Origin of the sequence: Amycolatopsis circi (assembly GCF_003385235.1) — a bacterium.
Lineage (GTDB): Bacteria > Actinomycetota > Actinomycetes > Mycobacteriales > Pseudonocardiaceae > Amycolatopsis > Amycolatopsis circi.
Genome location: NZ_PQIA01000040.1, coordinates 1 through 54,627, shown reverse-complemented (window position 1 = coordinate 54,627; position 54,627 = coordinate 1). Strand labels below are relative to the sequence as shown.

Annotated in this window: 58 protein-coding genes and 1 tRNA gene (1 of these 59 only partly in view); 37 read left to right on the top strand and 22 right to left on the bottom strand. The window is 67.3% G+C overall.

The window, feature by feature from the left end:
* Positions 1-150, top strand: the final stretch of a protein-coding gene (locus tag D0D37_RS19250; protein ID WP_116201940.1) for a xanthine dehydrogenase family protein molybdopterin-binding subunit. The gene continues 2,022 nt to the left of window position 1, outside the view; only the last 150 of its 2,172 coding nucleotides appear in the window; its start codon lies beyond the left edge, outside the window; it ends in the stop codon at positions 148-150.
* Positions 151-486: 336 nt separating this feature from the next.
* Here the strand turns inward: D0D37_RS19250 and D0D37_RS19245 are convergent, their stop codons facing one another.
* Positions 487-1,338 (bottom strand): oxidoreductase, encoded by an 852-nt coding sequence (locus D0D37_RS19245; RefSeq protein WP_116201939.1) that lies wholly within the window; start codon positions 1,336-1,338, stop codon positions 487-489.
* 72 nt (positions 1,339-1,410) lie between these two features.
* Between D0D37_RS19245 and D0D37_RS19240 the strand changes: the two genes are divergently transcribed.
* On the top strand, positions 1,411-2,013 hold the full coding sequence (locus D0D37_RS19240) for a TetR/AcrR family transcriptional regulator (RefSeq protein WP_244223577.1): 603 nt from the start codon (positions 1,411-1,413) through the stop codon (positions 2,011-2,013).
* Here the strand turns inward: D0D37_RS19240 and D0D37_RS47445 are convergent.
* Together D0D37_RS47445 and D0D37_RS47440 are read right to left on the bottom strand one after the other, a co-directional pair.
* Positions 2,010-2,165 (bottom strand): zinc-binding dehydrogenase, encoded by a 156-nt coding sequence (locus D0D37_RS47445; protein WP_208720036.1) that lies wholly within the window; start codon positions 2,163-2,165, stop codon positions 2,010-2,012. The two genes, D0D37_RS19240 and D0D37_RS47445, sit on opposite strands and share 4 nt — an antisense overlap.
* A gap of 123 nt (positions 2,166-2,288) precedes the next feature.
* On the bottom strand, positions 2,289-2,642 hold the full coding sequence (locus D0D37_RS47440; RefSeq protein WP_208720035.1) for an alcohol dehydrogenase catalytic domain-containing protein: 354 nt from the start codon (positions 2,640-2,642) through the stop codon (positions 2,289-2,291).
* Between the two features lie 287 nt (positions 2,643-2,929).
* On the opposite strand from D0D37_RS47440, the gene D0D37_RS19225 reads away from it, so the two are divergent.
* On the top strand, positions 2,930-3,826 hold the full coding sequence (locus D0D37_RS19225; RefSeq protein WP_116201937.1) for a hypothetical protein: 897 nt from the start codon (positions 2,930-2,932) through the stop codon (positions 3,824-3,826).
* Positions 3,827-3,882: 56 nt separating this feature from the next.
* On the opposite strand, the gene D0D37_RS19220 is transcribed toward D0D37_RS19225, so the two are convergent.
* From D0D37_RS19220 to D0D37_RS19195, 6 genes are all read right to left on the bottom strand, one after another.
* Positions 3,883-4,728, bottom strand: coding sequence for a carboxymuconolactone decarboxylase family protein (locus D0D37_RS19220; protein ID WP_116201936.1), 846 nt, complete (start codon positions 4,726-4,728; stop codon positions 3,883-3,885).
* A complete protein-coding gene (locus tag D0D37_RS19215) occupies positions 4,728-5,930 on the bottom strand; it encodes an RNA polymerase sigma factor (protein WP_116201935.1) in 1,203 nt (400 codons plus the stop codon). The genes D0D37_RS19220 and D0D37_RS19215 overlap by 1 nt, the downstream gene beginning before the upstream one ends.
* Positions 5,927-6,289, bottom strand: coding sequence for a YciI family protein (locus D0D37_RS19210; RefSeq protein WP_116201934.1), 363 nt, complete (start codon positions 6,287-6,289; stop codon positions 5,927-5,929). Before D0D37_RS19210 ends, D0D37_RS19215 begins: the two co-directional genes overlap by 4 nt.
* Before the next feature lie 139 nt (positions 6,290-6,428).
* Complete coding sequence (locus tag D0D37_RS19205; RefSeq protein WP_116201933.1) at positions 6,429-7,250, bottom strand: dioxygenase family protein; 822 nt, start codon at positions 7,248-7,250, stop codon at positions 6,429-6,431.
* A 50-nt stretch (positions 7,251-7,300) separates the two neighbouring features.
* Positions 7,301-8,236 (bottom strand): helix-turn-helix transcriptional regulator, encoded by a 936-nt coding sequence (locus D0D37_RS19200; protein ID WP_162834319.1) that lies wholly within the window; start codon positions 8,234-8,236, stop codon positions 7,301-7,303.
* A 74-nt stretch (positions 8,237-8,310) separates the two neighbouring features.
* A complete protein-coding gene (locus D0D37_RS19195; RefSeq protein ID WP_116201951.1) occupies positions 8,311-8,847 on the bottom strand; it encodes a helix-turn-helix domain-containing protein in 537 nt (178 codons plus the stop codon).
* A 177-nt stretch (positions 8,848-9,024) separates the two neighbouring features.
* Here D0D37_RS19195 and D0D37_RS47435 point away from each other — a divergent pair, with 177 nt between their 5' ends.
* Both D0D37_RS47435 and D0D37_RS19185 read left to right on the top strand, forming a co-directional pair.
* A complete protein-coding gene (locus D0D37_RS47435) occupies positions 9,025-9,201 on the top strand; it encodes a hypothetical protein (RefSeq protein WP_208720041.1) in 177 nt (58 codons plus the stop codon).
* A gap of 70 nt (positions 9,202-9,271) precedes the next feature.
* On the top strand, positions 9,272-10,414 hold the full coding sequence (locus tag D0D37_RS19185) for a TetR/AcrR family transcriptional regulator (RefSeq protein ID WP_116201932.1): 1,143 nt from the start codon (positions 9,272-9,274) through the stop codon (positions 10,412-10,414).
* On the opposite strand, the gene D0D37_RS19180 is transcribed toward D0D37_RS19185, so the two are convergent.
* The 3 genes from D0D37_RS19180 to D0D37_RS19170 form a co-directional block, all read right to left on the bottom strand.
* The gene (locus D0D37_RS19180; RefSeq protein ID WP_116201931.1) at positions 10,411-11,622 is read right to left on the bottom strand and encodes an oxygenase MpaB family protein; all 1,212 of its coding nucleotides are present in this window, start codon (positions 11,620-11,622) and stop codon (positions 10,411-10,413) included. The two genes, D0D37_RS19185 and D0D37_RS19180, sit on opposite strands and share 4 nt — an antisense overlap.
* A gap of 290 nt (positions 11,623-11,912) precedes the next feature.
* A complete protein-coding gene (locus D0D37_RS19175; RefSeq protein ID WP_116201930.1) occupies positions 11,913-13,928 on the bottom strand; it encodes a hypothetical protein in 2,016 nt (671 codons plus the stop codon).
* A 121-nt stretch (positions 13,929-14,049) separates the two neighbouring features.
* Positions 14,050-14,463 (bottom strand): ArsI/CadI family heavy metal resistance metalloenzyme, encoded by a 414-nt coding sequence (locus D0D37_RS19170; RefSeq protein WP_116201929.1) that lies wholly within the window; start codon positions 14,461-14,463, stop codon positions 14,050-14,052.
* 81 nt (positions 14,464-14,544) lie between these two features.
* Here D0D37_RS19170 and D0D37_RS19165 point away from each other — a divergent pair, with 81 nt between their 5' ends.
* From D0D37_RS19165 to D0D37_RS19145, 5 genes are read left to right on the top strand one after another with little or no spacing between them, the layout of a single operon-like run.
* Entirely contained in the window at positions 14,545-14,907 is a 363-nt protein-coding gene (locus D0D37_RS19165) for an ArsR/SmtB family transcription factor (RefSeq protein ID WP_116201928.1), read from the top strand.
* A complete protein-coding gene (gene arsB / locus D0D37_RS19160; RefSeq protein ID WP_116201927.1) occupies positions 14,904-15,974 on the top strand; it encodes an ACR3 family arsenite efflux transporter in 1,071 nt (356 codons plus the stop codon). The genes D0D37_RS19165 and arsB overlap by 4 nt, the downstream gene beginning before the upstream one ends.
* Positions 15,971-16,369, top strand: a complete 399-nt coding sequence (locus D0D37_RS19155) for an arsenate reductase ArsC (protein ID WP_116201926.1) — start codon at positions 15,971-15,973, stop codon at positions 16,367-16,369. Before arsB ends, D0D37_RS19155 begins: the two co-directional genes overlap by 4 nt.
* A gap of 28 nt (positions 16,370-16,397) precedes the next feature.
* Positions 16,398-16,745, top strand: coding sequence for an ArsR/SmtB family transcription factor (locus tag D0D37_RS19150; protein ID WP_244223576.1), 348 nt, complete (start codon positions 16,398-16,400; stop codon positions 16,743-16,745).
* Entirely contained in the window at positions 16,742-17,455 is a 714-nt protein-coding gene (locus D0D37_RS19145; protein WP_116201924.1) for a methyltransferase domain-containing protein, read from the top strand. Before D0D37_RS19150 ends, D0D37_RS19145 begins: the two co-directional genes overlap by 4 nt.
* Positions 17,456-17,460: 5 nt before the next feature.
* On the opposite strand, the gene D0D37_RS19140 is transcribed toward D0D37_RS19145, so the two are convergent.
* A complete protein-coding gene (locus D0D37_RS19140; protein WP_116201923.1) occupies positions 17,461-18,351 on the bottom strand; it encodes a LysR family transcriptional regulator in 891 nt (296 codons plus the stop codon).
* Positions 18,352-18,475: 124 nt separating this feature from the next.
* Here D0D37_RS19140 and D0D37_RS19135 point away from each other — a divergent pair, with 124 nt between their 5' ends.
* The 7 genes from D0D37_RS19135 (at position 18,476) to D0D37_RS19120 (ending at position 24,713) form a co-directional block, all read left to right on the top strand.
* Positions 18,476-19,309, top strand: a complete 834-nt coding sequence (locus D0D37_RS19135) for a polysaccharide deacetylase family protein (protein WP_244223575.1) — start codon at positions 18,476-18,478, stop codon at positions 19,307-19,309.
* Positions 19,306-20,268, top strand: coding sequence for an NmrA/HSCARG family protein (locus D0D37_RS19130; protein WP_116201921.1), 963 nt, complete (start codon positions 19,306-19,308; stop codon positions 20,266-20,268). Before D0D37_RS19135 ends, D0D37_RS19130 begins: the two co-directional genes overlap by 4 nt.
* Positions 20,265-21,443 (top strand): glycine C-acetyltransferase, encoded by a 1,179-nt coding sequence (locus D0D37_RS19125; protein ID WP_116201920.1) that lies wholly within the window; start codon positions 20,265-20,267, stop codon positions 21,441-21,443. The genes D0D37_RS19130 and D0D37_RS19125 overlap by 4 nt, the downstream gene beginning before the upstream one ends.
* Positions 21,444-22,404: 961 nt before the next feature.
* Entirely contained in the window at positions 22,405-23,055 is a 651-nt protein-coding gene (locus tag D0D37_RS48845; RefSeq protein ID WP_425266953.1) for a DUF6932 family protein, read from the top strand.
* Positions 23,043-23,702, top strand: a complete 660-nt coding sequence (locus D0D37_RS46690; protein WP_162834317.1) for a helix-turn-helix domain-containing protein — start codon at positions 23,043-23,045, stop codon at positions 23,700-23,702. The genes D0D37_RS48845 and D0D37_RS46690 overlap by 13 nt, the downstream gene beginning before the upstream one ends.
* Positions 23,699-24,121, top strand: coding sequence for a hypothetical protein (locus tag D0D37_RS46685; protein ID WP_162834316.1), 423 nt, complete (start codon positions 23,699-23,701; stop codon positions 24,119-24,121). Before D0D37_RS46690 ends, D0D37_RS46685 begins: the two co-directional genes overlap by 4 nt.
* A 283-nt stretch (positions 24,122-24,404) precedes the next feature.
* On the top strand, positions 24,405-24,713 hold the full coding sequence (locus D0D37_RS19120) for a hypothetical protein (RefSeq protein ID WP_116201919.1): 309 nt from the start codon (positions 24,405-24,407) through the stop codon (positions 24,711-24,713).
* Positions 24,714-24,876: 163 nt separating this feature from the next.
* On the opposite strand, the gene D0D37_RS19115 is transcribed toward D0D37_RS19120, so the two are convergent.
* Together D0D37_RS19115 and D0D37_RS19110 are read right to left on the bottom strand one after the other, a co-directional pair.
* Entirely contained in the window at positions 24,877-25,668 is a 792-nt protein-coding gene (locus tag D0D37_RS19115; RefSeq protein ID WP_244223574.1) for an inositol monophosphatase family protein, read from the bottom strand.
* On the bottom strand, positions 25,665-26,570 hold the full coding sequence (locus tag D0D37_RS19110; RefSeq protein ID WP_116201918.1) for a DUF5919 domain-containing protein: 906 nt from the start codon (positions 26,568-26,570) through the stop codon (positions 25,665-25,667). The genes D0D37_RS19115 and D0D37_RS19110 overlap by 4 nt, the downstream gene beginning before the upstream one ends.
* 160 nt (positions 26,571-26,730) lie before the next feature.
* Here D0D37_RS19110 and D0D37_RS19105 point away from each other — a divergent pair, with 160 nt between their 5' ends.
* From D0D37_RS19105 to D0D37_RS19070, 8 genes are all read left to right on the top strand, one after another.
* Positions 26,731-27,189, top strand: coding sequence for a hypothetical protein (locus D0D37_RS19105; protein ID WP_116201917.1), 459 nt, complete (start codon positions 26,731-26,733; stop codon positions 27,187-27,189).
* A gap of 297 nt (positions 27,190-27,486) precedes the next feature.
* Positions 27,487-27,732 carry a hypothetical protein gene (locus tag D0D37_RS19100; protein ID WP_116201916.1) on the top strand — a complete coding sequence of 82 codons (246 nt, stop codon included), beginning with the start codon at positions 27,487-27,489 and terminating at the stop codon, positions 27,730-27,732.
* Complete coding sequence (locus D0D37_RS19095; protein WP_116201915.1) at positions 27,716-27,964, top strand: AMED_5909 family protein; 249 nt, start codon at positions 27,716-27,718, stop codon at positions 27,962-27,964. The genes D0D37_RS19100 and D0D37_RS19095 overlap by 17 nt, the downstream gene beginning before the upstream one ends.
* A 340-nt stretch (positions 27,965-28,304) precedes the next feature.
* Complete coding sequence (locus tag D0D37_RS19090) at positions 28,305-29,858, top strand: FtsK/SpoIIIE domain-containing protein (protein ID WP_116201949.1); 1,554 nt, start codon at positions 28,305-28,307, stop codon at positions 29,856-29,858.
* The gene (locus D0D37_RS19085; RefSeq protein WP_116201914.1) at positions 29,855-30,241 is read left to right on the top strand and encodes a hypothetical protein; all 387 of its coding nucleotides are present in this window, start codon (positions 29,855-29,857) and stop codon (positions 30,239-30,241) included. The genes D0D37_RS19090 and D0D37_RS19085 overlap by 4 nt, the downstream gene beginning before the upstream one ends.
* A complete protein-coding gene (locus D0D37_RS19080) occupies positions 30,241-31,839 on the top strand; it encodes a replication initiator (RefSeq protein ID WP_116201913.1) in 1,599 nt (532 codons plus the stop codon). Before D0D37_RS19085 ends, D0D37_RS19080 begins: the two co-directional genes overlap by 1 nt.
* Positions 31,840-31,850: 11 nt before the next feature.
* Positions 31,851-32,036 (top strand): helix-turn-helix transcriptional regulator, encoded by a 186-nt coding sequence (locus D0D37_RS19075; protein ID WP_116201912.1) that lies wholly within the window; start codon positions 31,851-31,853, stop codon positions 32,034-32,036.
* A 35-nt stretch (positions 32,037-32,071) separates the two neighbouring features.
* A complete protein-coding gene (locus tag D0D37_RS19070) occupies positions 32,072-33,304 on the top strand; it encodes a tyrosine-type recombinase/integrase (RefSeq protein WP_116201911.1) in 1,233 nt (410 codons plus the stop codon).
* A 155-nt stretch (positions 33,305-33,459) separates the two neighbouring features.
* Here D0D37_RS19070 and glnA read toward each other — a convergent pair whose 3' ends face one another.
* Complete coding sequence (gene glnA, locus D0D37_RS19065) at positions 33,460-34,884, bottom strand: type I glutamate--ammonia ligase (protein ID WP_116201910.1); 1,425 nt, start codon at positions 34,882-34,884, stop codon at positions 33,460-33,462.
* A 172-nt stretch (positions 34,885-35,056) separates the two neighbouring features.
* Here glnA and D0D37_RS19060 point away from each other — a divergent pair, with 172 nt between their 5' ends.
* A complete protein-coding gene (locus tag D0D37_RS19060) occupies positions 35,057-35,545 on the top strand; it encodes an RDD family protein (protein ID WP_116201909.1) in 489 nt (162 codons plus the stop codon).
* A 58-nt stretch (positions 35,546-35,603) separates the two neighbouring features.
* Here the strand turns inward: D0D37_RS19060 and D0D37_RS19055 are convergent, their stop codons facing one another.
* Positions 35,604-36,332 (bottom strand): DUF4191 domain-containing protein, encoded by a 729-nt coding sequence (locus tag D0D37_RS19055; RefSeq protein ID WP_116201908.1) that lies wholly within the window; start codon positions 36,330-36,332, stop codon positions 35,604-35,606.
* 64 nt (positions 36,333-36,396) lie between these two features.
* Between D0D37_RS19055 and D0D37_RS19050 the strand changes: the two genes are divergently transcribed.
* From D0D37_RS19050 to D0D37_RS19020, 7 genes are all read left to right on the top strand, one after another.
* Positions 36,397-38,496: an ATP-dependent DNA helicase UvrD2 gene (locus tag D0D37_RS19050; RefSeq protein ID WP_116201907.1), complete on the top strand. Its 2,100-nt coding sequence runs from the start codon at positions 36,397-36,399 to the stop codon at positions 38,494-38,496.
* A 213-nt stretch (positions 38,497-38,709) separates the two neighbouring features.
* On the top strand, positions 38,710-38,988 hold the full coding sequence (locus tag D0D37_RS19045) for a hypothetical protein (RefSeq protein ID WP_116201906.1): 279 nt from the start codon (positions 38,710-38,712) through the stop codon (positions 38,986-38,988).
* A 152-nt stretch (positions 38,989-39,140) separates the two neighbouring features.
* A complete protein-coding gene (locus D0D37_RS19040) occupies positions 39,141-39,488 on the top strand; it encodes a WhiB family transcriptional regulator (protein ID WP_116201905.1) in 348 nt (115 codons plus the stop codon).
* Positions 39,485-39,748: a hypothetical protein gene (locus tag D0D37_RS19035; RefSeq protein WP_116201904.1), complete on the top strand. Its 264-nt coding sequence runs from the start codon at positions 39,485-39,487 to the stop codon at positions 39,746-39,748. Before D0D37_RS19040 ends, D0D37_RS19035 begins: the two co-directional genes overlap by 4 nt.
* A gap of 523 nt (positions 39,749-40,271) precedes the next feature.
* Complete coding sequence (locus D0D37_RS19030; protein WP_162834315.1) at positions 40,272-41,426, top strand: methyltransferase domain-containing protein; 1,155 nt, start codon at positions 40,272-40,274, stop codon at positions 41,424-41,426.
* A complete protein-coding gene (locus tag D0D37_RS19025; RefSeq protein WP_116201902.1) occupies positions 41,423-41,605 on the top strand; it encodes a hypothetical protein in 183 nt (60 codons plus the stop codon). Before D0D37_RS19030 ends, D0D37_RS19025 begins: the two co-directional genes overlap by 4 nt.
* Before the next feature lie 155 nt (positions 41,606-41,760).
* Positions 41,761-42,564, top strand: coding sequence for a maleylpyruvate isomerase family mycothiol-dependent enzyme (locus D0D37_RS19020; protein WP_116201901.1), 804 nt, complete (start codon positions 41,761-41,763; stop codon positions 42,562-42,564).
* 254 nt (positions 42,565-42,818) lie between these two features.
* On the opposite strand, the gene D0D37_RS19015 is transcribed toward D0D37_RS19020, so the two are convergent.
* The 3 genes from D0D37_RS19015 to D0D37_RS19005 form a co-directional block, all read right to left on the bottom strand.
* Positions 42,819-43,613: a hypothetical protein gene (locus tag D0D37_RS19015; protein WP_425266952.1), complete on the bottom strand. Its 795-nt coding sequence runs from the start codon at positions 43,611-43,613 to the stop codon at positions 42,819-42,821.
* A gap of 234 nt (positions 43,614-43,847) precedes the next feature.
* Positions 43,848-45,149 carry an ABC1 kinase family protein gene (locus D0D37_RS19010; protein ID WP_425266954.1) on the bottom strand — a complete coding sequence of 434 codons (1,302 nt, stop codon included), beginning with the start codon at positions 45,147-45,149 and terminating at the stop codon, positions 43,848-43,850.
* A 103-nt stretch (positions 45,150-45,252) separates the two neighbouring features.
* Positions 45,253-46,338, bottom strand: a complete 1,086-nt coding sequence (locus D0D37_RS19005) for a ThiF family adenylyltransferase (protein ID WP_162834314.1) — start codon at positions 46,336-46,338, stop codon at positions 45,253-45,255.
* A 216-nt stretch (positions 46,339-46,554) separates the two neighbouring features.
* On the opposite strand from D0D37_RS19005, the gene D0D37_RS19000 reads away from it, so the two are divergent.
* A complete protein-coding gene (locus D0D37_RS19000) occupies positions 46,555-47,064 on the top strand; it encodes a M48 metallopeptidase family protein (RefSeq protein WP_116201897.1) in 510 nt (169 codons plus the stop codon).
* Positions 47,065-47,868: 804 nt separating this feature from the next.
* Here the strand turns inward: D0D37_RS19000 and D0D37_RS18990 are convergent.
* Complete coding sequence (locus D0D37_RS18990) at positions 47,869-49,290, bottom strand: zinc-dependent metalloprotease (RefSeq protein ID WP_162834313.1); 1,422 nt, start codon at positions 49,288-49,290, stop codon at positions 47,869-47,871.
* Positions 49,291-49,481: 191 nt separating this feature from the next.
* Between D0D37_RS18990 and D0D37_RS18985 the strand changes: the two genes are divergently transcribed.
* Positions 49,482-50,501 carry a YlbL family protein gene (locus tag D0D37_RS18985; RefSeq protein WP_116201948.1) on the top strand — a complete coding sequence of 340 codons (1,020 nt, stop codon included), beginning with the start codon at positions 49,482-49,484 and terminating at the stop codon, positions 50,499-50,501.
* 98 nt (positions 50,502-50,599) lie between these two features.
* Here the strand turns inward: D0D37_RS18985 and D0D37_RS18980 are convergent, their stop codons facing one another.
* Positions 50,600-51,154 (bottom strand): PPA1309 family protein, encoded by a 555-nt coding sequence (locus D0D37_RS18980; protein WP_116201894.1) that lies wholly within the window; start codon positions 51,152-51,154, stop codon positions 50,600-50,602.
* Positions 51,155-51,320: 166 nt separating this feature from the next.
* Here D0D37_RS18980 and D0D37_RS18975 point away from each other — a divergent pair, with 166 nt between their 5' ends.
* Together D0D37_RS18975 and D0D37_RS18970 are read left to right on the top strand one after the other, a co-directional pair.
* On the top strand, positions 51,321-54,290 hold the full coding sequence (locus D0D37_RS18975) for a UPF0182 family protein (RefSeq protein ID WP_208720037.1): 2,970 nt from the start codon (positions 51,321-51,323) through the stop codon (positions 54,288-54,290).
* A gap of 67 nt (positions 54,291-54,357) precedes the next feature.
* Positions 54,358-54,431: transfer RNA gene (locus tag D0D37_RS18970), tRNA-Met, on the top strand.
* Positions 54,432-54,627 lie beyond the last annotated feature (196 nt).

Below are 54,627 nucleotides of genomic sequence, written 5' to 3'. Positions count from 1 at the left end.
GACACGCTGCACAACGCGGTCGGAGCCCGCGGAGTAGGCGAGATCGGCGCGGTGGGCATGGCGGCCGCGGTGGCGAACGCGGTGTGCAACGCGACCGGGATCCGGGTGCGGAGCATTCCGATCATGATTGAGGATCTGCTGGTGGAGTGACCCGGTGGGGGCGTCCGGGTCTTCGGGCTGGGACGCCCCTGTGCCGGAGTGGCGCAGCGGGGGTAGGGGTTCTTGCGCGCGGAGTGTGCGTTAGGCGGGCAGCGTGCTGGGCGTGGCGGCGGCCGATGGCGCGCCGGAACGCCAGGCGAGGCGGACCAGCGGCGGCGTGCCAGAGTTCTGTGTGGTGGGCTTCGGCTCTGAACGGGTAGCGCGTTGAGCCTTTTGCGCGGCGTCTCCGGAGACGCCGCGCGGTGTGCCGATGTGCTGTGCAGCCGAACCAGTGCGGCATGCGCCGGAGGCTAAGCATTCTTTCACCGCGTACGTCGGCTGAACCGCTCAACCGGGAAGCTGGGCTCCGTCCGGGAAATCGGTGGACCTGCTCAGCTCGGCCCATTCCTCGATCTCCTTGTCGACCGCAGCCCGGCCGTTCGCGACGAGGCGTAGCGCGTCGGAGCCGAGGACCAGGTGCGCGGGCGGGTTCGGGACGTCGAGGATGCGCAGCACGGCTTCCGCGGCCTTTCGCGGGTTGCCGAGCTGTTTGCCGCTGGCGGCGAGGCGGTGTTCGCGGATCGGGTCCATCACCTGGTCGTAGTCCGGCACGGAACGGTCGGTGCGGACCATCGAGCGGCCCGCCCAGTCCGTGCGGAACGAACCCGGCGCGATCGCGGTGACGTGCACGCCGAACGGGGCGACCTCCTTGCCGACGGTCTCGAGAATGCCTTCCACGGCGTACTTGCTGCCTTGATAAAAGGACGTGCCCGGCACGGTGATCAGCCCGGCCATCGACGTGACGCCGAGGATGTGCCCGCGCCGCCGCTGCCGCAGGTACGGCAGCACTGCCTTCACTGTCGCGACGACGCCGAACACGTTGACCTCGAACTGCGCGCGCAGTTCGGCCATCGTCGACTCTTCGAAGACGCCCTCGTGGCCGTACCCGGCGTTGGCGATGACGACGTCGATCGGGCCTACCTCGGCCTCGATCTCGTCGACGGTCCGGAACACCGCGTCGTCGTCGGTGACATCAAGGATGCGCGCGAGCGATTTCCCCGGCTGGAGCTGCTCGAACGCCTCGGCGTCGGCCTGCTTGCGGACGGTGCCGACGACGGTGTGCCCGGCTTGGAGCGCCGCCTCGGCGAACGCGCGGCCGAGGCCGGAGCTGGCACCGGTGATCAGGAAGAGCTTGGTCATGAAGTGAACTCTACACCGTGCCGAGAAAAATCTGCACTGCGTCAAAAATAGTCGGCGTGATAGAACTTGCAGGTGGAAGAGCAAGGCACCCGGACCCGTCGCCGGACGGCTCCGACCAAGGGGGACCTGCGCGAACGCGCGATTCTCGACGCGGCGGAGCAGCAGCTGAACTCGACCGGCGGAGCGTCCATGACCGTCGCGACGATCGCGCAGGAAGCCGGGATCACCCGGGGCGCGCTGTACTTCTACTTCGGGTCCAAGAACGAGGTGCTCGCCGCGCTGGTCGAGCGGACCGTGACCAAGCTGCGCACGGAGGTCGACGCGGTGGACGCGGGTGCTGCCGATCCCGGCGACGCGGTCCGGCAGGGGGTCGAGCAGACCGCGCGGATGTGGCGCGAGCACGGCACGGTGATGCGCACGGCGGTTGAACTGTCGCCGTCGGTTCCGGCGATCGACCAGGCGTGGCGCTCCGCGGTGGTCGCGCTCGCCGACACCATGCGCGGTGTCGCCGAGCGCGCCGGAATGCCGTCTGGAACCGCGGCTGAGGTTGCTGCGGCGCTGGTCTGGATGACCGAACGCGTCTTCTATCAGGCGTTTGTCGCTGACAGCTCGCTGGACGACGCGGCCGCGACCCTGACTCGGGTGTGGCTGGCGGCGCTCGGTATCACGGCCTAGCCCACCGCGATGGCGACCTTGCCGCGCGGACGTCCGCCAGCGGAGCCGCCCTCCACCAAGGCGTGCGCCTTTGCGACGTCGGACAGCGGGAGCACAGCGCCGATCACCGGCCGGAGCTTGCCCTGGTCGACCAGTCGGCCCCGCTCCACCATGCACCAGCACCCGTGCCCCGGCCCGCATCCCGGCGCGTTCGACCAGCGACTCCCACGCCGTCACGCCCACGAGCGCGAGACCGGCCGCTTCGACATGCGACAACCCTCCAGGCTTGCGTGCGACTAGCGCCTGGTCGACCACGTGATACTCGGCGTAGGTGCCCTGCGCGGCGAACACCGGTGCCAGGTACCAGACCTCGTCGCCCGCTCGAAGTCGTCTGCCCCGGAGCCAGTCTTGACCATCACGCTGGACACGTCGTTGCCGATCACCGCGGGCAGCGCGACCTCGTCGCGGTAGTCGCCGCGCCGGGTCTGCAGGTCAAGCGGGTTCACGGATGCGGCTTCCACGCGCACCAGCACCTGACCCGGCCCGGGGACGGGGCTTGGTAGCTGGCGGGCGGCGAACGCGGCGTCCGCGGCACCGAAGCGGACGAGTTCCACCACGCGCATCGAGGTCGGCGTCTGCGTGACCGACATCCAGCAGCGCGTCGGCCATGGCTAGTCGACCACCTTGCAGTACCTCGCGATGTTGCGGCAGGCGGGCCTGGTCGTTCGCGACGAGGCGAACATCGCCCGCCTCCTGGAGACCCTGCGCGACGTGTTCTAGGCCGGGGGTTGCGACGCCGGCCGAGGTCGTGCCCGCACGGACCACGCCGGGGTGGCATTGGGGCAACTATGGCCGTCGGCGGAACTTCCGGGCAACGTCATTCGGTGCTTCGCGTCTTTGGGGGCAGAGATTCGCCAAAGGACACGGGGAGCACAAAATGGGATTCACCGCGATGAAGTCGATGAAGCTGGTCATGGTCGGCGGGGCCGTCGCCGCGACCGCGTTGCTTTCCGCGTGCAGCGGAAACAATGTCGACGGAAATGGTTCCGCGGCGAAGAGCATTTCCGACGCGGCGGCGGTCAAGCAGGGCCCGCAGGGCGGCTCGGCCGGTGCGGCGGGCACTACCGCCCTCCCGGACGGCGACGTGAACTGCAGCAAGCTCGGCGGACAGGTCGGCCCGGCCAACGGCCCGAAAATGGACCTGATTGCCGTGGAAAGCGCGAACGGATCCGTTCCGGGCTGCGTCGAAGCGTTCAATGTGATGACGAAGTACTACGAATTGGCGCCGTCGCAGGGCGAAGGCCCCGGCCACCGCGTTCTCGGAATCGAGGGGCACTGGGACTGCGCATTGGGCGCGGAAGAAGAATTCGCCCAGGGCGTCGTGAACTGCGGCAAGGACGGCGGCTCCGAGTTCATGATCAAGACCGCGCCGACCGCGGGCAAGGGCTCCGGTCAGCAGCCCGCCGCGCCGACGCGCCGCTTCCCGAACACGACGCAGACCGTGCAGTTCACCGGGTTCGACCGTTCGGTCAACATGGCCCAGTTCCAGCTGATCACCTGGAAGAAGGGCGGCGCGGACAACGGGCACTTCGTGCCGGTTCCCGGCGACGGCAAGACCTACCGGCTGCCGGTGAGCAAGACCGCGCAGGTGTTCGGCGCGGCCGAACTGTGCCCCGGCGGCGAAGTGGCCATCGACCAGCAGGGCCGCGGCACGAACCCGTGCACCGAACAGGCGCTGATGGAGGCTCTGACCGGCCCGACCCCGCCGCTGGCCGAGATCCACGTCGACAAGAACGACAACATCGACGTCGCCAAGGAGCTTTACCGCCCCTGAGCGGATGACTGACGCGAACCGGCGGCCGGGTGTGGAATCCTGGCCGCCGGTTCGCGTTATGCGGCGAGTTTCTGTTGTCCCGCGTCGAAACTGCGCAAGGCAGCGCCCACCGCTGCGGCGACGGTGATTTCGTAGACCTCGTCTTCCTGGTATTTCGTGGCCAGCTCGGCGAAATCGGCGTCAGTGAGCCGGTAGGACGCGTCGCGGACTTTCGCCGCGAACGGCTGCAACGGCGCGGGTAAACCGTTCCCGGTTGCCGCCGCGCCGCGAAGCGCCTGGTCGGTCACTGCGGGGGCGGTGAAGACCGAATACCGCATGTTCTCCACCGGATCCTCGTGCGTTCCCTTCGGGCCACCGGCGAGCAGGAAGCCAGGGAACCGGTACCCGAACCGGTGCAGGGCCCGGGTCCCGCTCTCCAGCTGGCCTTCCCGGAGCACGAAACCGAACGCGTTCGCGAGCCGGTTCACGACGTTCCACACCAGATTCACCCGCAGCGCCTCATGAAGCGCCGCGGAAGGAAGATCCGGCAGCACGATCTGGTCCGGATTCAGCGTGACGGTCTCCAGAAACGCCCGAACAGTGCGCACTTCAGGCCGCGCCTCGTCAGGTTGCGAGGGATCGATCTCGCCGTGTCCAGCAATCCGGGTCAGCTCTGCGTGCGAGTCGATGCAGAACGGGCACTCGTGCAGCAAAGCCGTTGACATGGCGAGGAATTCGCGTTCCCCGGCAGTCCAGAACGACGGGCCGCGCATCGCCGGAGCGGTGACATCCAGCAACGGCCGGGTGAAAAAACCCGGACGGTACAGCAGCATCTTCACGATGTCCGGCGGCTGCTTCGACGTGATCGACAGGAACATCTTGGCTCGCAGGCGATGCCCGTTGTCGAGAATGGACAGTCTCATCAGGACTCCAAGGTGGCTAAGCGGCCCGCGAGAAATCGCCGGTCGGCTGGGTTGACGGCGAGTTCGTGCGCGCGCCGATACGCGGCTATCGCCTCCGCGGTACGGCCGAGGCGACGCAGCAAATCAGCGCGCGCGGCGTGCATCAGGTGATACCGGTCAAGTCCGTCGATGCCGTCGATGAGTGCCAGGCCCTCCGCCGGGCTCGTGGCCATGGCGACCGCGACGGCGTGGTTCAGCGCGATCACCGGCGAGGGATTCGCTTCATGCAACCGGAGATACAGCCCAGCGATCGCCGCCCAATCGGTGTCCGCCGCGGAACGAGCCTGCGCGTGCTGGACGGCAATGGCAGCCTGCAGCTGATACGGCCCCCCCATCTCGAAGCGCAGCGCACGGTCCAGCAAGCCGATCGCCTCGGCGATTTCGCCGCGGTCCCAACGACTTCGGTCCTGGTCTTCGAGCAACACAACGTCACCATCCGGCGTATACCGGGCGGCGGTGCGCGAATCGTGCACGAGCAACAGCGAAACCAGGCCGAGCGCTTCCGGCTCGTCCGGCATCAGCGTCGCGACCAACTTCGCCAGCCGAATCGCTTCCTGTCGCAGCTCCCGATGGTCCGGTGAGGTGTAGCCTTGAGTGAAGATCAAGTACAGCACCGCCAAAACCCCGGACAGCCGCTCGGACAGCAGATGATCGGCCGGGACCGCGAGGCTGATCCCGGCATCGCGGATCTTGCGTTTGGCCCGCACCAGCCGCTGCGCCAGCGTCGCCTCGCTGACCAGGAACGTCCGCGCGATCTGCCCCGCGGTCAGCCCGGCCACCGCCTGCAGCGTCAGCGCGACGCGCGCGTCCTCGGCGAGCGCGGGGTGACAGCAGGTGAAGACGAGACTGAGCCGTTCGTCGCCGATCTCGAGCAAGCGTTCCTCGGCTGGCTCCATTCTCGTGGCCTGCTCCTCGAGTTGAGCGAGCTTCTCCTGGCCGCGGCGAGCACGCCGGAGCCGGTCGATCGCGCTGTTGCGGGCGGCGGTCAGCAGCCACGCCACGGGGTCGTCCGGCGGTTTGGCGTCCCAGTTGCGGAGGGCGAGCGCGCACGCGTCCTGCAGTGCGTCCTCGGCGAGTTCGAAGTCGCCGAGGACGCGGACCAGCGCCGCGAGCATCCGGGCCCGGTGTTCGCGGTAGGTCTCCCGCAGCAGCGCCGAGGTCATGCCTGGTGGGACAGCCCGGGCACGCCGGCGACCGGGCGCACCTCGACGGTGCCGACCTCGGCCATCGGGCACAGCGCGGCGAGTTCGAGGGCTTCGTCGAGATCGCGGCAGTCGAGGACGTACACGCCACCAAGGTGCTCGTGGGTCTCCAGGAACGGCCCGTCGGTGATCAGCGTCTTCCCCTCGCGGACGCTGACCGTGGTCGCGGTGTGCTCGCCCTGCAGCGGATGGCCGGACACGAACACCCCGCGCCGCCTGCATTCGTCGGCGAACGCGTTCACCCTGGCCAGCGCGTCCGGGAAGGCCGGATCACCGGGTTCGGGACGGTCGCAGTTGTAGATCACCAGCAGGTAGTGCATGTGTCCTCCGAGGGCCGGTCCGGCGTCGTCGTAATGGAAGACGAATGCGTCGACCGTAACTCGACAGCGCGAGCCGGGCTTCCCGGAAAAACCGAGAACGGCGGGCCCGGGGGAGCCCGCCGTTCTCCTCAGGAGGGGGTCAGCCCTTCTGCCACAACGCGGGCGCGTTGGGCGGTTCCCAGCCCTGCTGGGCGGTGTGGCCTTGCAGGCACACGTAGGCGACCCCGTTGTAGGTGACGCGCGTACCGGCGGTGTACGCCTTGCCGGTGGCCCAGGACGTCCCTCCCGGCTGCCCGGTCGGCGGTCCCGTGGTCGGCCCGCCCGTCGGCGTCTGCTGGACGGCGAGGACGAAGTCGAACGCGGCCTCCTTGGCGTTGTTCGGGGCGTCGCGGACCGTCATGAGCAGCCGCGAGTCGAAGATCGTGTCGGTGTTGTTCCGCGGCTCGCCGGGGAAGTACAGCTGGGTCGTCAGGATCGACTGGCCGGGAGCCTGCACCTTGACGTGGATGTGCCGCGTCCGGCCGGGGTAGAGGCCCGGCACGATCGTGGTCAGCTTGAACTCGCCGAGGTCGTTCGTGTACTGGTGGCCGCGGAAGTTGAAGCCGTCGTTGTCGTAGGCGCCGTTCACGTCCGCCTGCCAGAAGTCCAGCAGCGCGCGGCCGATCGGCTGGCAGGCGAGCCCGAACACGTATCCGCTCACGGTGAGCCGCTGGCCCGGAGTGCTGTCGTCGACGAGCACGCTGCGCTCGGGCGAGTCCGGCTTGAAGTACGGGCCCTCGGTCTGGTCGATCGTCGGCTCGTCGCCGTCGTGGCAGTACGGGGTCGGCTCGACCTTCTGCCCGCCGGCGAAATTCGTGCGGGCCAGCGCGGGGCCGCCGACGAGCGCGACCGGCGCGGCGACTCCGGCGGCCAGCGCGGCCTTCAACACTGTTTTGCGGCTGAACTTCCTGTCTTCGTTCATGCCTGCTCCTCGGTGGGGGCTCGGGATTCCCCTCGACGGTAGGGAGAAGATCAGCCCGCAGCGATGGACGAAGTCATGCAGTCGTGGTGAATCTTCGGGGCGGTGTCGCCGGTGCGGCGGAATCCTCCGGGGCTCAACCCGGTTTCTCGCCGAAAGAACCGACAAAAGTAGGCTGGATCGGCGAATCCGACGCGGCTCGCCACCTGCCGCACGGACAGATTCGTCCGCAGCAGGAACCGTTTCGCCTCCTGCGTTCGCGCCTCGCGCACCAATTCCGCCGCCGTACGCCCGGTCGCCGCTTTGACGGCCTCGGTGAGGTAGCCGGGAGTGACGCCGAGCCGTTCGGCGTGCGCGCGCACCGACCACAGTCCCAGCTCGGATTTTTCCGCCTGCTGCGCGAATTCCGCCGCTACCGCGCGTGCGCGGACGGGCGCCGGCGCGGGCGGAATGCCGGGAAGTCTTCCCGCGCGCACGATCAGCACGTGCAGCAGCGCGCGCAGCACGGATTCGCCGTCCTCGCCGCCGCGGCGGAATTCCTCCTCGAGTTCGGCGATCAGCCGCGCGGTCCGGTCGTGCTCGGTCCCGTCCAGCCGCAGCCACGGCCGTTCTCGCAGCCTGCGCAGGGTTTCGCGGTCGGCCGGATGGTCGAAGAGGAAGTCGTCGGTGAACAGCACGACCGATCCGGTGAGTTCGCTCGCCTCCCAATGGTGCACCTGACCCGGCGTGACGACGCCGAGGTGCGGCGGGCTCAGTTCCCACCGCGTCAGGTCGACGACGTGCGCGCCGGTCCCTCCGGTGACGAGCACGATTTCGTAGAAAGTGTGCCGATGCGGGAATTCCGCCCGCGACAACGGTCCCACCGCGTCGAAGGAGCCGACCGCGAACGGCACCGCGTCGGGCGCGGACACCTCAAGCCGGTGCAACGGAAGTTCACCGGTTTTGACCGGTCGGCAGCACATTCCCGGGGGCACCGTGGTCCCACGCATCAGTCCGTCCTTTTCGCCGGGTTCGGAACGAAAAGTCTAGACCAATTTCGATGCGGATACCTCCGACGGAAGTATCAGTAACTCGGCGGAGTGACGCTCACGAGGAACCGGGCGGTGGTCCGGCCGTCGTTGCGGAAGCGGTGCGGGATCGTCGAATCGAAGTGGCAGCTGTCGCCGGTCTTGAGCACGTGCGTCTGCTCGCCGACCTGGACGGTCAGCCGCCCGGCGATCACCACGACGCATTCCTCAGATGGATGCGAGCGCAGTTCGTCGGACGACACGCCGCCGGGTTCCAGCTCGCCTTCGAGCACTTCGAGCTTCGCACCGCCCGGCGACGCGCGGGTGTAGGTGATCGCGTGGTGCGGCGAGGAGATCCGGTACCGGTCGTCGTGCCGGATCACCGCGACGGTTTCCTCGTCCGGCTCCTGGAACAGGCTGAACAGCGGGATGTCGAGCACCTCGGCGATCCGCCGCATGGTTTCCAGGCTGGGGTCGGTGACGCCCCGCTCGACCTGGCTGATCAACCCGGTCGACACCCCCGCCTGGTCGGCAAGCTGGCGCACGGTCAGCCCACGCAGGGTGCGGAACTCGCGGATCCTCGTCACGGTCACCCGATCATTATCGTCGAACGGCGCTTCGGCGCAGGTCACCGGCCTCGACGGGTCCCGCTGGGCGGTCCCCGCTCCCGGCGCGGCGCAGAGGCCAGCTGTCCGACGGCGCTTTACCCGTCCGTCAGGATGATCAACAGTTTTTCGTTGCTGTGTGCGGCAAGAAGTGCGGAAAGCGCATTGCCAGCGCTGCCTCAGCGGCCACAGGCGGTCGTCTTCGACTGCGACGGCCTGCTGATGGACGCCGAACCCTGCTGGTCTGTCGCCGAATTCCCCGCCGACGTCGTGGTCCCGCCCTTGCCGCACGCCGAACTAGCGGTGGCGATGACCCCGCGCCCCTGCGTCACGCCCGCGTGAAGACCCGCTCGTCTCGTGATTGACTGGCTGGCATGGCTTTGTTTCCGCATCCGGGTGCTCGGGGTCCGCAGTGACCTCCGAACCGGCCGCGGCGACCCGTCCGCGCAACCGCAAGCAGCTCATCGTCGAAGCGGCGGGCCGGGCTTTCAGCGAACGCGGCTACCACGCGGCGTCCATGGAGGAGATCGCCGCCGCCGTCGGAATCACCGCGGCCGCGCTGTACCGGCACTTCCCGAACAAGTACGCCCTGTTCACCGAATGCGCCAACGTGATGGCAGACCGACTGGTCACCGCCCTCGACGAGGTCGACGCGGACGCGTCCGCCGCCGACGTCCTCCGCCCGCTGGCCCGCGTCACAGTCGCCCACCGCGAGTCCGGCGGCCTGTACCGCTGGGAGGCCCGCTACCTGGATCGAGCGGACCGTCGCGTCCTGAGCGCGAAATTCGCCCACGTTGTCGCGCGGGTGACCGAGGCAGTGCAGCCGTCGCCGGACGCGGACCTCCGAGCCGTAGCCGCGCTCGGCGCGATCGGCTCGATCACCATGCACCGCACGTCGATCGCCCACCACCGCGCCGAGAACCTGCTGACCGAGTCCGCCCTGCGCCTAGCCACCGCAACGACCAGCGCGCCCGTGCCCGCCGTCTCACTGCCCACGCAGCCAGTCGCCCGAACCCGCCGCGCGCAAATCCTCGCCGCCGCCGTCCCGCTGTTCGAGCAAGACGGATTCGCCACCGTCACCAACGCCCGAATCGCCGAGGCAGTGGGTTTAGTGCCTTCTGCCCTCTACCGCCATTTCCCCAACAAAGCCGAAATCCTGGCGGCCGCCTGTCTGCAAGCCGCGGGACTCCTGTCGCAAGCCGTAGAACAAAATCTCCACGGCACCACCGGCGCGGAAGCCTTGCCCGTACTAGCCGCGACCTACGTGGCCTACAGCTTCGAACACACCGCGCTGACCAACGTCGCCGCCGCCGAACTGGGCGGCCTGCCCGCCGCGTTGCAACGCCCGCTGAATCTCGCCCAACGCGAGCACATCGCCGTGTGGGAACAACAACTCCGACTGGCCCGCCCGGATCTGGACGCGCACCAAGCCCGCGTGCTGGTGCACGCGGGCTTCGGCGCAGTAGTCGAAACCGGCCGGCGGCTGCGGTGGGAGGACACCCCCGACCACCGCGCCGCCGCCACCGCTTTCCTGCTGAGCGCGTTGGGTCTCTAAGCGCCGGGCCGATTCGCCGTGGGCAGCGTGATCGGCGTCTGCGTCGGCGACGTCCCGTTGTTGAGGTACAGCATCGAAATGCCGCGCACGAACTGGTCGAAGAGATAGAAGCTGCCCGGCATTATCTTGGACGCCCCCTCCCGGAACGCTACATACGCGGGCCACTCAAGGCGTATTAGCGCCGCCTGCGCGTAATCGCGGGGGAGCCCGAGCCAGTCGCCCATCTGGTCATTGAGCAGATATCGCACCAACTCGTTGACGAACCCGGAATCGAGCCCGAGCGTCGGCTTCTCGATATACCCGAGCAACGTCTTCGCCAGGCTGACCCCTTCGTCAGTCGGCCCGAGCACCGGCCACAACATCTGCTGTGCCTGCGCTTCCGCGTCCGCCCACGTCTGCGGAATGAACTGCTCCTGCACGCCAAGCAGATGCAACGCGACCTGCCAGGCGTGCAGATCGGCGTCCTGCTCCGCGGTCGACAACGCGATGTTCCACTTGAGCATGTTGCTGCGCGCGAACGTCGCGACCGAATGGAACGTCCGCAGAATGTCGCCATTGCTGATCGGCTTAGGCTGATCCGCACCGGCCTGGTACTTCGCCGACGTCGGCAGCAAATTCCGCACCACAGCGTGCACAAGCCGCGTCTTGTTGGCCGTAACGACGAAGTGCCCGTCCGGTGCCCAGGCCTTGGAATTATGCAGGTCGTACCCGAAGGTGAACGTCTTGGCCGCCCGCTGCTTCATGTCCGCGCCGCCAGCCGACCAGTAAACCGCCCGCGCCTCCCGCGGAATGACGGTGCTCATGATCCCGCTGCCCAGCGTCTCGGAAACGAAAAGATAACTGCTCAACCGGGTATAAAGCTTCTCCGACGCAGCAAGCTTGGCCGGATCCGCCCACGACGGCAGCTGGTTGACCTGCTGCAGATACGAAACCAGGTAATCCGGCATGCCCGCGGGCAGCGGCGCGTTGTTGTCAATCCAGCCGTGCCAAGCCGTATTGACCGCCGGGACCTTGCCCTCCTTGAGCAACGCCGCGGCGACCGCGTCCGCCGTGTCGTCCCAAACCTGGAACGGATCCGCCCCGGTGCCGCTCCCGGCGATCGACCCCTTGCCCGACCACGCCCACGCGGTGCCGGTGGTGCCCGCCATCCCCGCGATGCCCAACGCCGCGCCGAGGGTCAGCACCTTCCTTCTGCTGAGATTCTCCATGTACTTGTCTGCCTCTCTGGTAGGCGTCGTTGCCATCCCATCACCGGCCAGGGGCTGCTCGCCGCCCCGTGTCGACAGTCTCGGAAGAAGTGATTTCTCATTAACATAACGGCCTCGGACGGCTGGTGGCAAGAGGTGTCGCCGCTCCGGATCGCCAAGTCGGCGAGGACGTGCTGCCATGGCGTCGGCCGCCGGGGAAGCCCGCGGCGAAGATCGACCGGGGCCTGGAGGCAGGACTCCGGAGGCCGGTCGGGCGAGTCAGTTCAGCGGGACAGCTTGCGAGCGCGGGCTCAACGCCGCCGCTTCTTGGGGGCTTTCTTCGAGGACCGGGAGATTCCGGCCAGCGGATGCACGGTCGCGTGCCCAGGCCGCCGCCGGGCGAAGACCTCCCGCAGCTCCGCCATCCCAGTCTCGTCGGGATGGCCGCAGGCGAGCAGGTTCGCGGTCAACCCGCGCGCCTCGTCGGGCGGGATCGTGGCGAGAGCGGCCGAAACCTCGTCGGGCCCGCCGACCTCGAGCAGATGAATGAACTGCTCGGTCATGCCGCGCAGGGTTTCCTCTTCGCTGAGTTCCTCCATCGCGGCCTCGCCGTTGTCGACGAGCAGTTGCACGGCGAGCGGCCCGAGTTCCTGGTCGTGGCGCAGTTGCCGAAGCATCGCGGCACCGTCGGGAACAGACTGGACGAGCACGTCGAGCATCGCTCGCGCACGCGTGCGGAACGGGCAATGGCGGACCGTGTCCAGCAGCAAGGGCAGCCCGCGGTCGCGCCCTCCGTGGGCAGTCAGCCACCTGGCCAGTTCCGTTTCCGCGGTCTCCGGGGTGTAGTGCTCGGCGAGCAAACCGAGCAATCCGGCGGGTTCGGCACCGGTGAGCTCCCCGGTCAGCGGAGCGTGCCGGCCCGCGGCGATCAGCCGGGCGCGGACCGCCCGGGTCGCCAACGGGGTCAGGGCCACCAGTTCAGTGGCTCCGGAGGAAAGCGCGGCCCGCAGCCGGGCGTCGGTGTCCGGCGGGAACCCGGCGGGCCCGTCCGGGCCGAGATCGGAGCGGAACATCGGGTCGGGCACCCCGGTCGTGAGCGTGAGCGCGCCGAAGTCCGCGAGCGTGGCGAACACCCGGCGCAGATCCGCGCCGACTCCCTGCCGCCACTCCGCCTCGGTCTTCTCGTCCAGATCCGCGAACCAGACGGCCTCGACGAAGGACAGCCAGACGGTTTCCGCGAGCCGGACCACCGGCATCGGTTCGGGAAAGCCGTAAAGGGTGTTGAGAACGTCGGGCAGCACTACGTCGATGATGTCGCCGAACAGCACGGTGTACTCGGGTGCCCAGGTGCGTCCTTCCGTGACGAGTTCGGGGGAGGGAAGTGCGTCGAACGCCGCGCTCCAAAGGGCGAGACTGTCTCGAAGCAGCCGCGCGTTCCTCGCTACGCGCACCAGCTTTCCCTTGACCACCCGGACGACGCGGATCTCCCTCGCCAGCTCTACCAGGTCGGCCAGCACGGGCAGATCGGCGCTGCTCTGGGTCCGGTAGGTCCGGTCGCCGATCATCGGATCGAGCTGGTCTCCGGTGTCGAGCAGATCCACCAGTTCGCGCGCGTCGGCCAGTTTCAGCTGGCCGGTCGAGGTCAGCGCGCGACCGTCGCCGACCCATTCGACCAATCCGCGCAACCGGGCGACGACCTGCGTCCGCTCCGCGGCCGCCGCGAGTTCCGCATCCGGAGGAAGCGACACCGGAAGCTGCGGCACCGCGCGCTCAGGCGTGCCGCCGCCGACGAGGTGCCGCGCGGCGATTTCCTCGAGCGCCGCCTCGTCGTAATCGATCTCGCCCGCGCGGATCTCGTCGAGAAAACTCTCCATGGCCGCGTTGTCGGTGGGGTCGATTCCGTGCCGGAACGCGTTCATCACCCAGAACTTGGCCACGCCGAAGTTCCGTTCGTCGGCCATCGCGGCGGCGAACCCGGAACTGGCCTTGCTCACCGCGATTTCGAGGTCGGCCAGCGGATCGCCCGTGGGGTCGGCCAGTCCGTTCGCGTGCAGCCACCGCAGGAAGAGCCGCAGGTCTTCCGGGACGTGGCCCGCCTCGTCGGGCGTGGCCGACAGGGCGCGGGGCGTGTAGGACAACAGGAATTCCTCGGCCAAGCCGGCGGTCCAGAACCCGAGCCGCCCGTCGACGCTGTGGTGCCGGAAATTCAGCGCGGATTCCACCACCAGCGGATCGAGGTGCTCGGCGCGGGCCGTGCAGCGCCGGATCAGCAGTGCCTTGGCCGCCTCGAACGCGTCGGCGTCCTCGGGTTCGAAATACATGCGCATGGTGTCAGAGTCCTTGCCGGTTCAACGCGGGCACGCGACCAGCGTAGGGGCTTGGACGTGGTCGTCGCGCTAGGCCCGCGAAGGACCGGCAAGGACGTTTTGTCCGGCGGCCGATCTTCGTTCAGGGGCAGCAGCTTTCGGGATTCGGTGCGGCACTGTCGAAGGTCGGCGAGTCGGCCTTGACGGTGTAAACCTCCCAAGGCTCCTGCCCCGGACCGTGCACCCACACCTTGTCCTGCACGGCGTAGCAGCAGGTCGTGTTGTCCTCGGTCAGGGTTTCCAAGCCCTCCCCGGTGAGGCGCTTGCTGGCCGCGTTGACGTCCTCCGTCGATTCGACCTCGACGCCGAGGTGGTCCAGCACGGTGTCCTGACCGGGCTCGCCTTCCAGGAGCACGAGCTTGAGCGTGGGTTCGGCGACGGCGAAGTTGGCGTAGCCGGGCCGGAGTTTGGCCGGCTCGGTGCCGAACAGCTTCGAGTAGAAGTCGATCGACCCCGCCAGGTCGCCGACGCGCAGTGCGAGCTGAACTCGGGACATCCGTCCTCCTTGAATAGATGACTGTCGAAACAGAATGGAACCTAGATTGCTGTCTATCTAGAGGTCTGTCAAGATAGACGTATGTCGAAGCAACTGCCGCTGGTCGCGCTGGACGCGTGCTGTACCCCGCTGGCGCGCGAACCGCTGACGGCCGACCAGGCCGCGGAGCTGTCGAAGCTGTTCAAGGCGATGTCCGACCCGGTGCGGCTGCGACTGCTGTCGCTGATCGCGTCCCATGCCGGCGGGGAAGCGTGCGTGTGCGACTTGACCGACGCGTTCGACCTGACCGGCCCGACGATTTCCCATCACCTGAAGGTGCTGCGCGAATCCGGTCTGATCACCGGGGAGCGGCGCGGCACCTGGGTCTACTACCGCGTCCACCCCGAAGTCCTGGCCCGGCTCTCGGCCGTGCTGGTCCCGGGCGGCGCGGAGGCGCCGGCATGACGGCGGAAGCCGGCGTGGTCGGCAAACTGTCCACTTTGGATCGTTTCCTGCCGGTGTGGATCGCCGTCGCGATGGTGCTCGGATTGCTCGCCGGCCGTTGGATTCCCGGCCTCGGCGGGGCACTGGACGCGGTGCGGGTCGATGGCATCTCGTTGCCGATCGCGCTCGGACTGCTCGTGATGATGTACCCGGTGCTGGCGAAAGTCCGCTACGACCGGCTGGGCGGCGTGACGGCCGACCGGCGGCTGCTGTGGCCGTCGCTGGTGCTGAACTGGCTGATCGGCCCGGCGCTGATGTTCGCGCTGGCCTGGCTCCTGCTGCCCGACCTGCCGGAGTACCGCACCGGGCTGATCATCGTCGGCCTCGCCCGGTGCATCGCGATGGTGGTCATCTGGAACGACCTGGCCTGCGGCGACCGGGAGGCCGCGGCCGTGCTGGTCGCGCTGAACTCGGTGTTCCAGGTCGTCATGTTCGGCGTCCTGGGCTGGTTCTACCTCGCCGTGCTGCCCGGCTGGCTCGGTCTCCCGCAAGCCGGTCTGAGCGTTTCCGCGTGGCAGATCGCCAAGAGCGTGCTGGTGTTCCTGGGCCTCCCGCTGCTAGCCGGGTACCTGTCCCGCCGGCTGGGGGAGCGCGCGAAGGGGCGTGCCTGGTACGAATCCCGGTTCCTGCCGAAGATCGGGCCGGTCGCGTTGTACGGGCTGCTGTTCACCATCGTGGTCCTGTTCGCGCTGCAGGGCGGCCAGATCACCAGCCGCCCGCTCGACGTCGCCCGGATCGCCCTGCCGTTGCTGGTCTACTTCGGACTCATGTGGGCGGGCTCTTACGCGGTCGGCAAAGCGGTCGGCCTGTCGTACGAACGAACCACGACGCTGGCATTCACCGCGGCGGGCAACAACTTCGAACTCGCCATCGCCGTCGCGATCGCCACTTTCGGGGCTGCGAGCGGACAAGCCCTCGCCGGAGTCGTCGGGCCGCTCATCGAAGTCCCGGTTCTTGTCGCGCTGGTCTATGTGTCTCTCGCGCTTCGACGCCGGTTCGCCGCCGTACCCGCGGAGATTTCGCCATGACCATCCCAGAAGTGCTCTTCGTCTGCGTCCACAACGCCGGACGCTCACAGATGGCGGCAGGACTGTTGCGTCATCACGCGCGCGGCAGGGTCGTCGTCCGCTCTGCCGGATCCGCGCCAGCCGACACGCTCAACCCGGCGGTCGTCGCGGTCATGGCCGAACTCGGCATCGACCTGACCCGCGAGTTCCCCAAATCCTTGACCACCGAAGCGGTCCGCGCCGCCGACGTCGTGATCACCATGGGCTGCGGCGACGCCTGCCCCGTGTTCCCCGGCAAGCGCTACCTCGACTGGAAGCTCGATGACCCGGCGGGCCTTCCGGTCGACCAGGTCCGCCCTGTCCGCGACGAGATCGACCGGAGGGTCCGGGCTCTGCTCGCCGAGCTGGTCAGCTGACCCCTTCATCGTCTATCGTCGATGGACGATGAAGGAGGTTGATGTGCTGGACCGTGCTGTCGCGGAGACCTATGCCGGATGGTTCCGCGCGCTCGCGGATCCGACGCGTGTCCAGATCCTGCACCTGATCGCCTCCTCGGGTCGTCCGCTGCCGGTCGGCGAGATCGTCGAGCACGTGAGCGTGAGCCAATCGACTGTCTCGGCGCATTTGAAGATCCTGACCGAGGCCAGGTTCGTCCTGGTGCAACCGCACGGCACGGCCCGGTTGTACCAGGTCAACAAGCACTGTTTGTCTTGCTTCCCCAGCGCGGCCGACGTCGTCATGGGCAGGGCGGCCGTCCCCTTCGCCGACATTGCCTGCGAGGTCCCGAGATGACATCAGACCAGGACGCGGTCCGTGACCGCTACGCCAATGCCGCACGACGAGCGTTGGCAGGCGAAGCCACCGGCCTGCTGTCCGGATCCGAACGACTCGGCGCGGTGCACTACACAGAAGAAAGCGTCCCCGAAACGGTCGCAGCCACCAGCCTGGGCTGCGGAAACCCACTCGCGGTCGCCGGCCTGCGGCCCGGCGAAACTGTCCTCGACCTCGGTTCCGGCGGCGGCCTGGACGTGCTGCTTTCCGCCCGTCGCGTCGGGCCGGAAGGCCGCGCCATCGGTCTCGACATGACCGACGAAATGCTCGCCCTCGCCCGCCGGCACGCCGCACAGGCGGGGCTCGGGAATGTCGAGTTCGTCAAGGGGACGATCGAAGTCATTCCCTTGCCGGACAACGCTGTGGATGTCGTGATCTCCAACTGCGTCATCGCCCTGTCGCCGGACAAACCGGCTGTTTTCGCGGGGATCGCGCGCGTTCTGCGTCCCGGAGGCCGTCTCGGGGTGACTGACCTCCTCGCCGGGGAAACCTTGACCGACGCGGAGCGAGCTGCAGCTGACGAGGAATGTCTCGGCGGGGCACTCACGGCCGACGACTACCGGGCCTTGCTTCACTCCGCGGGCCTCGTGAACGTCGACATCCGGCGTACTCACGAGGTCGGGAACAAGCTGTACTCGGCAATCATTCGGGCGGACAAGCCGTCAGGCTGACCCGCTCACTGCCGAAGCAGCGGTCCCACTCCCGGAACCCGGATGATCTCCTCCGCCAGAAAGTCCCGCAAAAGCCGAACCCGCGTCAGCTCGGCCCGTTCAGGCACGACGAGCAGATTCAACGGCAACGGCGCACAGCCGTACCCAGGCAGCACCGCCCGCAGCACCCCGTCCCGGAGAAGGTCGTCGACAAGCCACCGCGGCACCGGCGAGATCCCGCGCCCAGCGACAAGCGCCTCCCGCGCAGCCAACCCATGATCGACCCGAAGCCGAGGCGTGAAAGTCGCGACGTGCGCCATGCCCTGCTCGTCGATCAGCGTCAGCTCGTGGCTCTTCGCGACACTCGTCCGCCGAATCACGTCGTGCGAAGACAGATCTTCCGGCGATTCAGGCGTCCCGCGCCGCGCGAGGTAGTCAGGTGACGCGACCAAGATCTGATGCGCCACCCCGAGCGGACGCAGCCGCAGTTCGCTGTCCGGCTGTGGCCCGATCTGGATGGCGACATCCACGCCGTCGCGGATCAGGTCGGAGCGTTCATCGGTGAGGACGAAGTCGACGCGAATGTCCGGATAGCGATCCTGGAAGTCGAAGATCAGCCTGCTCAGATGCATGACCCCGAAGAACGCCGAGCACGAGATCCGCACTTTTCCGGACGCACCCGACTCGACCTCTTGGCGCGCCTGCTCGACCAGCCGCAGGATCTCCGTGGCACGGTCGTAAAAACGGCGACCCTCGTCCGTCAGGGAAATGCTTCTGGTGGTGCGGCTGAACACCGAGACCCCGAGCGCCTCTTCCAGGTCGCCCACGTGCCGGGTGACGGTGGACTGCCCGACGCCCAGATCCCGTGCGACAGCGGAAAAGCTGCCGCTTTCGGCGACCCGGACGAACGTGCGCATTCGATCGAGCGTGACTTCTGGCTTATGCATCGTGTGGATAAATCCTTTCCGCCGACGAGGCTAAATGAATCGCCCTCCCGCGGCTACCGTGACGATATTCCGAGGGAAGAAGCGGAGAATGCCCATGGGAGCTGTTCAGGCCTGGCCGGACGGCAAGAAGGTCGCGGTGAAGATCTGCGTCGCGCTCGAGTCGTGGACCGACGGCCACTGGCCGGTCTACGCGCCGATGGCCGCCGCCTGGCCGCTGCCCGGCGTCGAGTGCCGGCACAGCATGTCTTGGGCCGAATACGGGGCTACGACCGGGGTCTGGCGGCTGCTCGAGGTCCTGGACCGGCACGACATGCCGGCCACCTTCGGCGTCAGCGGCCTGCTCGCGGAACGGCATCCCGAACCCGTGCTGGCCGCGCACGCCGCCGGACACGAGATCGCGGCGCATTCCTACGCTCAGGACATCATCCCCGGACAGCTCAGCGCCGAAGCCGAAGCGGAAAACATCAGGCGTTGTACCGACATTCTGCGCCAGCTCACCGGTTCCAGGCCGACCGGCTGGCTCAGCCCGCGAGCCACCGAATCCCAGAACACGCCCGCTCTGCTCGCCGCGTCCGGGTACCGCTGGTCCGGGGACCGCAGCGACCGCGACCTGCCCTACGTCGCGGCCACCTCCGCCGGCCCCTTGGCGTACCTCATGCACAGCGACTTCACCGACGTACGCGGCGTCATGGCAGGCCCGCGCGCGTACCGAGACATCCAGGCAGACTTCCTCGACTACCTCCTCCGCCAGCCGACGCCAGGCATCCTCAACCTGACCGTCCACGCTCACGTCGGCGGACGACCGCTGTTCGCCGACCAATTCGAACAGCTGCTCCAGCAGATCGCCCTCGTCCGAGACGACGTCTGGATCGCCACTCACCACGAGCTAGCCGAGCACGTGCTCAACACCGAAAAGGCCGCCTCATGACCCGCACCCTCGTCATCGGCGGCACCGGAGCCATGGGCAGCCGAGTCGTCACCCGGCTCCTCGCCGACACCGACGACGAAATCACGGTCCTCACCCGCGGCCCGGATTCACCACGTGCGGCAGCCCGAGCGCACGACCGCGTACGGCTGATCCGCGGCGACGCAAGCGACCCGCGAAGCATCGATTCCACGCTGAACGGCGTATCCCGGGTCTTCTGCAACACCGACTTCTTCTCCGCCAAAAGCCCGCTCGCCGAGTTCACTCAGGGCACGAACATCCTCGAAACAGCCAGACAACACGGCGTCGACCGGTTCGTATGGTCATCGCTGGACAGCCCCGCGACGCTGACCGCTGGACGCGTTCTCGTGCCGCACTACGAAGCCAAAGCCGCAGTCGCCGCACACATCCAGCTTCACCGGTCAGAAGAAATGATGCGTCAACAGCGGGACGGCTGGTACACAGAGCACGTCTCGATCCTGGTGACCTCGCCGTACTTCGAAAACCTGCAATCCCGCCTGTCTCCCGAGGGTGACCAGGCCGCGGTATTCACCCTCCCGCTGGGCTCCGGCCGATACCCCATGATCGCCCTGGCCGACATCGCCTGGTTCGCGGTGCACATGCTGGAACACTGGCAATCCTGGGGCGCACGCGATCTAGCCGTCTCTGCGGACAGCCTCACCGGCACCGAAATCGCCGCGACTTTCGAGCGCGTGACTGGAACCCCCGCCCGCTACGAAGACCTGCCACTCGACGCCCTCCGCGCGAGCATCCCCGACGTCGGCCACGACTACGCCGGAATGTTCGGCTTCTTCCAGCAACACGACGTCGCCACTCACGACCGCGACCTCTCACTGCTGCGGCGACTCCATCCCGGCCTGATGACCTTCGAAGACTGGCTGCGCCACACCGGATGGGACGGCAGCCGACGCGAAGTCCAGCAATTCAGGCCCCGAACATGACTTATGCGTCCGTCCAAACCGAACTGCGCACCGCACTAGACGAACTCCGCGCCGCAGACCTGTACAAGATCGAACACCGCCTCACCTCGCCACAATCGGCGCGGCTTGTCGTCGATGGACGAGAGGTCTTGAACTTCTGCTCCAACAACTACCTAGGCCTGGCCGACCACCCCGCGGTCATCGACGCCGCCAAACACGCCCTCGAAACCCGGGGCTTCGGAATGGCAAGCGTCCGCTTCATCTGCGGCACTCAAACCGAACACGCCGACCTGGAATCGCGCCTGTCCACGTTGCTGGGAACCGACGCGACGATCCTCTACTCCTCGTGCTTCGACGCGAACGGCGGCGTATTCGCCACCCTGCTAGACGAGCGAGACGCGGTGCTCTCCCACACCCTCAACCACGCCTCAATCATCGACGGCATCCGCCTTTCGAAAGCACGCCGCCACCGCTACCGCACCCTGACCGAGCTAGAAACCCAACTGTCGACCCCCGCTCGCCGCCGCCTGATCGTGACCGACGGCGTCTTCTCCATGGACGGCTCCATCGCGCCACTGCGAGACATCTGCGACCTAGCCGACCGCTACGACGCGATGGTCATGGTCGACGACTCGCACGCCGTCGGAATCCTCGGCCCGACCGGTGCCGGAACCCCCGAACTGCTGGGCGTACAGGACCGAGTCGACATCGTCACCGGCACCCTCGGCAAAGCACTCGGGGGCGCGTCCGGTGGCTACGTCAGCGGTCACGCCGAGATCGTGGAACTGCTGCGGCAACACTCCCGGCCCTACCTGTTCTCCAACGCCTTGCCGCCCGCCATCGTCGCGGGTGCCTTGGCTGCCCTAGACCTGGCCGCGGACCCCTCTCGTCGCGTCGCACTCCACCGCAACACCGCCACCTTCCGCACCCGCATGGAACGGTCAGGCTTCCACCTCCTGCCCGGAGAACGCCCCATCGTGCCGATCATGTTCGGCGACGCGGGTGATGCCGCCCGCGTCGCCGAACTAATGCGGCGATCCGGCGTGTACGTGACCGCGTTCAGTTATCCGGTGGTGCCGATGGGAGAAGCGCGCATCCGGGTGCAAATCTCGTCGGAACACTCCCGCGACGACCTTGACCGCTGCGTCGCCGCCTTCGTCGCTGCTCGCGACGCGGAACTCGTCCGGAGAACGTGAACTCGTGAGATGCGATAAGGGCGGCCGTGATCGTCCACAAGGCAGGGAAGAGCCCTGAGCCACCCTCGCCAGAGGTGGACGTCGGTGAAGTCGCCGCCAGCATCCGGTTTCCAGGCCTTCTTGCGAACAGGCTTCAAGATCGATGTCTCCGACGATGAGCGGCTGGCCTGACCGCGAAGGGCTCAAAGCGGCACGGCTTCTTGCCGTCTGAAGGTGCGCAAAAAAACAGGACGGCGGCCGAGGGAATCCCTCGACCGCCGTCCTGCGCCAGGAGGAGGCTCCGACCAGGAAAAAACCCTGGTCAAACCCCCTCCCAGATCACACGTCGTAGGTCTGTCACGCCCCGGCGCTGACCTGCGGTCCGCCCAGTTGTACCCCTTCTGACCTGCTGGTTAGCGGTTGTCGCCGGTCGTTCATGGTCAACACTCGCCGACGTCTGACGGCCTGGAGACGGCCTGGCGGGTCCTTCCTGCACCTGTTCCGGCGGCCGACCGCGGAACTGACCTCGTGGGGTTCCTGTTCGCCCCCTTCTCCCTCGTCCCTGCTGCCTCTAGCGCCGGGTCGGTCGTGTCAAGGCACGCTTTCCCGCCTTGATGCGGCCGACCCGGTGTTAGACGCTGAGTAACGAGGGACCCTTGGTGACCACTGTGCGTCGGCCGCGCAAGTCGGGGGACTGAGCCGGGTGGCTCGATGAATCTCCGTCGTCGTTGGCGGCGCGCTTGCGTTGCCATGTCTGCGGCGGGCTCGCCCGGCGGCGCGGGCCGGAGCGGAGCGGCAGGCTCGCGTCCGCCATTGGGCGGAGCCCGCCGTACGCGAGGTGACACGCGCGCCGCCAACGGCGGCGCGCCTTGATCCCATAGAGCCAAGTTCGGCAGCAGGACGATTTTGACTTTAACGGGTCGATCTTTGGACGGCGGTGGGCAACGTTGCTTGTCCGCAGTCGCACAACTCTGCTGTTGGGATGTTCGCAGACGCAATTAGTCAAACCAAGGTGTTAGCAGTGGTCGAATGGCATCTAAACCGGGGGGTAAACCGTGGCTTGATCTTGCTGCCCAGGTCTGGCGGCCGGAGGTCGCGACCTTCTGTAACCGTCTGCCGTTCAACGACGACTGCACAGGGCATCGAAGAACTAGACGCGGCGAGGTTGACACAACCAGGAGGTTGGGTGAGTATGGGCTTGCCAGCCTTTGACGAGCACGGAAACCTCGTGCCCGGCGTACATGGCGTGACCTGGGCGGAAGTCAAGGAGGCATACGGCTACAACCCGAAACGGCGACTCATCCTGGACGGCTTGAGAGAAGTCCTAGATCGACTTGAGGAGCGGAGCGCGGTCCGTGTGTGGGTTGACGGTTCATTCGTGACCACAAAGCTGCGTCCACGCGACGTCGACGTTGTATACGAGCCCCCGCCTGGTGCTATCACTTCCGAGTGGGGGATTCTGTCATGGCCTAGGAGGGATCAACTAAAGAAGTTGTACCATGTTGACCTTTTGCCATTCCCGGGGAATGAACGTTCTCGGCTAGGTAGACCTATCACGATTACAGAATTTTTTCAAGTCGATCGAGACGGAAACAAAAAGGGCATAATTGAGCTGACTAGGTGGAGGTCGTGATGATCAAAAATAATCGCCAGCTCGCAGTAGCGCGAGAAAAGCTACTCGCTCTTGAAGCTTCCGCCGACGAGGCTTCCGATGATATGTCGAAGCTAACCTATATGCAACTCGCGTCCGATATTCGTCGCGAGATTATGGATTATGAGTCGGTAAAGTCTGGTCAAATTCGAGTGTTTGCGGTCTCTGGGCTAGATGACCTGGGTGAATCGGTAGTGCGAGCAAGGCTGGCAAGTGGACTGACACAGAAAGAACTGGCTGGACAGCTCGACGTTTCAGAGCAAATGGTACAGAAGGACGAATCTCGTTCCTATGAATCAGCCGGAGTTGCACGGGTGGCTGACGTTATCGATGCTCTTGGATACGAATTAATTGGAACGTTGCGCCCGAAGCCGGGCGTTTTACATCTTCACGAGCGATCGACTCAGAATAATATCCTCGCCAGCTCGGAACATGAGCATGGTTCGAGTCCAACTGCAATAAGCACTCATCCCGCATCAGCACTGGGGGTGTTCGGCATGGTCACCCCTTGGTCGTCGCTGGCTTCTCGGAACCACGTTGTGGCTTCAATAAAGTCCGGCTATCACGCTGAGTCCGGGAACGAGATGACAGCAATTCGAGTGGTAGGGCAGAGTGGGGATTTTGGATGAGAATTAAATGGATTCTACTCTGCGAAGGGTTTGGACTTGATTCGAAAGGTGCGCTTACTGCGATCGGCTTGAATCAGAACGTGGTCGCATCGGAGACATTGCCAGTTCAAACCAAGCGGGCGATCATAATTAGGCTAATTGATGAGAATGAGCCCGCTTATCAAGGCGTGATGACGATTTCATTCTCTGTTATATCGCCTACCGGCAAGGTTGTCTCAGCGAACACGGCTAATGTTTCTATTGGGCCTAAGAAATTTTCAGACTTGCCGGGAACCGGTGAAATACCGGCCGAGTTGATTCTGAATTTGAGCGAGTATGGCACTTATAGGGTGTCGGCAGAAATTCGACTCGAAGATGACCGTGTCGAAACCGTGGCCGAATACCTCTACGTAGTCTCCTCACCGGGCCTCGCAAGCTAGGCAGACACCTACAAGTGGGTGGCTTTTTCGTCATCTCGTCGACCTGGCGCAGTCCGACCACATCGGGTCAAGGGGGCACCTCCGCCGGTGCGCAGCATGTAGGCGAACTGCCCTCTTGGCGCGGCGTGATAGCCCTCGGGAGGTCGGCGTGATGGCAGCAGGTCACTCATGGACGCAACGTGTGCGCGGGCCCGGTCATCTCGGAGACCTGTCCGCCCGGCCAAGATATCTCTTGGTCGCCCGCTAGCTGGACGTGCACAGATGGTCACGATACGTTCGCCAAATGGAGATGAAGCAGGACTCAGCACAGTTCGGCGAGAGCGGCTTTCCTTTCGAGATCGCTGTTCAGACGACCGGCCTGCAAGGTGGCGACGCCAGCCATGGTGGCTACGTCGAAGTCACCGTTACAGATCACGATGGCTTCGCAGTAGCGGCCAAACCGAGTCAGCAGACTGGTGAGGTCGTCCGGCTTCGCGCATCGGGCGACCTGGAAATGCTGGCATTGGCGGACGGCCTGGAGTGGGCTGGGCGACGCCTGCGTGAGCTGATCGGCTCGGAGCACGCTACCAGCGGGCAGGAGCCGCCTTGGTGATTGTGTATCGCTTGTAGATCTGCGGCCCCTTCGGCGGTGGTCGCTGGGTCTCCGTTGCGGCGGATTGGACGCTGCCCCAGCGACCCCGGAGGGCCGCCTTGACCAATCGGTGAAGTTATCAACACGTCGTCTGCGACGTTGCTCTGATGGTTGCCGCTAACGGTCAGCTGAGAACTGTCGTCAACGCGCGGTGAATCGCTGACGACGCCCCAACGGTCTCGGCAGAGCCGGTGGTGTGATGCTCGCCTGTGGCGTCGGTGACGAGTGCGCCAGCTTCGCGTGCAACAAGAACTCCGGCTGCGGTGTCCCATGGCTTGTTGGACAGGATGACGCATGCGTCTGTGCGGCCCTCGGCGACGAATGTGAGGTCGAGCGCCGCCGACCCGAACATGCGGACGCGCTCTACGTTCTCGGCTAGGGCTTGGGTTACAGAGAACCGGCGGCGGTTCTTCTCCGTCGCACCGGTGCCGGTGGCGTAGTCGCCGAGGGAGACGATGGCGCGGGCGAGACTGTCGTTGGTGCTGGCTTGGATCGCGTGGCCGTTGCAGTACGCGCCTGCCCCTTCAACTGCGGAATAGCTGAGGTCCAGGAACGGGGCGACGACGACACCAACCACGGGTTCGCCGCGATGGACAAGTGCTAGCTGGGTCGCGCATAGCGGTATGCCGTGTGCGAAGTTGGATGTGCCGTCGATGGGGTCCAGTGCCCAGACTTGGGGTGTGCTCGGGTCAATGGTGCCGCCGCCTTCTTCTTCTCCGAGGAAGCCGATCTCCGGAGTGGCGCGTTCCAGGAACGCCCGGACCTCTCGTTGGATCCGAAGATCTAGATCAGTAACGAGGTCGCGGTCTCCCTTGGCATGGACCTCGCCCGGGCCTTGGGTAGTCATGAGTTTCCGGCCGATCTCGACGGCCTCCTGAGCGACGGCGAGCATCGCGTCCAGGTCGTCGTTCTTCACGCGGTGACCTCCGTCGAGCGCGCCCACATGGACTCGAAGACCTGCGAGAACGTGTCGAAAAGGCCGGCGGGCTTGCCTGCCTGCCGTTCCATGACCAGCGTCGGTGACTCGACGCCTCGCGCGTCCGGTAGGTAGGGCTGGACCACGCAGGTGTCGTTGTCGATGACGGTGATGTTGAAGCGCACGGGCTCGTCGTAGGTGCGGATCTGCAAGTTCTCTCGCGCGGACGGGCTGAGCTTGGACTGGAGACGCTGCAAGGTCTGCATGTTCAGCGTCGTCAATGTGGTGAGCACGTCCTGCGGAAGCCCTTCTTCGCGTTCGCGCGCCTTGATGTACTCCCCGGCCGGGTCGAGGAACAAGGCGCGAACCGTGGTTCCGTTCTCCAGCAGGTCCGTGAGCGAGCGGTCGGAGTACTGCTGGCACAGTGCGTTGAGCGACAGACCAACAATGCTGATCGAGTCCGCGTCGTCGAACAGGCGGTGCGGCGGCATCTCGTGACTGAACTCCGGCCGCGTGGTGAACACGGCGGTCACATCGGCCATGCCCTCGGCACGGGCAACCGGCGGCGCGGCTGGTGCGGCGGGCTTGGTCGACGGTGGCTCGGGGACGAAGCCGATTCCCCCGGTGTGCTCCTGGAACAGCTGCTCGGCAGTCCACCCGGGGAACATGCTCTCCAGGATCCGGCAGTGGTCGGCGTAGGGGAGGCCGCGGACGTCCCCGGACAGCCATCGGTAGAACTGCGCCTTGCTGGGATAGCCGCCCTTCAACGTGTCGTCGATCTTGGCGGCGTGCTTGTCGTACTCGCGGCAGAATGCCCGATGGCCCTGTAGGTGCCGCTGCTTCAGCAGCACCTTGAGCACGTTGGCTTTCTCGGTCACCGGTCCCGCGTCGTGGTCCGCCATGCGACCACCGTAGCAGGCGGATGAGACAAAGACGAGACTCGATGATGGTCAGAAGTTCGAGACGAGACCTCCGCGCCATCTCGATGAAACTCCTGGTCAGCCGATTGTGTACGTAGCCGCCAGTGAGGCGGGACACAACGGTGAAGCAGGTGAATCCAACATGGCGATCAGCAAGGGCTTTCGGTTCCCGGTCGAGTTCGACGAGGCGTTCCCGCAGGGGTTGGTGATGGTTGGCGAGGTGTCGCCGGACAACGAGTACCAATCGCGAGAGGACCGGGCGGCCGGTCGGCCTGCTCGGCAGCGGGTGGACGAGTCCACGGGCAAGCGGCAGTGGAAGGTGACGGTCACCGACCCGAGCGAGCCGAACGCGAAGCGGGCGTCGTATGAGGTGACGTTCCTGGCGGACGTTCAGCCGGTGCCGACGACCAGTGAGGTTCTGCCGGGGATGCGGCCGATCGAGCTGGAGGGGCTGACGGCGGAACCGCGCGTCGCGGGCAATGGCGAGTTCAAGTACCAGTCCTACGTCTACCGCGCGACGGGCTTCAAGGCTGTTGCCAGCGGTGGCGGGTCGAAGTCGGCGCGATCGGCGCAGCAGGAGCAGACGGCTAAGGCCGCGTGACGGCGCTGACGGCGACCTGACTGGGAGTCGCAATGGTGACCAAGAAATCGGTGAAGGCGTGGGAGGACGCGTACCGCAAGTACGGGGCCGCATCGGAATTCGCGGCTCGTGCGGGTCAGAGCGACCACGAAGCGGCGTCTGTCATGGCGCACGCTTCGTGGGTCGTCGCTGAGGCCTGGCGGGCGATTGCGGCGGAGCGTCAAGACCTGACCTGGTGGATGTTGGCCGCGATCGAGTCCGCGGCTGAGGCATTCGAGGACCAGGCACGCCATTGGCAGCGAAAGGAAGGACAAGACGGTGCCGTTCAACGCGACCTGGACGCCTGGCCCGGAAGCGGTGGCGGGAATGCACGCCAGTGGCCCGGAAACCCTGCCGGGCTTGGTCCTCTACCTCGACAAGGACAGCTTGGCGATCACCCCACCGACCGACCCGACGCAGTGGCGGGCGTTCGCGACGTTCCTTCGCCAACTCCGCGACGGCGCGGACCAACTGGCGGCCGTCCTCGACGGACAGGCAGGGCAGGCACATGACGACCAAGACTGAACCGGCCACGCTGGAAGACGCGCACAACGCGGCGAGGTCCCGGCGTCCTGCCTCCAACGCCGCTCGTTCGGAATGGGTGGCTTTCCATCTGACGAACGCGGGGATGTATCGGACTGTCGCGGACTATGACCGCTGGCACCACCACGAAGCCCTGTACTGGGCGGACTACGAAGAACGTCAGGCTAAGCGGCTTTCTTCTCCCTCCGGAGAGGATGACTCCGGGGCGAAGTAGTCCACATTAGACAACGAAAAATTCAACACCAGTAAGAAAAAACGCACGCTCGGACGTGTGGCGATGAAGCACGTCCTCGTTCAGATGTGCGTGACCCGTAAGACGCAGAAGCGGAACCCGGCTACCAACCTTGCCGCTCCTGCGCTGTCCACAACCAGCGGAAGTGAACAATGACAACGCTAAACGATGACAAGCGTTGCGTGTCAACGGGGGTCACCCGGACGCGCTGCGGTTCCTGTAAGCGATTCGCGAAGTTGCTGCCCGGCGAGACCAAGTGCGCGACGTGCTTGGGCGTGCTGCCGCTCGACCTGACATCGGTGCGGGGTGGTCGGTGATGCACATGTCGACCGGGTTTCTTATTGCGGCACTTGGGTTCTTGGGCCTTGGTGTGTGGGTGCTGCACAAGATCGGCCGGGCGCTGGCGTCCGTGCTGGAAGTCTTGGCGGCTGCTGCGGTGGTGTTTGTCGCCCTGTGGTGGTTGTGCAAGGCCGCCGTCTGGGTGCTGGCGCAGGTGGTGACGCGGTGGCGTACCAGCCTGGCCGTGGTCGGTGTTTATGTGTGGTGCGAACTGGCGGGCTGGGTCTCGCTCGTCTCCGTTCTCGGTGGAATCGGCTTCGTGCTGGGCGTGTGGCGGTTGATCGGCCCGGTGTCGTTCGACCAGTGGTGCTGGTGGTTCCTGCGCTCGTGGTGGGCACGGTGGTTCGTCTACGGACGCAAGCTTCCGGCCTGGCTGCACGCCTGCGGGCTGTCGGTGCGGGACGAAGCGTTGCCAGTCGTGGTGAACGTGAACCTTGTCGGTCGTCGTCGCACGCTGACCCGCACATCGGCAGGGACCTTGTCGGCCCGGACGCCGAAGGTGTGCAAGGTCCGTTCCGGTGCCTCGTGGGACGAGGTGCGGGTAGAGCTGGTGCCCGGCCAGAAGCCGGAGGATTTCGACGAGGCCGCGCGGGCCTTGGCGGTAGCGCGGAAGGTCGCGCGCTGTCAGGTGCGGGAGCTGGAACCGAACGTCGTCTCCATCGATTTCCAGCGACATGACCGGCTGTCCTCGGTGGTGTCGTGTCTGCCCCTGCCGGAGGGTGCCGAGGCCGGCGGGGTCGACCTGCGCAACGTGTGGGCAGGCCGGACCGAGTACGGCAAGGCGTGGCACGTTCCGCTGCTCGGCGCTGGTGCGCACATCCTGACGGCTGGTGCGTCGGGCGCGGGCAAGAACTCGGTGATGTGGTGCCCGCTGGTCTCTGCCGCGTCGGCGATCCGTTCGTGCGTCGTCCGGATGTCCGGGATCGATCCGAAGGGGATGGAACTCGCCTACGGGCGCGGGATCTTCGCTCGTTACGCGGTGTCGGGCAAGGACGCGCTGGAGGTGCTTGACGGCCTGGTGGACGAGATGGAATCGCGGAAGCGGGCCTTCTCCGGGCGCGTGCGCACGATCCCCGTGTCGACGGAGTATCCGTTGGAGCTGCTGGAGTTCGACGAGATCGGCGCACTGACGAAGTACACCGACCGCAAGACGCGGGATGCGATCGTGGAACGGGTCGCGCTGCTGACCACGCAGGGGCGGGCGCTGGGGATCTCGGTCCGCGGCTACGTCCAGGAACCGACCAAGGACACGGTTCCGGTGCGGGAGCTGTTCACCCGCCGAGTCTGCCTGCGCGTCACCTCCAAGAACCACGTCGGGATGGTGCTCGGCGACGGTGCATACGAACGCGGTGCGTGGGCGAACCGGATCGGCGACTCGGAAGCCGGTGTCGGCTATGTGTGGGGCGAAGGCATCCGCGAGCCGCTGCGGGTTCGAGCGGGCTGGGTGTCGGACGAGACGGTTAAGGCGCTGGAGGACTACGTCACTAACGGCGGCAGCGCCGATCTGCGCTCCCGAGTGCAGGGGGTGGCGGCATGAACTCGCTGATGGTCTTCCTTGACGCGATCCGGGACCACCTCGACCTGCACCAGCTCCCGCCCGTCGCGTCCCTGGACGTCTCGGCCTGGTCCCGGCCGATCTCGGTGCAACTCGACGTCGACGGGCTGCCCGAGGTCGCCCGTGCCCTGTTGGTCTGGGCGAACACCCTCGACGACGTGACGGCTTCGCTCTGGCGGGTCCGGGAGGGCGACTCTGTGCACCTCTCGATCACCGGACGCACCCCGTGCGGAATCCCGGTGCGGGTCTACGGCGCGGTCCCGTTCGACGCTCGCACCTTCCCGGATCTTCCTGCGGGTGCGAAACAAACCATGCCGCTGTATCTGCTGCGGGACTGGACCGCGCCCGGGGAGGTGGCTGCCTGATGAGCGACACGACCACCCGCGCGGAACGAATGCGGGCACCCCTCGCCGACGACGTCATCCGCGCCACGGCAGAGAAACACGGCGTATGCGTGCGGCCGTTCACGATGGAAGTCGGCGACCAGGACACCGGCGAAATCCGCTACGTGCCGGTGCCCTGCGGGTCCACTGTGGAATCCGTGTGCCTGCCGTGTGCGCGGAAAGCCAAGGCGCTGCGGCAAGTCCAGTGCCGCGAAGGCTGGCACATGACCGAGGAACCCGATCTCGCATCAGACGAGCCAACCGAAGACCAGACGGAGCTACTGACGTTCCGGGCGGACCTTGTCGCGTCGTACCGAGAGATCGCCGATCAGGACCCCGCTGAGGCTGAGGAACTGCGCGAGGAAATCCGAGGGGTTGACGAAGAACTTCGGCAACTCGGCGTCCGGGGCCGCTTGCCCTCGGCCGACCTGCCGACCAGGAAGGTGGTGAAGCGGTCGACGAAGCGGCGGCAGGACGCGCCGAACCTGCCCCGGCGCAAGGTCGCCAAGACCACGGTGGGCCGGGAGTACGCGGGGCGGTTCCGGCCGTCGATGTTCGTCACGCTGACCTGCGACACCTACGGCCCGGTCCGCGGTGACGGCTCCCCGGTCAACCCGGCTGCCTACGACTACCGGCGGGCGGCGCGGGATGCGGTGCATTTCTCGGCGCTGGTGGATCGGTGGTGGCAGAACCTGCGCCGGGTCGTCGGCTGGGACGTGCAGTACTTCGCGACCGTGGAACCGCAGAAGCGGACCGCTCCGCACCTGCACGCCGCTATCCGGGGATCGGTGCCGCACGAGGTGATCCGGCAGGTCACCGAAGCCACCTACCACCAGGTCTGGTGGCCGAATCACGACGAGATCGTCTACACCGACCGGATGCCCGCCTGGGACGGTCCGGAGCGCGGGTTCGTCGATCCCCTCACCCGAGAGCCGCTGGTGTCCTGGGACGAGGCGGTAGACCAGGTCGAGACTCCGGCGCATGTGGCGACTTTCGGGCGGCAGGTGCACTCCAAGGGCATTCTCGGCGGGAGCGAAGAGGCTGGCCGCCATATCGGCTACTTGACGAAATACCTGACCAAGTCCACTGGTGAGGTGGTCGAGGCCGACACGGCGGCGCTGGCTGACCACCACGACCGGCTGTTCGCCGAGCTGGCCATCACGCCCTGTTCCCCTCGGTGCGCGGTGTGGCTGCTGTACGGGATCCAGCCCAAGGGAGCGAACGGCAAGACCACTCCGGGGCATTGCAAGGGCCGGGCGCATCGGCGGACCACCCTCGGCCTGCCCGGTCGCCGGGTGCTGGTGTCACGCAAGTGGTCGGGAAAGACGCTCGTCGATCACAAGGCCGACCGGCGCGGCTTCGTCCTGGATGCGCTCGCTGCGGTGGGAATTGAGAAGCCGCAACCGGACCCGGCCCGGCTCGTCTGGCGCAAGGTCGACGCTGGAGATCCGCACGTGCCGCCTCGGCCACACCTGGTGATGCACGCGATAGCCGAACGCATCGCCTGGAAGGCCGAGTACGACCGCGCACTACTTGCCGCCAGTCCGCCGGAAACTTCGGCAACTCAGATCGCAGCGTGAAAGGGGGAGCCATGGACGACGTGCGTGCGATCGACCCGCTTTGGACGCTCGACGACGTAGCGGCCTTCCTGCGGGTTTCGGTCGAAACATTGCGCGCGTGGAGGAAGCGCAACTACGGGCCACCTGGGCGAAAGATGGGAAAGCACCTCCGCTATGACCCGGTCGAAGTTCGGAACTGGTTCGCCGACGCGGTCTGAACAATTCTCAATTCAACTCAGAGGAGAAGTGTGCCATGGGGCATATCCAAGATCGTTGGTATCGGACCAAGATCGACCCGGAGACTGAAAAGCCTGTGCTGGACAGCAAGGGCAACCCGGTCAAGGAGAAGACCGAGATTTACGGTACCGGCCTGCGGTACAAGGTCCGGTACTTGGACCCTGGCAAGCGGGAACGATCCAAGATGTTCGCGGACCGGCAGCTGACTGCGGCTCGCAACTTCTTGCACAAGGTCGAGAACGACAAGAATCAGGGAACCTACCTCGACCCGGAAGCAGGGCGTGTGACATTCCGTGAATTTGGGGAGGGCTGGCTCAATTCGCAGACGTTCGATGAATCAAGCAGGGAAGGAACTGAGTTTCGGCTCAAGCTGCACGTCTACCCGGTGCTCGGTGACAAGTCGCTGGTTGCTATCCGTCCGTCGACGATCCGTGAATGGGATCGCGGGCTGCAAAAGAAGGGGCTGGCCGAGACCTACCGCCGGACGATCTTCGCCAATGTTTCGGCAATCTTCGCTGCGGCCATCGACGACGAACGGATCAGCAAGAACCCGTGCAACGCCAAGTCGGTCACCAAGCCGCGCGGCGAGTACCCGAAAGTTGTTCCCTGGCAAGAGAAACGAGTGCACGCGGTTCGGAAGGCACTCGGCGATCGTTACGGCGTCATGGTGCCCCTCGGTGCCGGTTGCGGACTCCGGCAAGGGGAAGTGTTCGGCTGGTCTCCAGACGATATGGCTGAGGACTCCGACATGCTCAAAGTCGAACGTCAGGTCAAGATCGTTCGCGGCCGGATGGTCTTCGCGCTGCCCAAGCATCGCAAGACGCGAGAGGTACCGCTGTCGACGGAGGTCCGGACGGCGATCAAGGAGCACATGAAACGGTTCCCGCCGTTGGCCGTGACGCTTCCGTGGGAGGTGCCGGACGGCAAGCCAGTCACGGTGCGGTTGCTGGTTTACACCCGGGAGAGCAACCAGCTTCACCGCCACTCGTTCAACCACCACACCTGGAAACCTGCTCTTCGGGAGGCAGGGGTGGAAGCGCCAGGCCGGGCCGAAGGGTTTCATGCGCTCCGGCACTTCTACGCGTCGGCACTTCTAGACGCGGGGGAGAGCATCCGGGCACTCGCCGAATATCTCGGTCATGCCGACCCGGCGTTCACTCTCCGCGTCTACACGCACCTCATGCCGACGAGTTCGGAGCGGACCCGGCGGGCCATCGATGAGGTGTTCCGCCGGAAAGACGCCGCGTGAAACGACAAGTGCACAAAGAACGGGACGGCGGTCGGGGAATCCCCTCGACCGCCGTCCCGTGTCTTGTGGGTCGTCACCTGCTGACCTTTGACGGCCTGGTGACGGCCTGGCGGGGGCTCGGACCAGTGAAATGCCTGGTCACAGCCCCGCGCCGATCAGACGTCGTAGTAAAGCGAGAACTCGTACGGGTGCGGACGAAGCCGCAGCGGGTCGATTTCGTTTTCGCGCTTGTACTGGACCCACGTCTCGATCACGTCGGGCGTGAAGACGCCGCCCTCGAGCAGGTAGTCGTGGTCGGCTTCCAGCGTGTCCAGCACGGTGCCCAGGTCGCCGGGGACCAGCTTGACGTTCTTGGCCTCCTCGGGCGGCAGCTCGTAGAGGTCCTTGTCGATCGGCTCCGGCGGCTCGATCTTGTTCTTGATGCCGTCGAGCCCGGCCATCATCATCGCCGAGAACGCGAGGTACGGGTTGCCCGACGAGTCCGGGCAGCGGAACTCGGCGCGCTTGGCCTTCGCGTTGTTGCCGGTGATCGGGATGCGCACGCAGGCGGAGCGGTTGCGCTGCGAGTACACCAGCGAAACCGGGGCCTCGAAGCCCGGCACCAGGCGGTGGTAGGAGTTCACCGTCGGGTTGGTGAAGGCCAGCAGGCTCGGCGCGTGCTTGAGCAGGCCGCCGATGTAGTGCCGCGCCGTGTCGGACAGGCCCGCGTAGCCGGACTCGTCGTGGAACAGCGGCTGGCCGTCCTTCCACAGCGACTGGTGGCAGTGCATGCCCGAGCCGTTGTCGCCGGCGAGCGGCTTCGGCATGAACGTCGCGGTCTTGCCCGCGGCGAACACGGTGTTCTTCACGATGTACTTGAACAGCTGCAGGTCGTCGGCAGCGTGCAGCAGCGTGTTGAACTTGTAGTTGATCTCCGTCTGGCCGGCGGTGCCCACCTCGTGGTGCGCGCGCTCGATCTCGAAGCCGGAGTTCGTCAGCGTGCGGACGATGTCGTCGCGCAGGTCGGCGAAGTGGTCGACCGGCGGGACGGGGAAGTAGCCGCCCTTGAACTTCGTCTTGTAGCCCTGGTTCCCGCCCTCGGTGTCGGCACCGGTGTTCCACCAGCCCTCGACCGAGTCGATCTCGTGGAACGACAGGTGCTCGGCGTCTTCGAAGCGGACCGAGTCGAAGATGTAGAACTCCGCCTCGGGACCGAAGAAGACGTTGTCGGCGACGCCGTACTCCGCGATGTACTGCTCGGCCTTGCGCGCGATGTTGCGCGGGTCGCGGCTGTAGGCCTCGCGGGTGAACGGGTCGTGCACGAAGAAGTTCAGCGAGAGCGTCTTCGCCTTGCGGAACGGGTCGATCCGCGCCGTCTCGGGGTCCGGCAGCAGCAGCATGTCGGACTCGTGGATCGACTGGAAGCCGCGCACCGAGGAGCCGTCGAAGGCGAGGCCCTCTTCGTACGCCTCCAGGTCGAACGCCTTGGCCGGCACCGTGAAGTGCTGCATGACGCCCGGCAGGTCGCAGAACCTGACGTCGATCGACTCGACCTTCTCGTCGGCGATGAGGCGCTGAATGTCGTCTGGAGTAGTGGGCACCCTCGGTGACTCCTTCTCGTTCGTTACCGGCGGCTGTACTCTCTTCGGCTCACGCTAAGAGGGCGGTGTTGCCCGACCGTCACCCGAATGTTTCGCCGGTGTTAACGGGCCGCCGTCACCGCCCAGTCGACCAGGCCGGATGTGGTCCGCGCCACCGGCATACCCTGGACGGGTGGCGAGATGGACGGGTGAATGGCTGCCGGGCACCGGCGACGGCTCCACCGCGACGGGCCCGCGCGAGGCTCCGAAGTGGCGCGGCGAGTCGATGGGCCTGCCCGAATCCGGCGTGGGCGCGGTGGCGGGCGGCGGTCCGCGCTTCCTCGCGCTGGTCGTCGACCTCGTGCTCGCGTCCCTGATCACGGCCCTGTTCGTGCGCTACGACCTGCAGAACGCCGCCGCGATGCAGACGTTCAACCTCTGGGCGGGCGCGGTTTGGGCGGTCGTCACGGTCATCCCGGTCACGTTCTTCGGCTTCACGCCCGGCATGGCGGTCCTGGGCATCCGGGTGGCCCGCCTGGACGGCGCGACGATGGTCGGCCCGTGGCGCGCGCTGGTGCGGATGGTGCTGACCGCGCTGCTGCTCCCGCCGCTGGTGCGCAACGCCGACGGCCGCAACTGGCTCGACCGCGCGACCAACACCGTCGTCATCCGGATGCGCTGACCGAAACAAAAGAACCCCCGGTCACGTCGGACCGGGGGTTCTTCGCAAGTAAGCAGTGTCAGCGACGACGGATGGTGCGCTGCACGTTCCGCATCTTCGCGCCGGCGGGCATCGGCCCCTTCGGCATCGCCGCGCCGCGCGAGCCGAGGGCGGCCAGCTTCGCTTCGAGCGCGTCGACCTGGGCCGGCTTGAGGTTGCGCGGCAGCTTTGTCAGGTGCGACTGCAGCTTCTTGAGCGGAATCTGCTTGTCCTCGTGCCCGATCGTCACGTCGTAGATCGGGGTGTCGCCGACCAGCCGGGACACGCGCTTCTTCTCCTGCGCGAGCAGGTTCTTCACCCGGTGCGGGGCGCCTTCCGCCACGAGGATCACGCCGGGGTGGCCGAGCACGCGGTGGACGGCGTCGAGCTGGGTCGTCGCGGCGACGGTCGGCGTGACCTTCCACTTCCCGCGCAGGTTCTCCAGCGCCCAGGCGGCCGTGCCGGGCTGGCCGTCGGCCTTCCCGTAGACCGTGCGCTGCACGCGCCTGCCGAAGATGATCACGGCGAGCAGGATGCCGAGCACGATGCCGAGCGGCAGCAGCGTCCACTGGATGTTGAAGATGAACCCGATGCCGAAGAGCACACCGGCGACCACCACGATCGAACCGGCCATCCAGGGGATGAGCATCGGGTCTTCGCGGCGCTGCATCTTGAACGCCTCGAACAGCTGGCCGCGCCGTGCCTTGCTCGCAGCGCGCTTTTCCCGCTTGGCCTGCTTGGCCGCTTCCTTGTCCTGCTTGCCCGCCATATGACCAGGATACGGCCGCGTGCCCGGCCGGGAATCCGTCGGCCCCCTCTGCGAGGATCGCGGGGTGGCCATCGCATCGTCTCCCCAGAGCCGGCAGAGCCGCGCGGGCCTGCTCGACGGGCTTGATCCCGAGCAGCGCGCCGCCGCGGCGGCCCCCCGCGGTCCCGTGTGCGTCCTCGCCGGAGCGGGCACCGGCAAGACCCGGACGATCACGCACCGCATCGCCCACCTCGTGCAATCGGGCCACGTCTCGCCGGGGCAAGTACTGGCGGTCACCTTCACGACGCGCGCCGCGGGGGAGATGCGCACCCGGCTGCGCGGCCTCGGGGTCGACGCGGCGCAGGCGCTGACGTTCCACGCCGCCGCCCGCCGTCAGCTCCGCTACTTCTGGCCGCGGGTCGTCGGCGACCGGCCGTGGGACTTGATCGACAACAAGTTCCGGCTCGTCGCCCAGGCCGCCCAGCGCGTCCGGCTGAGCACCGAGACCGAGGTGCTGCGCGACCTGTCGAGCGAGATCGAGTGGAGCAAGGCGTCGCTCGTGTCGCCGGACGACTACCCCTCGGTCGCCGCGCGGATGCAGCGCGACACTCCCGCACCGGTCGCGCAGGTCGCCGAGGTCTACCGCTGGTACGAGGAGCTGAAGACGAACGCGCAGGTCCTCGACTTCGACGACCTGCTCCTGCAGACCACCGCGGTGCTGGAGAAGCACGACGCGGTCGCTGCCGAGTTCCGCGACCGGTACCGCTGCTTCGTCGTCGACGAGTACCAGGACGTCACGCCGTTGCAGCAGCGGCTGCTCGACGCGTGGCTCGGCGGCCGCGACGACCTCACCGTCGTCGGCGATGCCAACCAGACCATCTACTCCTTCGGCGGCGCCTCGCCGAAGTCGCTGCTGGAGTTCACCCGGCGGTTCCCGGAGGCGACCGTCGTGCGTCTGGAACGCGACTACCGGTCCACGCCGCAGGTCGTCGCGCTCGCGAACCGCGTGATCGGTGCCGCGCGCGGACGTCCGGCCGGGTCGCGGCTGAAACTCATCGGACAGCGGCCGGAGGGCCCGGAACCTCAGTTCGCCGAGTACGAGGACGAGGCCGCCGAAGCCAGCGCGGTCGCGCGGCGGATCCGCGAACTGCTCGACGCGGACGTGTCGGCCAGCGAGATCGCGGTGCTGTTCCGGGTGAACGCACAGTCGGAGGCATACGAACAGGCGCTCACCGAAGCCGGGATCCCGTACCTGGTCCGCGGCGGCGAGCGGTTCTTCCAGCGCACCGAAGTGCGGCAGGCGATGGCAGCGCTGCGTACGGCGTCTATGGAGCCCACCTCGTTGGAGCTGGTCACTGCGGTGCGCTCGGTGCTCGCGCGGGTCGGGCTCACCGAGCAGCCGCCGTCCGGCGGAGCGGCGAAGGAGCGGTGGGACGCGCTGCTCGCGCTGGTGGAGCTGGCCGAAGAACTAGCGGCGTCGGTCGAGGACGCGGACCTGCCGCGCTTCGTCGCGGAACTCGAACAGCGCGCGGCGGCGCAGCACCCGCCGACGGTCGAAGGCGTCACGCTCGCCTCGCTGCACGCGGCGAAGGGGCTCGAGTGGGACGCAGTGTTCCTCGTCGGACTGTCCGAGGGCACCATGCCGATCTTGCACGCGGACGGTGACGACGCCGCGATCGAAGAAGAACGACGGTTGTTCTACGTCGGCGTCACGCGAGCGCGGGAGCACCTGTCGCTGTCGTGGTCGCTCTCGCGCGGGCAGGGCCGGGGACGCAACCGGCGGCGGTCGAGGTTTCTGTACGGGCTGATCCCGGAGGATCACCCGGCGGCGCGCATCGCCCGTTCGCAGCAGGTGTCGAAGCCCGGGTCGAACGTCGCGCGCTGCCGGCTGTGCGGCGGTCCGCTGGTGCAGACCATGGAGGTCAAACTGGGACGGTGCGGGAAGTGCCCGTCCACAGTGGACGAGGATCTGCTGGAGAAGCTGAAAACGTGGCGCGGGGAGCGTTCCCGGGAGTTGAAGGTTCCGGCGTTCGTCGTGTTCACCGACGCGACGTTGATGGCGATCGCCGAGCAACGGCCGACCGACGACGGCGCGCTGGTGTCGATCTCCGGGATCGGCGCGACGAAGTTGGAGCGGTTCGGCGCGGAAGTGCTCGACGTGGTCCGTTCGTCGATGCGATCTTGACCGCGTCTTCGCGGTGATCCATGCGGCGAACCTGCTGCTGTGAGGCGATCTTCGTCTCTTCGGCAGAGATTTGGGAAAATAAGTTGCCCCGGCTGTGCCGGGGCGCATAGCCTGCATAGGCACCCGGGCGAGAAGAAGGCCCGGTCTGGGGAAGAACACGACGGTTGCCGCTTCACGCGGCGCAGTCCGACAGAGAAAGGCGGTGCCGGTGAAATGATCAGCAATCTGATGCACACGATCCCTGGCGCCGGTCTGCCTGTCTGCACGACCGTCGCCGCCCCGCGCCAGGGCACCGGTGTGTCCACGTTCGCGCACATCGACGGAACGCGTCGTCACATTGACGGATTGCGTCGCATCGAGCGCAACGGGGCCCCGGCCGGCATCACTCTCGCGACCGCCGCCGTTGTTGCCGCGTACCCGCAGGTTGATGTCGATCTGCCGACCATCAAGCAGTTCCGTGTTCCGTTGTCGATACGGGAGCGAAGTACCTGACCTGCGTCAGGACTCAAGGCTCACGAAGGCCGCGGAACCGGTAACCCGGATCCGCGGCCTTCGTGTTTTTGTGGCTGCACAACAGAAGGAACAAGTTGTCCAGTTCGATCGCCCACCGCCACACCACCACCGAATCGCAAAGGAGCACGGACATGTCTTCCGCCATCGCCCTCGCCGAGGGCCCCTTAGCCGAAGGGTTCGACATCGGCGATCTGCTCGACGGGGTCGCCGAACCCGAACTCCCCTGCCGCTCGCGCGACGCGGACCTCTGGTTCGCCGAATCGCCCGCGGAACTCGAGCGGGCCAAGGCGTTCTGCGCCGGCTGCCCGGTCCGCGAGGCCTGCCTCGCGGGAGCACTCGCCCGGCGTGAGCCGTGGGGTGTCTGGGGAGGGGAGATCTTCGAGCGCGGCGCGGTGATCGCGCGCAAGCGGCCCCGTGGCCGTCCGCGCAAGAACGCCGCCCTCGAACCCGTCGCCGCAGCCCGGAGCGCCGCCGCATGACCGTCGACCTCATCACCACGCGCGATTTCGAGGCCCGCACCGGAAAACCGGTCCGCGTGCAGCCGAAACCCAAGCAGAACAAGTCTCAGGAGACCACGAAGATGTTGCTTCACGAAGAACTGTCCCGGGCGCGAATACGCGATCTGATAGCCGAACAAGAAATCCAACGACCATGGCGCCAAGCGCGAGCCGCGCGCCGCTGGTCGCGGGTAGCCCGCTGGGCGACCAACCGAGCGGAACGATTCCAACCACCCAATTAGCATGGTCCGGTCAGGTGGGGCGGGTCCGGCTTCGGCTGGCCCTGCCCCGACCGCTGACCTTTTGTTCGGGAGCCGATGCCCGATGCCGGGGTTGCCTCCAATCCTGGCTGGGCGCTGCCCTTTGTCCGGGTGGGTGCCCGTCGCCAGGATTGCCTCCAGTCCTGGCGACGGGTGCCGACCGTCCGGACGTTGATCCCGCCTCCGGCCGGGTTCTGCGCTGCCTGGCTCCTCTCGGGCGGCGCGGATTCGATCGGATCCCGTCGCCCGAGCACCAAGCTCCGAGCTGGGCGACCGGAAGTAGATCGGCCTGAATCGCCCGGCCCGACCAGTTCGGGCTGCATCGGCTCTCGCGGGAACGGGAGGCGAGTTGCCGCGCGAGACCCTTCGCCCAAGGGGAGGGGGGGCGCTCGCGCGACCGATTCCGTCGCGAGCCGGACTTACCGAAACGAGCCTGGAAGGTCCGTCGGGGGACCGTCCAGGCTCGTTCTCGTCCGGGAACCGCGGACGGGTGTTCAATGGCCCCGTGTCCGGACATACGCACGACCACATCGACTGGGCTGACCGGCTGGTCCTCCTCCGCGCAGCCGACGCCCTCGACGCTCCCGCGCAGGCCGCCATCGCAGCCCGCCTGGTCGAGAAGCTTCCCGCCAACCCGACAGTGATCGACCTGGGCTGCGGAGCCGGTGGCATGAGCACCCACTTCGCCCAAGCCCTGGCTGCCGCAAATGGCGGAACCATCGTCCTGGTCGACGCAACGCCCGAACTTCTCCACGAGGCCGAACGCGCCGTCCGCGCCGCCGTCGACGCAGCACAGCCAGCCGACGGCCTCGCGCCCGACGGAAACACCCAGCGTCCGGACGGCCGGTTCGCAACCGCCGGGGGCGCCGAGCCGACGGTCGAGGAGGGAAGTGCCGAGCGGTCGGGCGCCCGTCTCGCAGCATCCGGAGGCGCCGAGCCGACGGTCGAGGACGGAAACGCCGAGCCACCGGGCGCCCGTCTCGCAACAGTCGAGGGCATCGAGCCGACGGTCGAGGAGGGAAGTGCCGAGCGGTCGGGCGGTCAGCTCGCGACAGCCGAAGGCACCGCACCGACGGTCGAGGTGCGTGCAGTGGTCGCCGACCTCGCCGATGCCGCCTTGCCCGACTTGCTCCCCGCCGCGGATCTCGTATGGGCATCGCGCGTGGTGCATCATCTTCCGGACCAGCAGGCCGCGATCGGCACGCTTGCCGCTGTCGCGCGGGCTGGCGGAGTGGTCGCGCTCGCTGAGGGCGGGTTGTCTTTCTCTTGTCTCCCTTGGGATCTAGGAATCGGACGGCCCGGCCTGGAGGACCGTTTGCAAGCCGCGCAGGCTGAGTGGTTCGTAGGGATGCGCGAGGGCATCGACGGCTCCGTGCCAATGCCCTACGGCTGGACAGTCGCGCTCGAACGCGCCGGGCTCGCGGACGTCAGCTCGTTCAGCGCGTTGGTAGACCACCCCGCACCGGGCCCGGACGGTCTCGTTGGCTACGTGCACCACCACCTTTCCCGTCTCGCGACGCACGGTGCCGACCATCTCGCGGAAGAAGACCGCGCGACCTTGGCTTCTCTGCTCGATCCGGACAGTCCCCACTACCTCGGCAAACGCCACGATCTCTTCCTGCTCGGCGCACGCACCGTGCACCACGGACGCCGACCGTGACCGCGCCCGATCCGACGTGCTCCTGGTGCGGCCGAGCACGTTCCGCCGAAACCGACCCGCTCGCGACCTTGGCATGGGTCAGCACCAAGGAAAACGGCGGCGAGCGCTGGCTATGCCCGGACTGCGCGCGCAACCACGTCCGCGACATCGAAGGCAAGCTGCCGGACGAGTACTGGTAACAGCCGCACTCCGGTGTTGCGGCGGACGGTCAGCCCCGAAGGCCGGAAAGTTGTGCGGGGGCCTGTCGATCCCGGCGACTGTCGTTCGACGCGTAGTCAAAGACACCCACACGGGCTCAGCGACTCTCACCGGCTGCCAAGGCAAAGGACCTCCCATGACTGACCTGAACGCGGACCGCACCCGGCGCGCGATCGTCGACCACACCCAGCGCCTGGCGGCATCAGCCATCGCAGCCGGACCTGACGCCGCCGTGCCGACGGCGCCGAAGTGGAGCGTCGCCGACCTGGTCGCGCACGTGGGCCAGACCCAGCACTGGGTCGCGGAGACCATCGAGCGGCGCATCGCCGACCCCACGCAGTTGCCCACGGAGATGGCCACGCCACCTGCCGACCCCGGCGAGTGGCAGGCATGGCTGTCGGAGTCCGCACAGCGGGTCGCCAGTGCGTGCTCTGATGACGCGCTCGAAGCACCCGTGTTCAACGCCTCGGGAGACGCGCGGTCCGGGACGCAGTTCTGGATGTCCAGCATGCTCAACGAGGCCGTCGTCCACGGCTTCGACGCGGCCAACGCGGCGAACCAACCGCTCGATGTCGATGCCGACGTCGCAGCTGCGCTCATCACCAACCACCTCACGATGCTCACCTCCCCCACCTGGGAGATGCAGCGCCCCGCGTCCGCCCAAGCCATCCGAGGCACCGGGCAGACCTTGCAGTGGCTGGCCACCGACACTGCGGACGGTTCAGGCGCGTGGTTCGTCGAACGGCAGCCGGATGGTGCGACGTGGCAGCCCGCAACCCGCAAAGCCGACGTGACGGTGACCGGCCCGGCGCGATCACTGCTGCTGATCTTGACCCGACGGGTTCCGCTCACCGACCGCGAAACCACCAACATCAGCATCGACGGCGACACCGATCTCGCCCAGCACTGGCTCGACAGCACCGCCCACGCCAGCGACTGACCCGCCCGACCCCCGCCTCGACGCCTACGCAAACTTCGAAGATTCTCCGCGGACAGGTGAGGGAGAAGGAGCAGCCGCTGGCGGGAGTCGTGCCGGGAGTCGCGGCGGGTTACGCCGATGCAACCCACCGCCTCCCGCCAACGAGGTCCGATCGCACGTCACGACCATGCGACGTTCGGCGCGTTGAGAGCACACTGTCTTTGAGCGCTGGCGATAGCCCTGTTCCGCCCAAGGGCCTGTCCATCAGGTTCGGCTCATGCGGCATTTCCTGTCTTGTAGACCGCGCGCACTTTGGGGCGGGGTGTGCGCGTCGCGTGGCGGTAGGCGTTGAGGAGTTCTGTGCTCATTTCCTCCGGCGAATCGCGGAGTTGCCGTGGGGTGCAGCGAAACAGCACAGTGCCGGTCGCGGCTAGGGCGAGGTGGCTGAAATCTTCCGGGCCCGCTGCGGTGCGGTAGCGCCATGCCAGGCCGATTTCGTCCCACCACGCGTCTGCGGTGCCGAGTCGGCGGCCTCGGCGGTCGCAGACTGCGACGTTCCATTGCGGGGTGGGCAGCGGTGTTCGTTGGAGTACACGGAGCGCTTGTCCGTGCGCGAAGGTTTCTTGTTCGTCGAGGCTGCGCAGGACTGTGCGCACGGCTGCTGAACCGCGCTGATTTCCGTTGTCCAGTTCGGTCGTCAGTTCGGCTCGGTCCGCTAGGCCCCAATACAGCGGAAGCGAAACTAGCCTTGCGATCTCGTCCGGATCGTTTTCTCGCCGGGCGAGATCTAGCGCGGCGCGGGCAGCGCTTGCATAAGGCAGGCCGTCGATCGGGATTGCTTCGGGCATTCGGGCCGTGCGGTAGGTGATGACGCTCGGCTCGTTGGACGGCCTTCGGTTGTGTGGCACCAGCAGGTGGATCTCCGGAGTCCGCGGATGGCTGATTCCGTGTGCGCACAACGCATCTGTGCCCGTGATAACGGTTCCGGGACCGTACCGGGCAACGGCCGCGTGGAGGAGTTCTTCTCGGCTCGGCGGTTTGTCGTGCACGAGGTACACGCCGGAATACACCTGTCGCCACGGTCCGCCTGGGCCGGAAAGCTGTGCGGCTCTTCGATCTGAAATTCCCGCGACGCGCAGGTGTCGTCGGTGAAGAACTCCATGGGAAACCAGGTCACCGAAAGCGAGGGCGTCTGTGCTTGTCGTAGTCGTCATATATCGAGAATGACGCTTTGATCAACTGCGCGAAACCACTCTGCGCAATCTGTGGACAACTCGGGGTTACGCCACCACCTTGTGGATAACTCAGGCGGCGAACCCGGGTTGCCACCGTTCCACGATGCCGCGGGCCGGGATCTCGGCGTCGAGCTGGCAGAGGATGCCGGTCGAGCCTGCCGTGACGCGGTGGATCATCAGGTACTCCGGCGGGAGGTTCAGCGAGCGGCCGACGTGGAAGTCGTTGCTGCGGGAATCGCCGACGCGCCCCGCTTGCCGTTGCATCCAACGACGGGTGAAGTGGAACGTCGGCTCGGCCAGCGGCTCGGTGAACGGGGTTAGGTACGCCAGCACCTCGTCTGCTTCGAGCGACGAATCTGCGCGCACGAAACGGTTCTCGCGGAGCAACCGCATCAGCTCGTCGGAGTGGCCGTCCAAGGCGAGTCGCGTGATTTCCCCCAGGTGGCGTGGAATCCCGTTCGGCAGCTTCGCGACGCCGCCGAAGTCGATCACGCACAGCCTGCCGTCGCCGGTGAGCATGAAGTTGCCGGGGTGCGGGTCGGAGTGCAGCAGATGCGCCCGCGCCGGCGACGAGTAGTGGAACTCCGCGAGCAGGCGTCCAGCGAGGTTGCGAGTGGCTGGATCGCCGTCCGAGATGATCTTGGCGAGCGGGGTGCCGGTGGCCCATTCGCTGACCACGACCTTCGGCGCGCTCGCCACGACGCGCGGGATCAGGAACTCGGGGTCGCCCTCGAACGCCTTCGCGAACGCGCGTTGATTGTCGGCTTCGGCGAGGTAGTCGAGTTCCTCGTCCATCCGCTCGGCCAGCTCCGTGAGCAGCGGTTTCACGTCCGTGCCGGGGACGAAAGCTTGGAACAGCCTGCTGAACCGCTGCAACTGGCGCAGGTCGCTGCGCAGCGCCTCGTCCGCGCCCGGGTACTGGACCTTGACCGCGACCTCGCGACCGTCGTGCCAGGTCGCGCGGTGCACCTGGCCGATGCTCGCGGCGGCGGCCGGCTCGTCGTCGAAGTGCGAGAACCGTCCGACCCACGACCGTCCGAGCTGCTCAGCGAGCACGCGGTGGGTCTGCCGGGCAGGCATCGGCGGCGCGGCCGACTGCAGCTTCGTGAGCGCCTCCCGATACGGCTGCGCCATGTCGTCCGGCACCGCGGCCTCGAAGACACTCAGCGCCTGCCCGAACTTCATCGCGCCGCCCTTGAGCGTGCCCAGCACCTCGAACAGCTGCTCAGCGGCCTTGGCCGAGAGCGTCGCGCTCACCTGCTCAGCGCTCTGCCCCGCCAGCCGCTTGCCCCAGCCGCCCACGGCTCGTCCGGCGATGCCGAGCGGAAGGCTCGCCAGCTTCGCGGTGCGGGCGGCACCGCGACGCGGCATGGCGGAATCGCGGTCTCCGGTTCGGTCGCGAAAGTCGGTCACCCTGCGATTCTGCCTTGACGAGCGCGACGTCCGCAGCCTGCTGACGGCACCCAGGTGTGTGCTACGTCTCTTGCAGCACCTCCTGGGGAGCTTCCTCCGCCGGTGAGGGGCCTTCCTCGACGGGAACGGGCGCTCCACAGCCGCAGTCCGGATGTGGCTCCCAGCTCCGGCGGTGCACCTTTCCGTCGAAGTTGTCGATCTCAAGCGTGGCGTTCCAGGCCGGCGGTGGGGTTTCGCTCGGTGAGAGAAGCCGCATCGCCTGTGCGACGGCGAGCGAGGCGCACGCGTGGACGGCACCGAGATCAGCCCGCGGAATCCGGCCTACCAGCTGCGTCGCGATCCTTGGCCACGACAGGTCCGCGTCGGTCCGGTGCAGGTCACAGCAGCGGAGGCAGGCGCTGCGGCCAGGCACCACGAGCGGCCCGACGATGCCCGTGCCCTCGCAGACCCGGACCGGCAGGTGCGAGGTGGCCGAGTCGACCAGTTCGGCGACCTCTTCCGGCGGCGGGACGAGCGTGTCGGTGAGCAGCACGAGGTCGGGGAGACGTCGCTGGTTCCGGGCGGTGGTGACGTCGGGCGCGACCCGGGCGACGACGGTCCGGATCGCGCGCTGCCGGGGTTGGCCCAGCTCAGCGGGGGTGAACCCGGAACCGAGATCGGCTTCGCTGACCCTGCCGGACGCACGGATGTCGAGGTGCCCGACGCCGGACGCCGCGAGCAGCGCGGCGACTGCCACAGCGATCCGCCCGCTGCCGTGGACCGCGATGAGGCTCTGCCAGCGCCGATCCGTGAGCGCTGGTTGGTAGTGCCGGGCGCGCAGCGACCACAAACCGGTCTCGACCCGTTTCGCGTTCTTCTTCGCCGCTTCGGTAACCAAACCGAGAGCGGCCAGCTGTTTGAGCAGCAGATGGAACTGGTCCCGATGTTCGCCTACAGCGAGCAGGACGTCCTCGAGCCCGCGCCGTCCGTCGAGCCTGCGGACGCTGTCGACGATCGGCGTGGGCAGGCCGTTGGCGATGATGCCGTGGCGAGGGTCGAGGCCGAACTGAATCTCGCCGCCGTCGCGTTCGAGCACGTGGATGCCCGGAAGCAACGTCGGATACGCCGGGAGGAGCACGTCCGGCGGCGGAACACTGGACAGGGTCATGCGGTCAGCTTGGCAGCTCCGGAACTCCACTCGCGGGTGAGAAGCTGAGTTGTCCACAGGGAAATCTACTTGTGGACAACTCAGGGCTGTGACCTTTCGGCGCTCCAAGTTGTCGGTGCGGAGCCTTACCGTTGTCGAGTGGTCGAAGCACGGATGCCCTCACTGAGAGGCAGGGGCGAGAACGCCCCGTCGGACACTTCTCAACACAAGGTCGAGGTGCGGCGCAGCCAGCGCAGGCACCGGACGGTCACCGCCTACTGGAACGAGGACACCCTGGTGGTCCTCATCCCGGCACGGATGACCCGCGAGGAAGAGAAACACTGGGTCGCGGAGATGGAGCGCAGGCTGCTGCGCTCGGGAGGGCGGAAGGCAGCGCCGCCCAAGTCGTCGGACGCGGCGTTGCTGACGCGCTGCGCCCTGCTCGGGGCGAAGTACCTGGACGGGAAAGCGCTGCCGGCCAGCGTGCGGTGGGTGCCGCCGATGCGCACGAGGTGGGCGTCGTGCACGCCGGTGGACGCGACCATCCGGGTCAGCGATCGGCTCCAGCGGGTGCCGCAATGGGTGCTGGACTACGTGCTGATCCACGAGCTGGCGCACCTGAAGGAGCCGGGGCACGACGCGGCGTTCTGGGCGCTGGTCAACCGGTATCCGAAGACGGAACGGGCGATCGGGTACCTGGAGGGGCTTTCGGCGGCGGCCGGGTGGGGGATTTCTTTGGAGGACTGAGCGGGCGGCCGGGTGCGGTTGCGTTGGGAGGGGTGGAGAGCTGGTGAGCGGCGGGTCGCGGTCGCGGAGGGTCTGGAGGGCTGGCGGCAGGGCGGAGTTCGTGGTCAGCCGTGGTTGAGGGAGGGATTTCGGAGGAAGGGCTGGGCGAACGGCTGGTTGTGGCTGGGAGATGGCCGGACGGCCGGGGTGGGGGTTCGCGATAGTGCGGCAGTGGCCAGGTGCGCCTGCGAGCGAGCTGGAGAAGGGCTGAGCTGGCCGCCAATCGCGGCTGGCACGGCCGAGAGAGTGGAGGCGGTTGGCTGCGGTTGACGAGGAGTCTTGGAGGGATTTGGCGCACGGGTTGCCGAGGGCCTCGGCGGCCCGGCCCGGCGCGGCGTGGCCCGGCTCAGCCCGGCTCAGCCTGGCTCGGCGTGGCCTGGCTCGGCGTGGCCTGGCTCGGCGTGGCCTGGCTCGGCCCGGCCTGGCTCGGCTCGGCCCGGCCCGGCCCGGCTTGGCCTGGCTTGGCCCGGCTCGGCGCGACGGGTTCGGGTTCGGCCGACGGCGATCGGGTACCTGGGGTAAGTCGGCGGCACCGGTTCGAGCCGTGCCGGGGGAGTGAGGAGGCTCGAGGCGTCGAGTTCTTGGCTGCCGCCTAGACCGCCGTGGTCGGTGGTGCGGAGAGACCAGCGAGGCAGGGCCCGAGCGTTGCGTGCGGAGCGGCGTGCTGGCCGTGCAAACGCCGCGCGGACCGTCTCAACCAGGTGAGACGGTCCGCGCGGTGGGTCTGGACGGCGGCGTAGCCAGATCGCAAGAGCAGAGGCGGCCCTAGGAAGGCGAGTTCCCCTCGTCCTTCGGGGTCTCGTCGCCCTTGCCGCCGGCGTCGGAGTCCTTAGCCTCGCCGCCCTCGCCGCCCTCGGCGGCTGACTTCGCCTCGCGGGCCTCGCGCTCCGCCTTCTCCGTGCGTTCCAGTTCGGCGATCGGATCAAGATCAGACGCGAGAGCGGGCGGCTCGGCCATGCGGTCGGCGAAGTCCAGGGGCTCGTCCAGGTCTTCGGCGGTCGGCATGAGGTCGGGGTGGGACCAGAGGCCGTCGCGCTTTTCCAGGCCGTGGCGTTCTCCGACGAGGTTCCACAGGGACGACGCGGCGCGCATCCGGCGCGGGCGCAGTTCGAGACCCACCAGGGTCGCGAAGGTCTGCTCCGCGGGGCCGCCGGTCGCGCGGCGGCGGCGCAGCGTTTCGCGCAGGGCCTCGGCTCCCGGCAGACGGTCGCCGATGGCCTCGGCCACCACCACGTCCACCCAGCCTTCCACCAGCGCCAGCAGGGTTTCCAGGCGCTTCAAGGCCGCCTGCTGTTCGGGGGTGGTCTGCGGTTCCAGCAGACCGGACGACATCGCTTCCTCGATGCTCGCCGGGTTCGCCGGGTCGATGCTTCCGGCAAGGGACTCCAGCGCGGAGGTGTCGACGGTGATCCCGCGCGCGAACTCCTCGACCGTCGCCAGCAGACGCTGCCGCAGCCACGGCACGTGCGCGAACAGGCGCTGGTGCGCGGCCTCGCGCGCGGCCAGGAAGACCAGCACCTCGCTGGCCGGCAGCTCCAAGCCTTCAGTGAACTTCTCGATGTTCGCCGGCAGCAGCGCCGACGTGGTGGCCTCGCCGAGCGGCAGGCCGACCTCGGTCGACGTGAGCACTTCCTGCGCGAGCTGCGCCAGCGCGTTGCCGAGCTGGGACCCGAACGCCATCCCGCCCATCTGGCCCATCATCGACAGCAGCGGCCCGGCCGCCTGCTTGGCCTCCTCGGGCAGCGCCTGCATCCACGCGCCGGACACCTGCTGCGCCACCGGATCGCACAGCCGCTGCCAGGTCGGCAGCGTCTTCTCGACCCAGGTGCGCGCCGACCACGACACGGTGGTGCTCGCGCCCGCGGGGAGGATCGTCGCCGCGTCGAGCCACAGTTCCGCCAGGTGCGCGGCGTCGCGCACGGCCGTGGCGGAGTCGTCGTCGGAGCTGAAGCCGATCTTGGCGTCGTCCCGCCCGCTCAGGTTTTGGAGTGCGATCTGCTTCGCCAGGTCGTAGTTGACCGGCCCGCTCGACGAGCCCGCCTGGCTCAGCATCTGGCCCAGCTGGCTCAGCATCTGCCCGAGCTGGTTGAACGCCTCGGCTCCGCCGGGCTGGCCCGGGTTCGAGGGGTCGTTGTCGCCTCGCTTGTCGGGATCGGGCGGTCCGAAGCCGAACGGGGGATTGCTCATAGCTCCACCGTACGCGGGTACGACCCGGCTCAGCGCGTCAACCGTGGCCTTCACCGGGAAGCGAACACAGTCACCGTACGCTGTCGCTCGTGACAAAACCGGACGAGGACACCGCGAACCAGTCCCGCCGCGCCGAGCCGTCGCGCGCGCCGGCCCGCAGCGACCGGCGGATGACCCGCCGCGGATGGACGATGCTGGTCAGCGGCGTGCTGTTCCTGGTGTTCGTCGTGGCCGGGTTCCTGGTCCAGGTGCCGTATGTCGCGATCAGCCCCGGGCCCACCTACGACACCCTCGGCCGCGACGCCGCGGGCAACCCGGTGATCCAGGTCAAGGGACAGCAGACCTACGGCACCAGCGGCGAACTGCGGATGACCACCGTCTCGCTCAACGACGGCATCAACCTCTTCACCGCGCTCGGCCTCTGGGCCAGCGGCCGCTACGCGCTCGCGCCGCGCGAGGAGTACTACAAGCCCGGCGAGACCAACGAGCAGGTCAAGCAGGAGAACATCCAGCAGCTGCAGAACTCGCAGAGCAACGCGCAGGTCGCCGCGCTGCGCCACCTCGGCTATCCGGTGCAGGTCGTCGCGAAGCAGATCGTGTCCGGCAGTCCGGCCGACCACATTCTCGCCCCCGGCGACAAGCTCGTCGCGGTCAACGGCAAGCAGGTTCACGAGGCCGCCGAGGTCGCCGCCTCGATCGCCAACACCAAGCCGGGCGACTCCGTCCCGGTCACCTTCCAGCACCTCGGCCAGCCGGAACGCACCGTGCCGGTCACGCTCGCCCAGCGCGACGACCGCACCCAGGGCTTCCTCGGGCTGACCGCCGTCGACCGCGCGGTCGCGCCGTTCTCCGTCGACATCTCGCTGCAGGACGTCGGCGGCCCGTCGGCCGGGCTGATGTTCACTCTCGCGATCATCGACCGGCTCACCCCGCCCGGGAAACCGGGCAACGACCTCGCCGGCGGCAGGCACATCGCGGGCACCGGCGAGATCAGCGAGACCGGCCAGGTCGGGCCGATCGGCGGGATCTCGTTCAAGGTCGTCGGCGCGAAGGAAGCGGGCGCGACCGACTTCCTCGTTCCCGAGCACAACTGCGCCGAGGCCAAATCGGCCGCGCCGGAAGGGCTCAACCTCATCAAGGTGTCGACGCTGGACGACGCGCTCAAGCAGCTGGACAACCTGAAGGCCGGTCGCCCGACGGCGCACTGCTGACGGCACGCAAAAGGTCCGTGAAGGACTCCTTGAGGGAATCAAATTCCCTCAAGGAGTCCTTCACGGACCTTGCCGGGCGGGAGAGCCGCAGCAGCTGATCAGGGCTGCAAGGTGGTCTTCAACGCGTCCACCAGGTTCGGCGCGAGATCCGGGCTTTCCACCAGTTCGTCGACCGCGTTCTCGTCCTCGTCGCCCGGCTGGACGCCGCGCAGCCGCATCACGCAGGCCGTGTCGCCTTCGCGCAGGACGGCGGCCACGAGACGCGCCTCGGTGCGGCGCGGGTGGTCCGCGGCGGCGCGGCGGAGGCTTTCGGCGTCCGCCTCGGCGATTCCTTCGAGTTCCGCCTCGACGTCCGGGGGCAGCACGATGATTTCCTGCGCCAGCGCGCATCCGACCACGATGTCCGGCCACGCGATCCGGCCGAGCGATTCGGCGAGATCGCCGTCCGGCAGCGCCTCCTGGGCCACCGGGGTCAGCGGGTTCGCGCGGTCGAGCTGACCGGCCAGCTCGGGCTGTTCGTCCAGCAGCGCCGCGGTCGGCACCAGCGCGAACAACTGCGGCGGCTGGTTCCAGCCCGCGGCGGCGACGAACTCTTCGACTTCCCGGGCCAGCCCGGCGACAGGGTGGGCGGCAGACGGCTCACTCGGTGGCATGGCGACCATCGTGTCAGGCGTCCCCGCGCCGCGCCGCGCGTGCCCGGTTTGGGCGGTCCCGGGAACTCGCGGCACCATCCGTAGAGTTAGAGGTCACGGGGACACAGCTGTCCCCGGCGAACGTGTTCACGAAGACAGGAGCATTGCCGTGGCGACTCGGCCCCCGGTGAGCCTGAAGCTGTCCCGGCGCAGCCGGATCCTTCTCATCATCGCCGCGGTGATCGTGCTGGCCTTGCTGGCCGGCGTCCGGTTGCTCGACACCTACGTGGACTGGCTGTGGTTCGGCGAACTGCAGGCGCGTTCGGTGTTCACCACGCAGCTGGTCACCCGCATCGTGCTCTTCCTCGCGGTAGGGCTGCTGGTCGGCGGGGCGCTGGCGGTCAGCCTGCTGATCGCCTACCGCACGCGCCCGGTGTTCGTGCCGGTGTCCGGCCGCGACGACCCGCTGTCGCGCTACCGCTCGGTGATCGTCAGCCGGATCCGGCTGTTCGGCATCGGCATCCCGGTGCTCACCGGCGTCATCTCCGGCGCGTCGGCGACCGGGGACTGGCAGACGATCCAGCTGTTCCTCAACGGCACCTCGTTCGGACAGAAGGATCCCGAGTTCGGCATCGACCTCGGTTTCTACGCCTTCACCCTGCCGTTCGTGAACTGGCTGCTCGGCTGGCTGTTCGTCACGATCGTCATCTCGTTCTTCGGCGCGCTGATCGCGCACTACATCTTCGGCGGCATCCGGCTCGCCGGCCGCGGCGGACAGCTGGCAGGCCCGACGCGCGCGCAGCTCGCCATCCTCGTCGGGCTTTTCGTGCTGCTGAAGGCGGTCGAGTACTTCTTCGACCGGTACAACCTGCTGCTGTCCGACCGGAACATGCCGCTGTTCAACGGAGCCACCTACACCGACCTCAACGCGGTGCTGCCGGCGAAGCTGATCCTGCTGTGCATTTCGGTGATCTGCGCGATCGCGTTCTTCGCGGGCGCGTTCCTGCGGAATCTGCAGCTGCCGGCGATTTCGCTCGTCCTGCTGATCCTCTCCGGCGTGCTGGTCGGCGTCGCCTGGCCGGCGATTCTCGACCAGTTCTCGGTCAAGCCGAACGCCAACGAGAAGGAAGCGCCGTCGATCCAGCGCAACATGGACGCGACGCGCGCGGCATACGGCCTCACCAACGTGAAGTACGAGCAGTACCCGGGCAAGACCGAAACCACGGCGGACGCGGTGAAAGCCGACACCGGCACGGTGTCCAACATCCGCCTGCTCGACCCGAACATCCTCAGCGACACCTTCACCCAGCGCGTCGGCCGCGAGAACTTCTACGGTTTCCCGTCGAAACTGGACATCGACCGGTACACCATCGGCGGCACCACGCAGGACTACATCGTGGCCGCCAAGGAAATGAAGACCGACGGGCTCAGCGGCAACCAGGCCAACTGGATCAACAAGCACATGGTCTACACGCACGGCAACGGATTCGTGGCCGCGCCCGCCAACACGATCGACCGTGCGGTGAAGGATTCGAACTCCGACGGCGGCTACCCGATCGCGACCACGAGCGACACCACCAACCCCTCCGGCGCGGGCTCGGTGAACGGCCAGCCGGGGATCAAGGTCGACCAGCCGCGGATCTACTACGGCGAGCTGACCAACCAGTCCGACTACGCGATCGTCGGCGGCACCCCGGGCAAGGCTCCCGGCGAGTACGACACCGCCTCCCAACGCGGCTACCTCTACCAGGGCAAGGGCGGCGTCTCGCTCGACAACTGGTTCAACCGGCTGATGTTCGCCGCCGAATACCGCGAGCCGAAGATCCTCTTCTCCGACGCCATCGGCGACGGCTCGAAGATCATGTACAACCGCGAACCGCGCGACCGCGTCGCCAAGGTCGCCCCGTGGCTCACCCTCGACGGCGATCCGTACCCCGCGGTGGTCAACGGCCGCATCCAGTGGATCGTCGACGGCTACACGACGCTCGACAACTACCCGTACGCCCAGCAGACACAGCTCGGCGAAGCGACCAACGACTCGCTCAACGGCGTCACCAAACAGGCGAACAACTCGATCAATTACATCCGCAACTCGGTGAAGGCGACCGTCGACGCGTTCGACGGCACCGTCAACCTGTACTCGATCGACGACAACGAACCCGTCCTCAAGGCGTGGGAGAACGTCTTCCCCGGCGTCGTGAAGCCCAGCTCGGCGATTTCGCCGGAACTGCGCTCGCACTTCCGCTACCCCGAGGACCTGTTCAAGATCCAGCGCGAACTGCTCGCCCGCTACCACGTGGACAGCCCGCAGGAGTTCTACGCGCAGCAAGCGTTCTGGAGCGTCCCGCAGGACCCGACCGAGGACGGCAGTTCCACCACGGCCGGCGCGAACGTCGCCAACCAGCCCGGGTATTACGTCCTCGCCAACGCGGCGGGCGAAGGCAGGCCGACGTTCCAGCTGACCAGTGCGCTCACCGGTCTGCAACGGCAATACCTCTCCGCCTGGATGTCCGTCTCGTCCGATCCGCAGGACTACGGAGCCATCCGCGTCCTGCGACTGCCGCCGGCCAGCGGAGCGAATCAGGTCGACGGGCCCGTCCAGGTGCAAAACCGGTTCCAGAGCGACCTCCGCGTCGCCCAAGACCGGACCTTGCTGAACAACCCCAACATCATTCCCATTTACGGCAACCTGATCACGCTGCCGGTAGCCGACGGGTTCCTGTACGTCGAACCGGTCTACATCCGCCAGCGCAACCAGCTCAGCTACCCGCAGCTGGCGCGCGTGCTCGTCTCCTACGGATCAAAGATCGGCTTCGCGTCCACCCTCAACGAGGCACTGGAACAGGTGTTCGGCAAGGGAGCCGGCACGGCCGCCACGACGCCCAAGGAAGGCGACTCCGGCACCACGCCGACCCCGCCGACATCCACCACCCCCGTGCCGCCGCCCAGCACCGGCGGCAGCAACCCGGCCATGGACAAAGCGGTCTCCGACATCCAAGCCGCGCTCGCCAAAATGAAGGCAGCACAGCAATCCGGCAACTTCGCCGACTACGGCGCCGGGATGCAAGCGCTCGACGCGGCCACCAAGGAGTACTACGCCGCCAAACCGACCACCCCGCCCGCCTCCAGCGGGCCGCCGTCCCAGCCCGGCGGGTGACGTCGGTTACGTAATAGGCACCTGCTTTGCGCCCGCAGGAAACCAGGGCGTAAGGTAGGTCCTACGACGCGGGGTGGAGCAGCTCGGTAGCTCGCTGGGCTCATAACCCAGAGGTCGCAGGTTCAAATCCTGTCCCCGCTACAGAGATGGGAGACCCATCCTCGCACAAAGCGCGAGGGTGGGTCTCTTTCGTTGTTGTCTCTGGGGGTCGAACCCCCAGACCCCCGCCAGGGGGCGAGCCCCCTGGACCCCCGGTTGGGGCGCGTGGGGGTTGTTCCTCGCCTTTGTTTTGGCTCGTCGGGGTTGCCGTTGCTCGCGGAGCGAGCTTGGCTCGTGT

Bases quoted from the DNA above. Each gene is read 5' to 3' on its own strand.
- D0D37_RS47445 (WP_208720036.1), bottom strand. From the start codon at position 2,165: ATGGTGGAGCGGGGCCGACTGGTCGACCAGGGCAAGCTCCGGCCGGTG.
- D0D37_RS19245 (WP_116201939.1), bottom strand. From the start codon at position 1,338: ATGACCAAGCTCTTCCTGATCACCGGTGCCAGCTCCGGCCTCGGCCGC.
- D0D37_RS19005 (WP_162834314.1), bottom strand. From the start codon at position 46,338: ATGACCCTGTCCAGTGTTCCGCCGCCGGACGTGCTCCTCCCGGCGTAT.
- D0D37_RS19110 (WP_116201918.1), bottom strand. From the start codon at position 26,570: ATGGCGGACCACGACGCGGGACCGGTGACCGAGAAAGCCAACGTGCTC.
- D0D37_RS48845 (WP_425266953.1), top strand. From the start codon at position 22,405: ATGTTCGCAGACGCAATTAGTCAAACCAAGGTGTTAGCAGTGGTCGAA.
- D0D37_RS19200 (WP_162834319.1), bottom strand. From the start codon at position 8,236: ATGCGTGGGACCACGGTGCCCCCGGGAATGTGCTGCCGACCGGTCAAA.
- D0D37_RS19165 (WP_116201928.1), top strand. From the start codon at position 14,545: ATGTCGAAGCAACTGCCGCTGGTCGCGCTGGACGCGTGCTGTACCCCG.
- D0D37_RS19145 (WP_116201924.1), top strand. From the start codon at position 16,742: ATGACATCAGACCAGGACGCGGTCCGTGACCGCTACGCCAATGCCGCA.
- D0D37_RS19180 (WP_116201931.1), bottom strand. From the start codon at position 11,622: ATGGAGAATCTCAGCAGAAGGAAGGTGCTGACCCTCGGCGCGGCGTTG.
- D0D37_RS19075 (WP_116201912.1), top strand. From the start codon at position 31,851: ATGGACGACGTGCGTGCGATCGACCCGCTTTGGACGCTCGACGACGTA.
- D0D37_RS19210 (WP_116201934.1), bottom strand. From the start codon at position 6,289: ATGCACTACCTGCTGGTGATCTACAACTGCGACCGTCCCGAACCCGGT.
- D0D37_RS19035 (WP_116201904.1), top strand. From the start codon at position 39,485: ATGACCGTCGACCTCATCACCACGCGCGATTTCGAGGCCCGCACCGGA.
- D0D37_RS18980 (WP_116201894.1), bottom strand. From the start codon at position 51,154: ATGCCACCGAGTGAGCCGTCTGCCGCCCACCCTGTCGCCGGGCTGGCC.
- D0D37_RS19170 (WP_116201929.1), bottom strand. From the start codon at position 14,463: ATGTCCCGAGTTCAGCTCGCACTGCGCGTCGGCGACCTGGCGGGGTCG.
- D0D37_RS19130 (WP_116201921.1), top strand. From the start codon at position 19,306: ATGACCCGCACCCTCGTCATCGGCGGCACCGGAGCCATGGGCAGCCGA.
- arsB (WP_116201927.1), top strand. From the start codon at position 14,904: ATGACGGCGGAAGCCGGCGTGGTCGGCAAACTGTCCACTTTGGATCGT.
- D0D37_RS46685 (WP_162834316.1), top strand. From the start codon at position 23,699: ATGAGAATTAAATGGATTCTACTCTGCGAAGGGTTTGGACTTGATTCG.
- D0D37_RS19105 (WP_116201917.1), top strand. From the start codon at position 26,731: ATGGCGATCAGCAAGGGCTTTCGGTTCCCGGTCGAGTTCGACGAGGCG.
- D0D37_RS19215 (WP_116201935.1), bottom strand. From the start codon at position 5,930: ATGACCTCGGCGCTGCTGCGGGAGACCTACCGCGAACACCGGGCCCGG.
- D0D37_RS19175 (WP_116201930.1), bottom strand. From the start codon at position 13,928: ATGCGCATGTATTTCGAACCCGAGGACGCCGACGCGTTCGAGGCGGCC.
- D0D37_RS19225 (WP_116201937.1), top strand. From the start codon at position 2,930: ATGGGATTCACCGCGATGAAGTCGATGAAGCTGGTCATGGTCGGCGGG.
- D0D37_RS19055 (WP_116201908.1), bottom strand. From the start codon at position 36,332: ATGGCGGGCAAGCAGGACAAGGAAGCGGCCAAGCAGGCCAAGCGGGAA.
- D0D37_RS19090 (WP_116201949.1), top strand. From the start codon at position 28,305: ATGTCGACCGGGTTTCTTATTGCGGCACTTGGGTTCTTGGGCCTTGGT.
- D0D37_RS19120 (WP_116201919.1), top strand. From the start codon at position 24,405: ATGGAGATGAAGCAGGACTCAGCACAGTTCGGCGAGAGCGGCTTTCCT.
- D0D37_RS19070 (WP_116201911.1), top strand. From the start codon at position 32,072: ATGGGGCATATCCAAGATCGTTGGTATCGGACCAAGATCGACCCGGAG.
- D0D37_RS18985 (WP_116201948.1), top strand. From the start codon at position 49,482: ATGCTGGTCAGCGGCGTGCTGTTCCTGGTGTTCGTCGTGGCCGGGTTC.
- D0D37_RS19150 (WP_244223576.1), top strand. From the start codon at position 16,398: ATGAAGGAGGTTGATGTGCTGGACCGTGCTGTCGCGGAGACCTATGCC.
- D0D37_RS19135 (WP_244223575.1), top strand. From the start codon at position 18,476: ATGGGAGCTGTTCAGGCCTGGCCGGACGGCAAGAAGGTCGCGGTGAAG.
- D0D37_RS19080 (WP_116201913.1), top strand. From the start codon at position 30,241: ATGAGCGACACGACCACCCGCGCGGAACGAATGCGGGCACCCCTCGCC.
- D0D37_RS19045 (WP_116201906.1), top strand. From the start codon at position 38,710: ATGATCAGCAATCTGATGCACACGATCCCTGGCGCCGGTCTGCCTGTC.
- D0D37_RS19095 (WP_116201915.1), top strand. From the start codon at position 27,716: ATGACGACCAAGACTGAACCGGCCACGCTGGAAGACGCGCACAACGCG.
- D0D37_RS19010 (WP_425266954.1), bottom strand. From the start codon at position 45,149: ATGCCGCGTCGCGGTGCCGCCCGCACCGCGAAGCTGGCGAGCCTTCCG.
- D0D37_RS19140 (WP_116201923.1), bottom strand. From the start codon at position 18,351: ATGCGCACGTTCGTCCGGGTCGCCGAAAGCGGCAGCTTTTCCGCTGTC.
- D0D37_RS19085 (WP_116201914.1), top strand. From the start codon at position 29,855: ATGAACTCGCTGATGGTCTTCCTTGACGCGATCCGGGACCACCTCGAC.
- D0D37_RS19220 (WP_116201936.1), bottom strand. From the start codon at position 4,728: ATGAGACTGTCCATTCTCGACAACGGGCATCGCCTGCGAGCCAAGATG.
- D0D37_RS47440 (WP_208720035.1), bottom strand. From the start codon at position 2,642: ATGTCGGTCACGCAGACGCCGACCTCGATGCGCGTGGTGGAACTCGTC.
- D0D37_RS19205 (WP_116201933.1), bottom strand. From the start codon at position 7,250: ATGAACGAAGACAGGAAGTTCAGCCGCAAAACAGTGTTGAAGGCCGCG.
- D0D37_RS19125 (WP_116201920.1), top strand. From the start codon at position 20,265: ATGACTTATGCGTCCGTCCAAACCGAACTGCGCACCGCACTAGACGAA.
- D0D37_RS19020 (WP_116201901.1), top strand. From the start codon at position 41,761: ATGACTGACCTGAACGCGGACCGCACCCGGCGCGCGATCGTCGACCAC.
- D0D37_RS19155 (WP_116201926.1), top strand. From the start codon at position 15,971: ATGACCATCCCAGAAGTGCTCTTCGTCTGCGTCCACAACGCCGGACGC.
- D0D37_RS18990 (WP_162834313.1), bottom strand. From the start codon at position 49,290: ATGAGCAATCCCCCGTTCGGCTTCGGACCGCCCGATCCCGACAAGCGA.
- D0D37_RS19040 (WP_116201905.1), top strand. From the start codon at position 39,141: ATGTCTTCCGCCATCGCCCTCGCCGAGGGCCCCTTAGCCGAAGGGTTC.